Here is a 57671-nt window from a genome sequence, read left to right on the forward strand (position 1 = left end):
CTGACGCGCCGCGGGACCGGTCTCCGGGGCCGGCCGCTCAGCGGCGCACGGCCAGCAGCAGACCGGAGCCGGTGGTCAGCAGGGCCGTGCTGAAGCGGTCGTCCTCCCGGAACAGCCGGTGCACGGCCCGCAGGGTGCGGGTGTTCTCCTCGCGGTTGGCCGGCTGCGCCACCTTGTCCTGGTGCAGCGCGTCGTTGACCACGAGCATGCCGCCCGGTCGCAGCAGGCGGACGGCCTCCTCCGCGTAGTCCAGGGTCCCCTCGGCGTCCGCGTCGAGGAACACGAGGTCGTAGGCACCGGCGCTCAGCCGGGGCATCACGAGGGAGGCCCGCCCGGGGATCGTGCGGGTGCGGCTCGTCGGGACTCCCGCCTCCCGGAACGTGTCCCGGGCCGCGCGCAGCGCCCGGATGTCGGTGTCGATCGTGGTCAGCACGGACGTGGCGGGCAGGCCGCGCAGCAGGGCCAGCCCGGACACCCCGGCCCCCGTGCCGACCTCGACCACCGTGGCGGGCCGCGCCGCCGCCGCGAGCACCGTGAGGGCCGCGGCGGTGCCCGGGGTGACCGGGGGGATGCGCAGGGCGAGCGAGCGCTCCCGGGCGCGGTAGGCGATCTCGTCCTCGACGGCGAACGCCTCGGCGTACGACCAGCTCGTGGTCTTGTCCGCGCCCATGGTCCGCCCTTCGTCGCTGTAGTGGATGCGCGTCATCCTACCGGCTGGGCCCCTCCGTCCGGCGACCGTCCAGTCGGCATCCAGCTTCCCCGTCGATCATGGAGACGGTCGACCCGTCGACCCACGGGTCGGCAGACAGGTCGGGCCACGGGTCGAGCAGGGACGTGCTGCCGGGCGCCCGCCCGGCACCACCGTCCGCACCAGCGTCCGAACCGCCGTCCGAACCGCCGCACGAGGAGGAGCGATGTCCCGCCCGGAGCGCGTCGTGCCGGCCCGTCGCAGCAGCGCCGTCCCGGTGGCCGCGGCGACCGTCTGCGCCGTGCTCACCCTGGTCCTGGGCTCCGGCTACGCGGTCGGGCGCTCGGCCGTGGCGGAGTCCGCGAACGGTGCCGACGAGCGGGTCCCGGTCTCGGCGTGGCACGGCACGCACGGGGTGCTGACCGCGGACGAGGTGTCGGCGGACGGGCTGCGCTCGGAGGGGTGGACCCTGCCGACCCTGGCGTCGGACGGGTACCGGGTCCACTCGATGACGCGGGGCTCCCTGTTCGGCCACCCTGTCGTGGTCGTCCGGCTCCACCGGGGCGAGGACGAGGTCGTCGTGGTCGAGCAGCGCGGGCGGATCGACCGGGAGAATCCCATGGACGGGCTCACCGGCCTGCCCGTGAGCGCGGAGGGACTCGAGCCCGTGGCGGTGGAGGGGGTCCCCCTCTGGGTGGACGCCGGACCGCCGTGGCGGGCGGTGCTCGTGGAGGACGCGGTCGTCTACACGGTCAGCGCGGACACCGGCCCGTCCGCGATGGCCCGCACCGTCAACCTCGTCGTGGCCGACGAGCGGGGGCGCGTGGTCGAGCCCGCCGCGGGGGACCCCGGCGTCGTCGACACCGTGGTCATCGGTCTGCGCGAGATCCTCGGCTGAGCGGCCACCGGCCCTCCGACTGGTAAAATCTCCCACTGTGCTCGGCATCAACGGCGGCGAAGTGATCATCCTGGTGCTCCTGGCCCTGTTCATCATCGGGCCGGAGCGGCTGCCGGAGTACGCGGAAAAGCTCAAGGACCTCGTCAGGGCCGCCAAGCGGTACGCGACCGGCGCCACCGAGGAGCTCAAGGAGACCCTCGGGCCCGAGATCGCCGACGTCGACTGGCGCAAGCTCGACCCCCGTCAGTACGACCCCCGCACCATCGTGCGCCAGGCCCTGCTCGAGGAGGACGAACCGGCGGAGCCCGCCGCGCCGCGACCTCGCCCCGGGCCGGTGCTGACCCGGCTGGCGCCCGGCCAGCCGGCGCCCTTCGACACCGAGGCCACCTGAGCCGTCCGCCGCACGCGGCGACGGGGCAGCGCCTCAGCGCGGTCCCAGGCCCAGCGGGCGCCCGGCGAGCCCGCGCGGGCGGGAGCCCAGCGCATCGGCGACGGAGCGGAGTGCGGCCGCCGCGGGCGAGGCCGGCGCCGACCACACGACCGGACGGCCCGCGTCCCCGCCCTCCCGCAGGGCGAGGTCCAGGGGCACGGCGCCGAGCAGCGGCACGTCGTAGCCGAGCCGGCGGGTCAGGGACTCGGAGATCCGGGCGCCTCCGCCGGAGCCGAAGAGCTCGAGCACGGTGCCGTCCGGCATGGGCATGCCCGCCATGTTCTCGACCACCCCGGCCACCTTCTGGCCCGTCTGGACGGCGAGCGTCCCGGAGCGCTCGGCGACCTCGACGGCCGCCTGCTGGGGCGTGGAGACCACGAGCACCTCCGCCGAGGGCAGCAGCTGGGCCACGGAGATCGCGATGTCGCCCGTGCCCGGCGGGAGGTCCAGGAAGAGGTGGTCCAGGTCCCCGAAGTGCACGTCCGTGAGGAACTGCTCGACGGCGCGGTGCAGCATCGGCCCGCGCCAGGCCACCGGCTGGTCCGGGTCCACGAACATCCCGATCGAGATGACCTTGAGCACCCCGGCGCGCCCGGAGTCCTCGCGCGCCGCGTCCGGGACCTCCACGACGGGCGGCAGGATCATGTCCCCCACCTGGGTGGGGCCCCGGTCGATGCCGAGCAGCCCGGGGACGGAGAACCCGTGCACGTCCGCGTCCACGATGCCCACCGAGCGTCCGCGGGCGGCGAGCGCGGCGGCGAGGTTGACGGTCACCGTCGACTTGCCGACGCCGCCCTTGCCGCTGGTCACGGCGTGCACCCGCGTCAGGGAGGAGGGGTCGTTGTAGGGCACGGTCCGGGTGTGGCCCACGCGGTCCTTGAGGGCGGTGCGCTGCTCGGGGGTCATCACGCCGATCCGCACGTCGACGGAGCGCACCCCGGCCACGGTCCCCACGGCGTCCCGCACGTCCTGTTCGATGGTCGAGCGCAGGGGGCAGCCGCTGATCGTGAGCAGCACGTGCACCGCGGCGCGACCGGCGTCGTCGAGCTCGGCGGAGCGGATCATCCCGAGCTCGGTCACGGGCCGGCGCAGCTCGGGGTCGAGCACGCGGTCGAGCGCCGCGCGCAGCGCGGGGTCGAGGGCCTCGGGGGCCAGGACGTCGTCGGGGCGGGGGTCAGACACGGGGGATCCCTCTGGTCTCGGGTGCGGCGGGCCGGTCGGGGCTGCGGTTCCTGCGGCGGGCGCCCCGGCGCGGGTGGGGCCCCGGTTCGTCGGTCTCCGGGTCGTCGTCCTGGGACTCCAGGATCTCCTCGAGCACCGAGCGCAGCTCGGAGCGCACGAAGTCGCGGGTGGCGACCTCGCGCAGGGCGATCCGCAGCGACGCGATCTCCCGGGTCAGGTACTCGGTGTCGGCGAGGTTCTGCTGCGCTCGGCGCCGGTCCTCCTCCTGGGTGACGCGGTCCCGGTCGTCCTGCCGGTTCTGCGCCAGCAGCAGCAGGGGCGCCGCGTACGAGGCCTGCAGGGACAGCATCAGCGTCAGCAGCGTGAAGTTGAGGTCCTTGGAGTCGAACTGCAGCTCCCGGGGGGCGATCGTGTTCCAGCCCAGCCACAGGGCGACGAACACCGTCATCCACAGCAGGAACTGCGGGGTGCCCATGAAGCGGGCGAAGCCCTCGGTCATCCTGCCGAAGGAGTCGGGGTTCGGGCGGAACCGGTCCAGCAGCCCGGGGCGGTGCTCGCGGGGCTGGTCGAGGGCGTTGCCGCGGGTGCTGACGCGGGGGCGCCGGGGCTCGCGCTCACTCATACCGCTTGCCCACCTTCCGGATCGGGGTGCCGTCGTCGGCGGTGCGCCAGTCCTCGGGCAGCAGGGCGTCCAGGACGTCGTCGATGGTGATCGCCCCGACCACCCGGTCGTGGTCGTTGACCACCGGGATGATGGTGAGGTCGTAGGTCGCGAGCTCACGGGCGACGTCCTGCAGCGAGGCGAGGTCGGAGACCGGCTCGAGCGAGCGGTCGATCAGGTTGCCCACGGCCTCGGGCGGGGGATAGCGCAGCAGCTTCTGCGTGTGCACCATGCCCAGGTACTTGCCCGTGGGCGTCTCCAGCGGCGGGCGGGACACGATCACGGCCGCCGCGACCGCCGGGCTGAGCTCCTCCTGGCGGATGTGGGCGAGGGCCTCCGCCACCGTGGCCTCCGGCGGCAGGATGATCGGCACGGGGGTCATGAGGGAGCCGGCCGTGCCCTCCTCGTACTCGAGGAGCCGCCGGACGTCCTCGGCGTCCTCGGGCTGCATCAGGGCGAGCAGCGCCTCGGCCTGGGCGTCGGGCAGCTCGTTGAGCAGGTCGGCGGCGTCGTCGGGCTCCATCTCCTCGAGCACCGTGGCCGCGCGGTCGGAGCCCATGTTCGTGAGGATGTACACCTGGTCCTCCTCGGGGAGCTCCTCCAGGACGTCGGCGAGCCGTTCGTCCTGGAGCTCGTGGGCGATCTCGAGCATGCGCTTGGCGGACATGTCGTGGATCTCGTCGGCCAGGTCGGCGGGCTGCTGCTCCTCGTGGGAGGCCACCCACTGCGTGGCGGGCTGGTGGCCCGCCGCGGAGGGGTCGCCCGCGTCCTCCCAGTCGATGATCAGTGTCTCGTTGCGCCGGCGCATCAGGCCTCCGCCCGTGCCGGTGCGGCGGACGAAGAGCTGGGTGATGAGCCAGTCCCCGGTGTTGCGCTTGCGCTCCATGGCCATGTCCTCGACCGTGGCCGAGCCGGAGCCGTCCCGCAGCTCCACGGTCCGGTCGAACACCTCGCCGACGGCGAGGGTCTCCGCGCCGCGCTGCTCGAAGCGGCGCAGGTTCACGAGTCCCGTGCTGATGATCTTCTCCGCGTCGATGCTGGTCACCCGGGTCATCGGCACGAACACGCGCTTCTTGCCCAGCACCTCCACCACGATGCCGACCACAAGGGGGCGCCGGGACGAGCGCCCGTACCGGGAGCTGCCGCGCATGAGCACGACGACGTCGCGCAGGCGCCCCAGACGGTCGCCCAGGGGGTCGAACACGTCGAGGCCGATCAGGCGCGCGATGAAGATCTTGTCGATGTTGCTGCTCACCGTACAAGACTACCCATCGGCACCCCGGGGGCCCGGCGCGGCGGCCGGGAGCCGGAGCGGGGCCCGGACCGGGGCGAGGATGGGGAAGAATGGACGCATGAGCTCGCCACGGTCCCTGCCCCCCGCCAGCCCCGCCGTCCGCGGCCTTCCCCGCGGGGAGGTGATCGGACGCTACGGCACCTACGCCGACGCGCAGAAGGCCGTGGACCACCTCGCGGACGAGCAGTTCGAGGTCGACCGGATCGCGATCGTCGGCAACGACCTGAAGTCCGTCGAGCAGGTGACCGGCCGGCTCAGCTATCCCAAGGTCGCCGGTCAGGGCGCGCTCAACGGCATGGTCTTCGGCGCGTTCCTCGGACTGATCCTCTCGCTGCTGGGCGGGGAGCAGTGGCTGTCCACGCTGCTGGTCACCGTGCTGATGGGCGGGGCCTTCTGGATGCTGCTCGCCACCGTCACCTACGCCATGCAGCGGGGGAAGCGGGACTTCACCTCGACCAACCAGATCGTCGCCACCTCCTACGACGTGGTGGCGGCCCCCGAGGTGGCCCAGCGGGCCCAGCAGGTGCTGCAGGGGCTCCGGGGGCTGCAGAGCCTCCCGCGCACGGCGCCCGCCCCGCACCCCGGCGCCCCGGCGGGGCCGCCGCAGGGGCCGCGGCAGGGATCCCCGCAGGGCCCTGGCCCGGGCGTGCCCCCGCAGGGCCCCGGCCGGGTCGATCCCTCGCGGGCCCGGCAGCCCGGACAACGGTCCCCGGCGGGGGCCGGGGCTCCGTGGCAGCGGCCGCCCCAGGGCGTGCCGGCGGAGCAGGACCCCGGGCGGACGGCCCCCGCGCCGGTGCCCGTCCCGGAGGAGCAGGCCGAGCCCGCAGCGGCGCCCGGCCCCTCTGCGACGTTCCAGGACCTGCCCGACGGCCGGCCGCAGTACGGCATCCGGCTCCCCGCGGCCGATGCGCCCGGCCAGGGCGGGTCCGGGCAGGACGGGTCGGGACAGGACGGGTCGGGACAGGACCCGGCGGGGAACGAGCCGCCCGCCGGCGGGAGCACGTCCACCCGCGCCTCCGGCTGACCTCCCGCACGCGCGGCGCCCTGCTCAGCTGGGGTCGACGCCCTCCCGGGCGTGCCACAGCCCGGTCATCCAGGCCTCGACCTCGTCCGGGGTGCGCGGCAGCCCGGACGAGAGGTTGACGTTGCCGTCCTCGGTGATGAGGACGTCGTCCTCGATCCGCACCCCGATCCCGCGGTACTCCTCCGGCACCGCCAGGTCCTCCGCCTTGAAGTAGAGCCCGGGCTCGATGGTGAAGACCATGCCGGGCTCGATGACGCCGTCCACGTAGAGCTCCCGCTTGGCCTGCGCGCAGTCGTGCACGTCGAGGCCCAGGTGGTGGCTCGTGCCGTGCGGCATCCAGCGGCGGTGGTGCTGGCCCTCCGCGGACAGCGAGACCTCCGCGGGCACGGGCAGCAGGCCCCAGCTCTCGAGCCGCCGGGCCAGGACCTCCATGGCCGCGGCGTGCACGTCCCGGAACCGGTTGCCGGGCACGGCGGCGTCGAACGCGGCGTCGGCGGCGTCCAGGACCGCCTGGTAGATCCGCCGCTGCACGTCCGAGTACCGCCCGTTCACGGGCAGGGTGCGGGTGATGTCCGCGGTGTAGAGGGAGTCGGCCTCCACACCCGCGTCCACCAGGATGAGCTCCCCGGGGATGACCCTGCCGGTGTTGCGGATCCAGTGCAGGACCGTGGCGTTGTTGCCGCACGCCGCGATGGTGTCGTAGCCGAGGTCGTTGCCGTCCGTGCGGGCGCGGGCGAAGAAGGCGCCCTCGACCATGCGCTCGCCGCGGTGCCGGTGTCCCGCGGCCGCGGGCAGCACGTGCACGATGTCGGTGAAGCCGGCGATGGTCGCGTGCACGGCCTCGCGCAGCTGCCCGACCTCGTGGGCGTCCTTGACCAGCCGGAGCTCCGAGAGGGCCTCGGCGAGCTCGCCGTCGAGGGCGTCCGAGGACTCGAGGTCCACCCCGGTGTTGATCCGGGACGTGTCGACCAGGGCGTCGACGTTCAGGTCCACCTCGCGCACCAGCCGGACCCGCAGGCCGCCGAGGGCCGTGGGCCCGGCGTTCTTGGTGACCGCGTCCTCGAGGCCTCCGAGGTCACGGGTGCGCAGCCCGCAGGCCGTGCCGAGCTCCTCGAGGGTCGGGCGGGGGCCGACCCAGAACTCGCCGTGCTTCGCGTCGGCGTAGAACTCCTTGGAGTCCCGGCCGGCCATCGGGTGGAAGTACAGGGTCGCCTCGTGGTGGCCGCCGTCGTCGCCCGCGCCCTCGTCGACGGGCTCGAGCACCAGCACCGCGTCCGGTTCGTGGTCCACGCCCAGACCCGTCAGGTGGGCGAACGCGGAGTGCGGCCGGAAACGGTAGTCGGTGTCGTTCGAACGGACCTTGAGCGGTCCGGCGGGGAGCACGAGCCGCTCGCCGGGGAACCGTCCGGAGATCCGCCTCCGCCGCGCGGCGGCGAAGTCGGCCACCGGTGCGCGCTCCACCTCGGCGGGCTCCGCGTCGGCCCACCGGGAGCCCATGAACTCCTGGAAGGCGGGGGAGTCGGGGCGCTGGGACCGGTTCTCGACCCGGTCCGAGAGCGGCTGCGTGGCGTCCTGGGGTGTCGTGCTGTGCTCTGTCATGGTTCCTTTCCTCGCGTCGTCCGTCTCATCGTGCCACGGGTGGCCGGGGGCCGTCCCGGCGCGTACCGGTATCGTGGCCGGGGTGAAGATCGACCTGCACACCCACTCGTCCGTCTCCGACGGCACGGAGAGCCCCGCGGACGTCGCCCGCGCCGCGCACGCGGCGGGTCTCGACGTGTTCGCCCTCACCGACCACGACACCACGGCCGGCTGGCAGCCGGCCGGGGACACCGCCGTGTCGCTGGGCGTCGCCTTCGTCCCGGGCATGGAGATCTCCTGCACCACCGGCGACGGCACCTCGGTGCACCTGCTGAGCTATCTGCACGACCCCGAGGACACGGCGCTGCTGGCCGAGGTCGAGTCCTCGCGCTGCTCGCGGCGCACCCGGGCCGAGCGCATGGTCGAGCTGCTGTCCGAGGACTACCCGATCGACTGGGACGTGGTGCTGGCCCACGTCCACGAGGGCGCCACCGTGGGCCGCCCGCACATCGCCGACGCCCTGGTGAGCGCGGGGGTCGTCGAGAACCGCACGGCGGCCTTCGCGTCGGTGCTGCACAGCCGCTCGCGCTACTACGTCCCCCACTACGCCCCGGACCCGGTGCACGCCGTGCGCCTCGTCCGGACCGCCGGCGGCGTCCCCGTGTTCGCCCACCCGCTCGCCGCGGCCCGCGGCCGCGTGGTCGGCCCGGAGGTCTTCGGCGCCATGATCGACGCCGGCCTCGGGGGGCTCGAGGTCGCGCACCGGGACAACCCCGACGACGCCCGCGCGCGTCTCGTGCGGATGGCCTCCGAGCACGACCTGGTGGTCACGGGCTCGAGCGACTACCACGGGGCCGGCAAGCCGAACCGGCTGGGCGAGAACCTGACGTCCGTCCAGTCGCTCGTGCGGATCGAGGAGCAGGCCTGCTCCGGTGTCGCCGTGCGGTACCCCTGAGCGCCCCGCTGCGGTGCTCCGGACCGGTCCCGCCGCCCGACGACGCCGCGGACCGCGGCGGCGGTCCGGTCCGGCGCCGCCGGGCCGGCGCCGGGCTCAGTCCCAGACGGTCGCGTCCGGCAGGCGTGCCCGCATGACCTCGACGGCCTCCGGGTTGCGGTCCACGCACACGAACCGCCGGTCGAGCTGACGGGCGGCGGCGCCCAGGGTCCCTGACCCCGCGAAGAAGTCCAGCACCCAGTCCCCGCGACCCGAGCTGGCCGCGACCATCCGCCGCACGAGTCCCACGGGCTTCTGGGTGGGGTAGCCGGTCTTCTCCCGCCCGGTGGGGGAGACGATGGTGTGCCACCACACGTCCGTGGGCAGCTTGCCCAGCCGGACCTTCTCCGGCGTGACCAGGCCGGGGGCCATGTACGGCTCCCGGTCCACCTCGGCGCTGTCGAAGAGGTAGCGCGCCGGGTCCTTGACGTAGACCAGGACGTTGTCGTGCTTGGCGGGCCAGCGACGGCGGGAGCGCCCGCCGTAGTCGTAGGCCCAGATGATCTCGTTGAGGAAGCACTCCCGCCCGAAGATCGTGTCCAGCATGACCTTCGCGTAGTGCACCTCCCGGTAGTCCAGGTGCAGGTACAGCGTCCCGTCCTCTGCGAGGACCCGCCACGCCTCCCGCAGCCGGGGCTCCAGGAACCCCCAGTAGTCGGCGAACGCGTCGTCGTAGCTGCGCAGCGCCCCCAGCACGGTCGTGTAGGAGCGGCCGGCGAAGCCGGTCCGGTCGCCCTCGCCGCCCGCGGCCGGGGTGACCGTGGCCTCCCGCCGCCGCTGGGTCCGGCCGGTGTTGAACGGCGGGTCCACGTAGATCATGCGGAAGGCCCCGTCGGGCAGCCGCCGCAGGAGATCCAGGTTCTCCGCGGCGACCACCGCGTCGGGGCCCTCGGCGTCGAAGGCGAAGAGGCTCACTCGGCGGCGGTGCCGCTCGGCTCCTGCCCGGCGGCGCCGCTCTGGCCCCCGCGCCGGCGCCGCCGGCGCCGGGTGGTGCCGTCCGAGGTCTGCTCCACCGAGGTGTCCCGGGGGGTCTCGCGGGTGCGCTCGCGCGGGGCGCGGGACTCTCCGCGCGGGGGGTCCGACTTCTCCGCGTCGTTCCGACGGCCACGGCCGTCACGGCGGCCCTCATTGCGGCCCTCGCCGCGGCGGGAGTCGCCGCCCGCACGCGGGGAGTCGCCCCGGTCGCGCGAGCGCCCGCCCCGGCCGTCGCCGCGCGGCCCGCCCTTGCGCCCGCCGGGCTCGCCGAGGTCCTCGAGCACCTCGGCGCCGAGGCCCTCGTGGGTGCGCTTGGAGCGGGGGAGACGGCCCCTGGTGCCCTTCGGGATGCTCAGCTCCTCGTACAGGTGCTCCGAGGACGAGTACGTCTCGCGGGGCTCGGGGATGCCGAGCTCCAGGGCCTTGTCGATCAGCCGCCAGCGGGGCACGTCGTCCCAGTCCACGAACGTCACGGCCGTGCCCTTGTTGCCGGCGCGGCCGGTGCGGCCGGTGCGGTGCAGATAGGTCTTCTCGTCCTCGGGGCACTGGAAGTTGATCACGTGGGTGACGTCCTCGACGTCGATGCCGCGGGCGGCGACGTCCGTGGCCACGAGCACGTCGACCTTGTTGTGGCGGAACGCGCGCAGCGCCTGCTCCCGGGCGCCCTGGCCCAGGTCGCCGTGCAGGGGGGCCGCGGCGAAGCCGCGGGTGATCAGCTCGTCCGCGAGCTTTGCGGCGGCCCGCTTGGTCTTCGTGAAGACGATCGTGCGCCCGCGGCCCTCGGCCTGCAGGATCCGCGCGACGACCTCGTCCTTGTCGAGGTGGTGCGCCCGGTAGACCACCTGGCGGATGTCCTTCTTCGTGGCACCCTCGTCCGGTGCGGCCGCCCGGATGTGCATCGGCTTGGTCATGTAGCGGCGGGCCATCGCGACCACGGGGCCGGGCATCGTCGCGGAGAACAGCATGGTCTGCCGGACCTCGGGCACGGCCGAGAGCAGCTTCTCCACGTCGGGCAGGAACCCGAGGTCGAGCATCTCGTCGGCCTCGTCGAGCACCACGGCCCGCACCGCGGAGAGGTCCAGGAGGCGCTGCCGGTTGAGGTCGATGAGCCGGCCGGGGGTGCCGACCACGACCTCGACGCCCGCCTGCAGCTCCTCGATCTGGGGCTCGTAGGCGCGGCCGCCGTAGATCGTCGCCACCCGGGCGTTGCGGGTCCTGGCGGCGGTGGCCAGGTCGTGGCCGACCTGGACGGCGAGCTCGCGCGTGGGCACCACGATGAGCGCCTGCGGGGCTCCGGGCTTCTTCAGCCTGTCCCACCCGGCGTCGCCGCGGCCCACCACGCGCTGGACCACCGGGATGCCGAAGCCGAGCGTCTTGCCCGTGCCGGTCTTGGCCTGGCCGATGATGTCCTGGCCGGACAGCGCCACCGGGAGCGTCATGGCCTGGATGGGGAAGGGGTGGACGATGCCCTCGGCCGCGAGGGAGTCCACGATGTCCTGGCGCACCCCGAACTCGGCGAAGTCCTGGGGCAGCGGCTCGGGGTTCTCGGTGGTCTCGACGACCACCTCGGGGGCGCCGTCGAGGGTGGCGTCGAGGGCGTCGTCGTCGCGGGGGGCGGTGGCCTCCGGCGCGGCGTCGGTGATGTAGTCGGTCACGATCGGGTTCCTTCGTTCGGGCACGCCCGCCGGAGGGAGGGGACCGCGGGGTCCGGCCTCCGGGCCGCCGTGCTGGCGGCCGCGGGGGGCGTGCAGTGGGTGGAAGCCGATCGTGAGCGTGCGCCGCCTCCGCCCGGCGGGCCACGGGAGCGTGGCGTCCGGGTGCGGTCCTGCGCGCGGCCGCCGTGGCGGGGCCGGGTCGCGGGGAAGCGGGAGGGTGTCTGTACGTTGGTGGGATCGCGGGTACGACCGGTCATCCAGTGCGCTTAACAGTGTAGCCCGACGACCGCGCACACTCCGTGCGGTCGCCGGGCGGGCCCGCCGCGGCGGGCGGACGTACGGGGTCAGTCGTCCTTCGTGAAGGGGGTGAAGCCGACGGTCCGCTTCTGCTCGCCGCCGACGGAGGCGTAGCCGATGACGTCCGCGGGCACCACGGTCACGTTGCCCTTGGCGTCCGTCAGGGTCAGCGGGGACCCGGAGGAGATGGCCGCGGTGATCAGCTCCACGGCCTCGGGCGCCTGGAGCGCGGAGTCGACGACGATCTCCCGGGCGACGTGCTGGACACCGATCTTGATTTCCATGGTTCCTCCTCGGGACAGGACTGCGGGGTGCGTCCCGGTCAGTCTAGGGAGGCCCCTACTCCCAGTCCTCGTCGATGATCGAGATTCCGCCCCAAGCTAAACGGAAGATCTGGCGCTGGGCCTCGGCCCGCCCGCCGGTCCCGGGGTTGCGGATCCAGTGCACCGCGGCGGTCTGCGCCATGCCGGTCAGGGAGCGGGAGACGAGCACCGCGTGCGGGTGGCTCAGCCCCGCGTTGGGCCCGAGGACACCCGCGATCGAGTCCGCGACGGCCAGGTGGAAGTTCTCGAACCGCTCGGCGACCTCCGGGTCCGCCAGCAGGTCCGACTCGAAGATCAGCCGGTGGGCCTCCGGGTTGGCCTCCACGAAGCCGAAGTAGACGTCCAGCATGGACTCCACCCGCTGCCGGTTGACGTCGCTGGCCTGCAGCGCCGAGACGAGCCCGACCGCGAGCTCCTGGAGGTAGTGGTCCACGAGGGCGAGGTAGAGCTCGCGCTTGCCGGGGAAGTGCTGGTACAGGACGGGCTTGCTCACCTGGGCGGCGTCGGCGATGTCGTCCATGGACGACCCATGGTAGCCGTTCGAGGAGAACACGGTCAGGGCGGTCTCGAGCAGCTGCCGCCGGCGGGCCTCGCGCGGGAGGCGCGCGGGGCGGCCTCTCCTGGTCTCAGTCATGAACCGTTCCTCCTCAACCGGCCGGCGGCGCCGGCCACACGAAATGCTGCCCTACCCCGCGGCCTGCGGTCGTCGGGTGACCTCCGGGTCCGCGGTGGCCGGCGGCGCAGGCCGCTCCGCCGGGGCCGCCGGGACCTCGATGCCGTAGAGCGCCGACAGGCCGGTGATGTACTCGTCCTGCCGGCCCTGCGCGGCGAGCTCGCGCGCGCGGACGGTGGGGGTGTGCAGGAGGGAGCGGACCATGCGGCGCATCGCGAGCTCGATCTGCTCCTGGGCGCCCGTGCACCCGTGGTAGGAGGTGACCTTCTCGAGCTCGGCGTCCAGGACGGCCATCGTGTGCTTGCGCAGCGCCACGATCGCCGCGTCCATGTCCCGCGCGTCCTGGCTCGCGGCGAACTCCTGGGACGCACGCTCGACGATGCCGCTCGCGGCCTCGACGGACTCCAGGGTCTCGTCGGGGGCGGCCAGGCGCACCGACTCCAGGGTGATGAGCTCGACGCCGGGCAGGTCCGCCACGGCCGGGTCGAAGTCCCGGGTGAGGGCCAGGTCGACGACGGTGCGGGGTCCGGCCGGGAACGCGGCGGCGCCCATGGGGGCGGAACCGCCGCTGCAGCCGACGACCACGTCGGCGCGCTCCAGGGCGGCGGCCAGCTCCTCGTCCCCCACCGGCGTGCCGCCGCGGTTCTGCGTGAACTGCTCGGCCCGGCCGGACGCGGAGTAGACCTCGATGTCGGCGCAGCCGCGGTCGCGGAGGGCGGCCATCGTGGCCCCCGCGTAGGCCCCCGTGCCGAACACCAGGGCCCGCCGCGACGCCCAGGTCCCGGTCGTGACGTCGTCGGCGAGGTCGAGGGCCACGGAGACGATGGAGCGTCCCCGCTCGCCGAGGGCCGTCTGCGTGCCCACCTTGCGGGCCGTGCGGGCGGCCGCCTCGAACAGGCGCAGGAGGTTGCCGGAGACGGTGCCGGCCTGCTGCGCGTCGTTGAGGGCGCGCCGGACCTGTCCGGTGATCTCGCGCTCGCCCACCACGGCGGACTCCAGGCCGGAGACGACGGTGAAGAGGTGGCGCGCGGCGCCCGCATCGGTGAAGGCCCGCAACGAGCCGGCGACGAACTCGGGGTCCAGCCCGGCGCGGGAGCCGATCTGCTCGGCGAGCTCCGCCAGGACCTCGTCCAGCGCCGCCTCGGGGGAGGAGCCCGGCGCGCCGTCGAGCTCGCCGTAGATCTCGAGCCGGTTGCACGTCGAGAGGGTCACGGAGCCCCGGAGCGGGCCGCTGCGGACCATCTCCTCGGACAGACCGAGCGCACCGGTGCTGAGACGCGCAACGGTGTTCAGATCGACGTTCTGGTGGGAGGCGACGAGTGCGAAGAGGACCACAGTGCATTCATACTAGACGGTCACCGGGAATCCGCGTCTCGGTGACGCACGAGAGAACGCTCACCCCGCCCCGCCCCGGCCGTGGTGCGGCATCGGTGGAGCGGCGGTGCGGCGGCGCCGACGGCGCGGTGACGGGGCGTCGGTAAACGACGTCGGTGTTCCTTGGCACAATGGGAGCACTATGCCTACCACCCCTGAGACGGCGAGCACGCCGGACACGTCGACCGCAGCCGCTCCCGGGCATCCCACGGGCGGCACCCATCCTGCGACGGCGTTCCAGCGCCTGACCGGATCGCTCGGGGCGCTCCCGGAGGGCCACCCGCTGCGGTCCGCCGGCACGGCGGACGCCCCGCTGCTGCAGACCCTCACCGGCCGCGCACCCGACCGCCGCCCGGTGTGGTTCATGCGGCAGGCGGGCCGGTCGCTGCCGGAGTACCGCTCGCTGCGCCAGGGCACGGCCATGCTCGACGCCTGCCTCGACCCCGCGATGGCCGCCGAGATCACCCTCCAGCCGGTGCGCCGGCACGACGTCGACGCCGCCATCTTCTTCTCCGACATCGTCGTGCCCATGCGGGTCGCCGGCGTGGACGTCGAGATCGTTCCCGGCCGCGGGCCGGTGCTGGAGCACCCCGTGCGCACGGCCGCCGACGTCGCGGCGCTCCCCGAGCTCGACGACGCGGACCTCGACCCGATCCGCGAGGCGGTGTCCCGCACCGTCGCGGAGCTCGGGCAGACCCCGCTCATCGGCTTCGCGGGCGCACCGTTCACGGTGGCGGCCTACATGGTCGAGGGCGGCCCCTCCCGGGACCACCTCCTGCCGCGCACGATGATGCACGCGGACCCCGCGGCCTGGCGGGCGCTCGCCGGGTGGGCGGCCCGCACCTCCGGCGCGTTCCTGCGCGCCCAGGTCGAGGCGGGCGCCTCGGCCGTGCAGCTGTTCGACTCCTGGGCGGGATCCCTGTCGCTGGCCGACTACTCCGCGCACGTCCTGGAGCACTCGGCGGCCGCGCTGCGCGCCGTCGAGGACCTCGCCGTGCCCCGGGTCCACTTCGGGACGGGCACGGGCGAGCTGCTCGCCGCGATGCGGGACGCCGGCGCGGACGCGGTCGGTGTCGACCACCGGCTCCCCCTCGCCGAGGCGAACCGGCGGCTCGGCGGGGCCACGGTGCTCCAGGGCAACATCGACCCGGCGCTGCTCGCGGCCCCCTGGCCGGTGCTCGCCGAGCACGTGCGCGAGGTGCTGCGCGGCGGCGGCGAGGCGCCGGGCCACGTCGTGAACCTCGGGCACGGGGTCCCCCCGGGGACGGACCCCCAGGTGCTGACCGACCTCGTGTCCTTCGTCCACGACCAGCCGCTGGAGCGCCCCCCCGGCGGTGGTCGGCGGTGAGCGCGGCGCCGGACCGGCGGCCCGGCCGCAGCACTCCGCCCCGCTCCGCCCTCGTGGTGGGCGGCGGCGTCTCCGGGCTCGTGGCGGCCCGTGACCTGGCGGCCCGCGGGCTGCGCGTCACGCTGGTCGAGGCCGAGGACCACCTCGGCGGTGCCGTGGGCGCCCACCAGGTCGCGGGCCTCGTCCTGGACTCCGGCGCCGAGTCCTTCGCGACCCGCTCCCGGGCCGTCCCCGACCTGCTGGACGAGCTGGGACTGGGCGAGCGCGTGGTGCACCCCAACCGTGCCGGGTCGTGGCTCTTCCTCCCGGAGGGTGCGGTGCCCGCACCCAATTCCGGGATCCTGGGCATCCCCGCCGACCCGACGGCCCCCCGGCTGCGGGCGGCCCTCGGCCGGGCGGGCATGCTGCGCGCCGGCCTGGACCGCCGGCTCCCGTCGTTCGTCGGGACGACCGAGCGCTCGCTGGGCGGACTGGTGCGCGCGCGGATGGGGGAGCGCGTGCTCGAACGGCTCGTGGCGCCGTTCACCGCGGGCGTCCACTCCGCCCACCCCGACGACCTCGACGTCGACGCCGTGGCCCCCGGTCTGCGCCGGGCCCTGCGCGAGAACGGGTCGCTGGGCGCCGCGGCCGCGGCCCTGCGCCTCGCCGCACCGGCCGGGGCGAACGTGGCCGGGCTGCGCGGCGGGATGAACGCCCTGTCGGAGACGCTCGTGCACGACCTCGAGCGGGCGGGCGTGAAGCTCGTCACCGACTACGACGTCATCGCCCTGGACCGCGACCCCCGCCGCGACGGCTGGATGGTCATCCAGCGGCAGCCGCGGCACGGGCACAAGACCGCCGTGGCGCGGGGCGAGCTGCTCGTCATGGCCGCGGACGGCACGACCGCCGTCCGGCTGCTCGCCAGCCACGAGGACGAGCTGCAGCGCTTCGCCCCGGAGGCCGGGCCCCAGGTGGCCCTGGCCACGCTCGTGGTCGACGAGCCGCGCCTCGACGGGGCCCCCCGCGGCACCGGCCTGCTCGTGAGCGAGGACGCCCGTGGCGTGCGGGCCAAGGCCCTCACCCACGCGAGCGCCAAGTGGGACTGGGTCCGGGAGGCCGCCGGCCCCGGCCGGCACGTGCTGCGGCTGTCCTACGGCCGCGCCCAGCCCGAACCCTCGGTCGTGCCGCCGGAGGTGGCCCTGCCCGACGAGCAGCTCATCCGCCTGGCGCTCTCCGACGCCTCGACGCTGATGGGCATGCCGCTGCGGCCCGCGCAGCTGGCCGGTGCCGACATCGTGCGCTGGCGCTCGGCGCTGCCCCGCGCCGGCGTCGGGCACGCCCGCCGGGTCGCCGAGTTCCGCCGGGCGCTCGCGGAGCTGCCCGACGCGGTGGCGGTCGGCGGGTGGCTCGCGGGGACGGGCCTCGCCTCCGTCGTCGCCGACACCCGCACCCAGGTCCGTACCCTCCTCGCCGAGGCGGGCGTCCCGGACGACGCCGCGCCGGCCGCCCCCGAGCAGGGACGGACGACCTCGACCAGCACCCCACGAAAGGACTGAGCCTTGTCCCACGACACCAGCCCCCACGAGCCCGGCGGCGATCCCGCCGCCCGGCCCGAGCCCAGGGAGGACGGTGGCCCGGACCGGCTGCACTGGGCCGTCTGGTCCGTCTTCGCGCGCCCCGCCGGCCGTTCCGAGGCCCGGACGGCCGACGAGGACGCCTCCGCCGCCGCGGAGTTCGACGGCGTCGTCGAGCAGCTGGCGGCAGAGGGCGTGACGCTGCGCGGAGCCTATGACGTCTCGGGGATGCGCGAGGACGCCGACGTCCTCACGTGGCTGCACGGCGACGACCCGCGCGCGCTGCAGTCGGCGGTCCGCCGGCTGCGCCGCACGGGACCCCTGGCGGGCACCGAGCAGGTCTGGAACGCGATGGGGGTCCACCGGGACGCCGAGTTCACCCGCAACCACTCCCCGTCGTTCGCCCGCGGGGTGCCCCCGGAGGACTGGGTGTGCGTCTACCCGTTCGTGCGCTCCTACGAGTGGTACTACATGAACCCCCAGCGCCGCGGCGAGATGCTGCGCAACCACGGCATGGCGGCGCGCGACTACCCGCAGGTCCTCGCGAACACCATCGCGTGCTTCGGGCTCAACGACTTCGAGTGGCTGCTGGCGCTGGAGGCCCCCGAGCTGGTCGACCTCGTCGACGTCATGCGGGCCTTCCGCAACACGGAGGCCCGGCTGCACGTGCGCGAGGAGACGCCGTTCTACACGGGCCGCCGGCTGCGCACCGACGAGATCGCGGAGGTGCTCCGATGAGCGCCGAGAACGCCCTGTCCCGCGCCCGGGCGCACGCCCCCGAGGACTACGACGCCGTCATCCTCTCGTCCTTCGGAGGGCCCGAGGGCCAGGACGACGTCCTGCCGTTCCTGCGCAACGTCACGAGGGGACGCGGCATCCCGGACGAGCGGCTCGAGGAGGTCGCCACCCACTACCGGGCCAACGGCGGGGTGAGTCCCATCAACGACCAGAACCGCGCCCTGCGCTCCGCCCTCGAGGCCGAGCTGCTCGGCCGGGGACTGAGCGTGCCCGTGCTGTGGGCCAACCGCAACTGGGCGCCCTACGTGGGTGACGTGCTGCGGGAGTGCCACGCCCGCGGGATGCGCCGGCTCCTGGTGCTCGCCACGAGCGCCTACTCGAGCTACTCCGGGTGCCGGCAGTACCGCGAGGACTACGGCGTGGCCCTCGAGGAGCTCGGCCTCACGGACGAGATGCACGTCGACAAGGTCCACCAGTACTACGACTCGGAGGGTTTCGTGCAGCCCTTCGTCGAGGGTCTGCGGGACGGGCTCGCGCAGGTGCGCCGGCGTCTCGGCGCGGACGGCGGCCGGATCGCCGTCCTGTTCTGCACCCACTCCATCCCCACGACCGACGCCGAGGCCTCCGGCCCGGCGCGGATGGACTTCGAGGAGGACTCGGCCTACGTCGCCCAGCACCTGGCCGTGGCCCGGACCGTGCTGGAGCGCGTGGGGCTCGAGGAGCTGGGGGACCACACCTGGGACCTCGTGTACCAGTCCCGCTCCGGCCCCCCGCAGGTGCCGTGGCTCGAGCCGGACGTCAACGACGCCCTCGAGGAGGTCGCCGACCGGGGGGTGGCCGGCGCGGTCCTGGTGCCGCTGGGCTTCGTCTCCGACCACATGGAGGTCAAGTGGGACCTCGACACCGAGGCCCTGGAGACCTGCGAGCGGCTCGGTCTCCCGGCCGTGCGCACCCCCACCGCGGGAACGCACCCCGCGTTCGTGGCAGGGCTCGCGGACCTCGTGGAGCAGCGGATCGCCGGGCGCACGGCGCCGCCCCGGGTCTCCGCGTGCGCCCGGGGCACGTGGTTCGACGACTGCGCCCCGGACTGCTGCGTCAAGGTGCTGCGCGGCGCCACCGGGCCCCGTCCGACCATCGCGCAGCGCCCCCACGGCGAGCCGATCCCGGTCGACCTCGACGCGGCCGGGGAGGTGCGGTGGACGTGACGGCCGCGGCGCAGGCGCTCCCGGCCTTCCGGGTCGGGACCCGCGGCTCCCGGCTCGCGCTCACCCAGACCACCACGGCGGCCCGTGCCGTCGCGGCCGCGGGCGGGCTGGAGCCCGAGCTCGTCACGATCCGCACCGAGGGCGACGTCCTGACCGGTCCGCTGTCCCAGATGGGCGGCACCGGGGTCTTCGCCACGGCGCTCCGGGCCGCGCTGCTGGCCGGCTCCGTGGACCTGGCCGTGCACTCCCTCAAGGACCTGCCCACCGCACCCGTGCCGGGCCTGGAGGTCGCCGCGGTGCCGGAGCGGGAGGATCCCCGGGACGCCCTCTGCGCCCGCGACGGTCTGGGCCTCACCGGTCTGCCCCCGGGTTCGAAGGTCGGCACCGGTTCCCCGCGCCGTGCGGCGCAGGTGCGCGCGGCGCGCCCGGACCTGGAGATCGTCGACATCCGCGGCAACGTGGGCACCCGGCTGGGGCGGGTGGCCCCCGGTGACCTCGACGCCGTGGTGCTCGCCGCGTCCGGGCTGCGGCGTCTCGGCCTGGAGGACGCGATCACCGAGCTGATCGACCCGTCCGTCATGCTTCCCGCCCCCGGACAGGGTGCCCTGGCCCTCGAGTGCCGCGCCGAGGACGCCTCCGGCGACACCCCCCTCACCGCAGGCCTCGCCGCGGTGGACCACCTGGAGACCCGGCTGGCCGTGACCGCGGAACGGGCGCTCCTGACCCGGCTCGAGGCCGGGTGCGCGGCCCCCGTGGGCACCTTCGGGCGGTTCGAGGACGGGGAGCTCGTGCTCGACGCCGTCGTGGCCGACCCGGACGGCAGCCGGCTCCTGCGCAGCAGCGGCCGCACGGTGGAGCGCACCGTCGAGGCCGCCCGCGACCTGGGCACCCGGCTGGCCGACGACCTGCTCGCCGACGGCGCCGGCCGACTGGCCCGGTTGACGCTCTGAGCCCCGTGCCGCCTCCCGGCCCGGCCGATCGGCCCGCCGACCCCGGCACCGCCCTGCGCGGTGCCAGGGTCGTCGTCACCCGCTCCGCCGACCGCGCCGGGGAGCTCGTGGGGCTGCTGCGCGGGCACGGCGCCCTGGTCCGGCTCGCCCCTCTGCTCGAGGCGACCCTGCCCGGGGACACCGGCGGACTGGCTGCCCTCCTGGACCGGGCCGCCGCCCCGGGGCCCGCCGGCCGGACCTGGCTGGCGGTGACCTCGGTCAACACGGTGCGGGCCCTGCACGCGGTCGCCGGGGACCCTGCCGGTGCGGGGCTCGGCGCCCGTTGCGCCGCCGCGCGACGGGAGGGTCTGCGCGTCGCCGCCGTGGGGGAGGCCACGGCCGCGGCGCTCACGGCGGCGGGACTGCCGCCGGACCTCGTGCCCGGCACGTCGCACTCGGCGGCCGGTCTGCTCGCCGACTGGCCGTGCGAGCCCGAGCCCGGGACCGTGCTGCTGCCGCTCTCCGCCCGGGCGCGACCCACCCTGGAGGCGGGGCTGACCGCCAGGGGGTACCGTGTCCTGACGGCGACGGCATACGAGACCGTGCCCTGGCCGGCGGCCCAACCCCTCGCCCGGACCGCACCGGACGACGACCTGGAGGTGCTCGGGCGACCGGCCCTGCTGACGGCCCTCGCCGCGGGTGAGGTCGACGCCGTGGTGCTCACGGCGCCGTCGCACCTCGCCGAGCTCGTGGGCGACGACCCGGCCGTCCTGGCCGGCACCGTCCTGGTGGCCATCGGCGAGCCGACCCGGCGCGCCGCGGCCGGACACGGGCTGCCGTCCGTGGCCGCGTCGCTGCCGACCCCGGAGGGCATCGTCGACGCCCTCGCCCGGGCCCTCGCGACCCCGGGACGGGCCGGGCGCTCCGCACCGCAGGCACCTGCACCGCCGACGCCGGCTCCGACGACACCGGCTCCGACGACACCAGCTCCGCCGACACCGATCCCGACGACCGAGGAGACGAACTCCGTGACCCACCGAACCCCGCGCCACGACCTGGTGTCCCGGCCCCGACGGCTGCGGACCACCCCGGCCGTGCGCCGCCTCGCCGCGCAGACCCGGGTCCACCCGGCCGACCTCGTCCTGCCCGTGTTCGTCCGCGAGGGACTCTCCGAGCCGGCCCCGCTCGGCTCCATGCCGGGCGTCGTCCAGCACTCCATGGACTCCCTCCGGCGGGCCGCCGCCGAGGCGGCGGCCAAGGGCCTCGGCGGGTTCATGGTCTTCGGCGTGCCCGCCGAGCGGGACCCCGAGGGCAGCGCGGGGTGCGATCCGGAAGGCATTTTGAACCGGGCCCTGCGTGCCGTCCGCGCCGAGGTCGGCGACGACCTCGTGGTCATGGCCGACCTGTGCCTGGACGAGTTCACCGACCACGGCCACTGCGGCGTCCTGGCCGAGGACGGGACCGTGGACAACGACGCGACCCTGGAGATCTACGGCCGGATGGCCGTGGCCCAGGCCGAGGCGGGCGCCCACGTGCTCGGCCCCTCCGGGATGATGGACGGCCAGGTCGGCGTGATCCGCTCCGCCCTGGACGGGGCGGGCCGTCCCGACGTCGCCGTCCTGGCCTACTCCGTGAAGTACTCCTCGGCGTTCTACGGCCCGTTCCGCGAGGCCGTGGACTCCCAGCTGCAGGGCGACCGCCGCACCTACCAGATGGACCCCGCCAACCGCCGGGAGGCGCTGCACGAGCTGCAGCTGGACCTCGACGAGGGCGCCGACATGGTCATGGTCAAGCCCGCCATGAGCTACCTCGACATCCTCCGGGACGTCGCCGAGGTGTCCCCGGTGCCCGTCTCCGCGTACCAGATCTCGGGCGAGTACGCCATGATCGAGGCCGCCGCCGCCAACGGCTGGATCGACCGGCGGGCCGCCGTCCAGGAGTCGGTGCTGTCCATCCGCCGGGCCGGGGCCGACTCCGTGCTCACCTACTTCGCCGTCGAGCTCGCGGACTGGTTCCGCGAGGAGAACGGCCTCTCCTGACCCTTCCCCCCGTCCCCGAAGCCGGTACCCCGGCGAAAGGAAGCAGACAGAACCCATGAGCGTTTCCCAGGAACTCTTCGACCGTGCGCGCCGGGTCATGCCCGGCGGGGTCAACTCCCCGGTGCGGGCCTTCGCCTCCGTGGGCGGCACCCCGCCCTTCATCACCGCGGCCAAGGGGCCGTACCTCACCGACGCCGACGGCCGCGAGTACGTCGACCTCGTCTGCTCGTGGGGGCCCGCCCTCGTCGGGCACTCCCACCCGGCGGTCATCGAGGCCGTCCACGAGGCCGTCGAGCGGGGTCTGTCCTTCGGGGCCACGACGCGCGGCGAGACCGAGCTCGCCGAGCTCGTGGTCGAGCGGATCGGCGCCATCGACGAGCTGCGCATGGTCTCGACCGGCACCGAGGCGGCCATGACCGCGATCCGACTGGCGCGCGGGGTGACCGGCCGGGATCTCGTCGTGAAGTTCGCCGGGTGCTATCACGGGCACGTGGACTCCCTGCTGTCCGAGGCGGGCTCCGGCGTCGCGACCCTCGCCCTGCCCGGCTCCGCCGGGGTCACCGCGGCCACCGCGGCCGAGACCCTCGTGCTGCCCTACAACGACCTCTCCGCCGTGGAGGAGGCCTTCGCCGCCCACCCCGGCCGGATCGCCGCGGTCATCACCGAGGCCGCACCCGCCAACATGGGCGTGGTCACCCCCGTCGAGGGCTTCAACGCCGGTCTGCGCCGGATCACCCGTGAGCACGGGGCCCTGATGGTCCTCGACGAGGTGCTGACCGGGTTCCGGGTGCACGAGGCCGGCTACTGGGGGCTGACCGCCGCCGGGGAGGACGGCTGGGAGCCGGACCTGTTCATGTTCGGCAAGGTCATCGGCGGCGGTCTGCCGGTCGCCGGCGTGGGCGGACGGGCTGAGGTGATGAACCACCTGGCGCCGCTGGGCCCGGTCTACCAGGCCGGGACCCTGTCCGGGAACCCCGTGGCCATGGCAGCGGGCGCGGCGACCCTGCGCACCGCCGACAGGATCGCCTACCAGACGGTCGACCGGCGCTCGGCGCAGCTGCAGGAGGCCGTGCGTTCCGCGCTCACGGAGGCCGGCGTCGACCACTCGATCCAGTCGGCCGGGAGCCTGTTCTCGGTCGCCTTCGGCACCTCCGCCACCGGGGTGCACGACTACGCGCAGGCCAGGTCGCAGGAGACGTTCCGCTATCCGGCGTTCTTCCACGCGATGCTGGACCAGGGGGTCTACCTGCCGCCGTCGGTGTTCGAGGCCTGGTTCCTCTCCGCCGCGCACGACGACGCCGCGATGGACCGGATCGTCTCCGCCCTGCCGGCCGCGGCCCGCGCGGCCGCCGAGGCTCGGCCGGCCGCCTGAGCGGGGTTCCGCCGCCGTCCCGGGGAGCGCTCAGACGTCCTCGGGACGGCGGAGCGGCCAGGCGCCGTCGACCACCGCGTCGGGACGGGTCCGGCGGAAGTACTCCTGGAGGCTCGCGGCCTGCTCGGCCGCCCACCCGACCTGGTCGGCGTGCAGGTCGGGCGCGGGGCGCACCAGCTCGGGGAACCGGCCGGCCATCAGCACGGCGAGCCGCTCCGTGGCGAGCGAGTCCGCCGCCGAGGTGTGCGCCGCGGTGAGATCGACCCCGTACTCCTCGCACAGCGCCCCGAGGGTCCGCTTCCCGCGCCGGTACCGGTGCACCTGCTTGTTGAGGACGTAGGGGTCCAGGACCGGGAACGGCTGCGGGACCTCGACGTCGTGGCGCCGGCCCTCGTGGGCGAGGACCGTGAAGTCGTAGGAGGCGTTGAACACCAGCACGGGCGTCCCCGCCGTGAAGAGGGCGTCCAGGACGCCGGCGATCTCCGCCACGACCTCCGCGGCGGGCCGCCCCTCGGCACGGGCCCGCTCGGTGCTCACCCCGTGCACGGCGGCCGCCTCCTCGGGGATCTCCACCCCCGGGTCCGCCAGCCACTCCCACTCGTCGACCACGGCGCCCGTGGCGTCGGTGCGCACCACGGACGCCGTGACGATGCGGGCCGTGTGCGGATCGCGTCCGGTCGTCTCGAGGTCGAAGGAGGCGCGCGGACCCTCGGTCCACGCGGGGGCGCCCCCCGGTGCGCCGGACGGCTCCTCGAGGTCGAAGAGCACGTCCTGCTCCGCGGTGTCGTCGGCGGCCGGCGGAGCGGGCCGCGTGGCGCGCAGCGGGGCGGCGTCGAACAGGGGCAGCTGGTCGGTGGGGCCGGCGGGGCCCGGGGACGAGGACATGGCACCCACCGTACCGCCCGTCTCCGACCCCGTGCGCCCTCCTGCCGCGGAGCACCCAGCGTGGCTCCTCCGCGAGGAACCGGGCGCGTGCGGCCCGGACGGCCGACGACGAGCGGCCGCCGCCGGCCCGAGCGGCTCCCGACGGGCGCTCCGGGCACGTGGAACGGACTGTTAGACCGTCGGAGCTCCGTGATGGGATGAGATCCATGCGGCACTCCCAGGACAGCCCCCCCACCCCGAGTCCCGTCGCGCCCGGGACCGGGCCGGTGCGCTGGAACCTGGTGCCCCCGCACGGCTCCGGGCCGGAGCGCACCCCGTGGCGCCCGAGCGCCGAGCAGGAGGAGATCGCCGGCCTGCCCGCCGGGTGCGGTCCGCGGCTCGTGCTGGGGGGACCGGGCACCGGCCGGAGCCGGGTCCTCGTCGAGCTGGCGGCCCGCCGGATCGCCCAGGGACTCGACCCTGACCGGCTGCTCGTGCTGACGCCGTCCCGGCTCTCGGCCGCCCGTCTGCGGGACGACCTCACCGCCGCCGTCGCGGCGACGATGAGCTCCCCGCCCGTGCGCGCGTGGCAGTCCTACGCCTTCGACCTGCTCCGGCGGGCCCAGAACGAGGGGCTGCTCCCGGGGGTCGCCCACGGTCCCAAGCTGCTGTCCGGCCCCGAGCAGGACGTCCTCATCGGTGAGCTCATGGCCGGGCACGCGGCGGGGGTGGGAGCCGCCGTGGTGTGGCCGCCGGACCTGCGGGAGGCCCTGGGCACCCGGGGTTTCCGGCAGGAGGTGCGCGAGCTCTTCGACCGGATGTCCGAGTACGACCTCGACCCCGACGACCTCCGCGTCCTCGCCCGGCGGCTCGACCGCCCGGACTGGGCGGCGGCCGCCACGATGCGTGCCGAGTACCAGGCCGTGCGCCGGCTGCGGATGCCGGAGGCCTACGACCCCGCCGCCCTGGTGACCGAGGCCGCACGGGTCCTCGAGGAGCAGCCGGAGTTCCTCCGGGCCGAGCAGGAGCGCCTGGACCTGGTGCTCGTGGACGACCTGCACGAGGCGACGCCCTCGATCCACCGCCTGCTGGGCGTGCTGTGCCGGGGACGGGACACCGTCCTGACCGTCTGCACGGACACCGTGGTGCAGGGCTTCCGCGGTGCCCGGCCGGACCTGCTGCGCACGCTCGACGACCGGCTCGGCGAGCCCGCCAGGCCCCTCCGGCGGCACCTGCTGAGCACGAGCCGGCGGATGCCCGCGGCCGTCGCCGCGGCCTGGGAGCGGGTCGCGGAACGGATCCCCGCCGTCGCCGGAGCCCGGCACCCCCGCGCTCTGCGGCCCGCCGGGGACATCGGACCGGCGAGCCCCGGGACGGTGGACGACGGGACGGTGGGCGCCCGGGTGGAGGGCCCCGGAGCGGGCGGCGCCGTCGGCGGCACGGGGCAGGGAGAGGTCACCGCGGTGGTGCTCTCGTCGCCGCTGCACGAGGCCCGCTGGATCGCGCACCAGGTGCTGGAGCGTCACCTGGTGCACGGCGTGCCGCTGGCCGACATGGCCGTGGTCGTGCGCAACGGACGCTACCTGGAGGGACTCGAGCGCCAGCTCTCCGCCCTGGGCGTGCCGGTCAGCACCTCCGCGGCGGAGACGCCGGTGCGCGACGAACCGGCGGTGCGGCCCCTGCTGGGCGCCCTGCGCATCGTGACGGAGGCGGACGCGGTGTCCGGCGACGGGGGCGAGGACGGGCGGTTCGCAGCCCTCACGGTGCAGGCGGCCGTCGACCTGCTCTCCTCACGGATCGGCGCCGCCTCCCCGATGGACGTGCGCCGGCTGCGGCAGCGGCTCCGGGCGGAGGAGCTCGCCGCCGGCGGCCGGCGCACGAGCGACGACCTGCTCGTCGAGGCCCTCGTGGCGCCCGGAGCGCTCGACGCCGCCGGTGCGCGCTCCGTGCCGGCCCGCAGGATCGCCCGGATGCTCACGGCCGGGACCCGCGCCCTCCGGGAGGAGGGCGCCACGGCCGAGACCGTGCTGTGGGCGCTGTGGGAGGCGGCGGGGGTGGCCGAGTCCTGGCGCCGCCGCGCCCTCGAGGGCGGCCCGGCGGGAGACCGGGCCGACCGCGACCTCGATGCCGTGGTGGGGCTGTTCGAGGCGGCCGAGCGCTACGTCGACCACCTGCCCGGGGCGAGCCCCGCACAGTTCCTCGACTACATCGACAGCCAGGAGCTGCCCATGGACACCCTGGCCGCCCGGGCCCCGACCGACGAGACCGTCGAGATCATGACACCGGCCACCTCGGCCGGCCGGCAGTGGCCGGTGGTCTTCGTGGCCGGCCTGCAGGAGGGGGTGTGGCCCAACACCCGTCTGCGCGGTCAGCTGCTCGGCGCGGACCTGCTCACGGACGCCCTCGACCTCGGAGTCGAGCAGGCGGCGAGGGTCACGCCGGTGACCCGGATGCGCGAGGTCCGCCACGACGAGCTGCGTTCCTTCTCCGCCGCCGTGTCCCGCAGCCGGGGCACGCTCGTGGTCACGGCCGCCTCCGACGAGGACGAGCAGCCCTCGGAGTTCCTCGACCTCGTCGACCCCCCGGGGGCCGTTCCCGGGGACGGCGCGCGGCCCGTCGTCGACGCCCCGCGGCCCATGACGCTGCGCGCCCTCGTGGCCGAGCTGCGGCAGTGGGTCCAGCTGCACGACGAGGACCCGGTGCGCGCCGAGGCCGCGGCACGGCTGCTCCACCGCATCGCCTCGTCACCGCGACCGGTCCCCGGCGCCGACCCCGACACCTGGTGGGGGGCGGCGGAGCTCTCCAGCACGGCGCCCGTCTTCGACGACGGGGTCCCGGTGCCCGTCTCCCCGTCCCGGATCGAGACCATCCACCGGTCCCCGCTCGACTGGTTCGTGGCCGCCGCACGGGCCGAGGCCGCGACCGACCTCAGCCGCAGCCTCGGCTCCCTCGTGCACGCGATCGCCGAGGAGCTGCCGGAGGCCTCGGGCTCCGAGCTCGTCGCCGAGCTGGAGCGCCGCTGGCCCGAGCTGGGACTGCCCGACACCTGGGAGGCCGCGGTCCAGCTGGAGCGCGCCCGGCAGATGCTGCGCAAGTTCGCCCAGTACGTCCTGGACGCCCGCAGCACACACGGCCGGCGGCTCGCCTCCGTGGAGGGGTCCTTCAGCGTGCTCGTCCAGGGCCGGGCACGGGACGCCCTGCTCCGGGGCCGGGTGGACCGGCTGGAGCTGGACGAGCAGGGCCGCTACGTCGTCGTCGACCTCAAGACCGGCCGCACCCAGCCCCGCGGGACGGGCATCGCCGAGCACCCGCAGCTGGCGGCCTACCAGGTGGCGCTGACGGCCGGGGCGGGCACGGCCATGGTGGCGGGGGACGAGGAGACCGTCCTCGAGCTGCCCGGCGGCACCGTGACGGAGCTGTCCGGCGGCGCCCTGCTCGTGCAGCTCGGCACCCGGGCGAAGTCCCCCTCGGTGCAGCAGCAGGATCCCCTGGACCCGGACGCCTCGTGGGCCCGGGACCTGATCACGCGCGCCGCGGAGCTGGTGGCGGGGGAGCGCTTCGTCGCCCGCCACGACCAGGCCGAGGGCGCCTTCAACGGGCACGGGTGCAAGCTGCCGCAGATCTGCCCGCTGTGCGCCGAGGGACGGCAGGTGAGCGAACCGTGAGGACGGCCCCCGGAGCCGTTCCACCCGGACGGCAGGAGGAGACAGCACCCGTGACGGAAATCCCCGGCGCCACCGCCGACGGGACCGGACGCGATCCGGCCGAGCACCCGTACGGCGGCGTCGAGCCCCGGTACGGCCCGGAGGAGCTCGCCGAGCTGCTCGGCGGCAACCGGCCCACGCCCCAGCAGTCCGCGGTGATCTCCGCGCCGCTCACCCCCCGGCTGGTCGTCGCGGGCGCGGGCTCGGGCAAGACGGCCACCATGGTCGACCGGGTGGTCTGGCTCGTGGCCAACGGCGTCGTGGCACCGGACCAGGTCCTCGGTGTGACCTTCACCCGCAAGGCCGCCGGAGAGCTGGGGGAGCGCATGCGCTCCCGGCTGGCCCGGCTGCGCGCCCAGGGGCTCGTCGTCCCGGCCGGGGCCGGGAGCGACGAGGACGACGACGTCCCGGCGGCTCCCCAGGACCCCACGGTCAGCACCTACCACTCCTACGCCAACACGCTGGTGCGCAACTACGGGCTGCGGATCGGGCTCGAGCCGGACACCACGCTGCTGGGCCAGGCCCGCACGTGGCAGATCGCCGCGCAGACCGTGGAGGCGTGGACGGGGGAGCTGCTCGAGGCCATGCCCGCGAAGTCCACCATGGTCGGCGCCGTCCTCGGCCTGGCCTCCGCGTGCGCGGAGCACCTCGTGGAACCGGCGGACGTGGGGCGCTTCGCGGCCCAGCTGCTCGGCGAGTTCGCCACGACGCCTCCCGGGCGCCGGAAGAGGACCCTGGGCGCCCAGCTGCAGCGGATCGAGGGCAACCAGCGCACCGCGTGGGTCCTCGCCGAGCTCGTGGCCGACTTCTCCCGGCGCAAGCACGAGGCCCAGGCCATGGACTTCGGCGACCTCCTCTCCGCCGCGGCGCGGCTGGCCGAGCAGGACCCGACCGCCCGCAGGGCCGAACGGGAGCGGCACCGCGTGGTGCTGCTCGACGAGTTCCAGGACACCTCCCACGCGCAGCTGCGGCTCTTCTCCGCCCTCTTCGGGCACGGCCACTCCGTGATGGCCGTGGGCGACCCCCAGCAGTCCATCTACGGCTTCCGCGGCGCGTCGTCCGGGCAGCTCTTCGGCTTCCACGACTCCTTCCCGGTCGCGCCCGGCCAGGACGGGGAGCCCAGCTTCCTCACCACGGCGTGGCGCAACGACGCGAGCATCCTCGACGTCGCCAACACCGTCGCCGCGCCCCTGCGGACCCTGCCGGCGTGGGCGCGCAGCACCTCGTCCCTCACCGTCCCCGAACTCACCCCGCGGCCCGGGGCGGGGACCGGGCACGTCCGGATCAGCAGGTACACCACCGACGTCGAGGAGGCCGTCGCGCTCGCGGAGCGGGTGCGGGCCCGCCGGGAGGAGCACCGCGGCGAGGAGGAGGAGCAGATGCCCACCATGGCGGTGCTCTGCCGCAAGCGCTCCCAGATCGAGCCCGTGCGCCGGGAGCTCGCCGCCCGGGGCATCCCCTACGAGGTCGTGGGCCTGGGCGGGCTGCTCAGCACCCCGGAGGTCTCCGACGTCGTCGCGACCCTCCGGGTGCTGGACGACCCCGGGCGCTCGGACGCCCTGGTGCGGCTGCTCGCGGGCGCCCGCTGGCGGATCGGGACCCGGGACCTCATGGCCCTGGCCGACTGGGCGTCGCACCTGGAGCGCCGGCGCACGGAGGCCGCACAGGCGGGCCGCGCCGAGGACCTCGAGAGCCCGGTGACCACGGAGGAGGCGCAGGAGGACGCCCTCGTCGAGCCGGACCTCTCCGACCACGCGTCACTGATCGAGGCCCTCGAGACGCTGCCGCGGCCCGGCTGGGCCTCCGCCCACGCACGGACCCTCTCCGACGTCGCACGGGGACGCCTGACCCGGCTGCGGGCCGAACTGGAGCACCTGCGCTCCTTCCTCTCCGACGACCTGCCGAGCCTGCTGCACGAGATCGAGGCGGTCCTCGGGCTCGACGTGGAGGTGGCCGCGCACCCCCACCGCCCGGCCCACCAGGCACGGCGCAACCTGGACGCCTTCCAGGAGGCGGCCCAGTCCTTCGCCGCGTCCGCCGCCACGAGCGACGTCTCGGCCTTCCTCGCGTGGCTCGACGTCACGCTCGCCGAGGAGAACGGGCTCGAGCCCGGTCCCGACCGCACGCGGCACGACGCCGTGCAGCTCGTCACGGTGCACGCCTCCAAGGGCCTCGAGTGGGACCACGTCTACGTGCCGGGCCTCAACGCCGGCAACTTCCCGACCGACAACCCCGCCCGCTGGACCCTCGACACCGGTGCCCTGGCCTGGCCGCTGCGCGGCGACGCCCGGTTCCTGCCGCAGTGGGCCGTGGACACGACGGACCTCAAGGCCCTCGAGGAGTCCCACGCGGAGTTCCTGGAGCTCGCCGCCCAGCACGCCGAGGACGAGGAGCGCCGTCTGGCCTACGTGGCCGTGACGCGGGCGCGGACGGTCCTGGAGCTGTCCAGCACCGTCTTCCGCGGCACGGCGGTGAGAAGCCGGGAGCCCTCCGTGTTCATCTCGGAGCTGGCGCCGCTGACCGAGGGGGCGGCGCCGTCCGTGCGTCTCGGTCCCTGGGCGCAGGTGCCGGAGGGAGCCCGCAACCCGGCCGCGTCCACCGTGCTCAGCGCGCCGTGGCCGTACGACCCGCTGGAGGGGCCCGAGGTCACCGAGACCGTGACCGACGAGCGCGGGGAGAGCGCCGTGCGCGTGAGCCCACCGCCGCACCTCGGCCGCCGGGCCGTGCTGGAACGGGCCGCCCGTGCGGTCCGGGAGCGCGGTTTCGAGGGCACGGCGGACCTGGACGTCGAGGACCTGCTCGGCGTCGCCGACCGGGACGGTCGTGCGCCCGACCCGCGCCGGTGGTCCGAGGAGGCCAGGATCCTGCTCGCCCGCCACGAGGACGGCCGGACCGAGCGGAGCGTCCCCATGCCCTCCCACGTGTCGGCGTCGACCCTCGTGGCGCTGGCGCGCGACCCGCTCGAGGTGGTCTCCGGGCTGCGCCGGCCCATGCCGCGCCGGCCGGGCACCGCGGCGCGGCGCGGCACCACCTTCCACGCCTGGATCGAGCAGTACTACGGCAGCTCCGCGATCTTCGACGTCGGGGAGCTGCCCGGGGGCGCCGACGACTACGTCGACGCGGCCCACGACCTCCCCGAGCTCGCCGCCACGTTCCGGTCGAGCCCGTGGGCGGACCGCCAGCCGCACGCGGTGGAGTTCCCCCTCGAGACCCCGATCGCCGGGATCACCGTCCGGGGCCGGGTGGACGCCGTCTTCCGCAACGGCGACGGCACGTGGGAGCTGGTCGACTGGAAGACGGGACGCGCACCGTCCGGACGGGAGCTGCGGGAGCGGTCGGCGCAGCTGGCCGTGTACCGGCTGGCGTGGTCCCGCCTGCGGGAGGTCCCGCTCGAGGAGGTCACGGCCGCCTTCTACTACGTGGCCGAGGACCGGGTGGTCCGCCCGCACGACCTCTCCGGGGCGGACGAGCTCGAGGCGGTGGTCCGCGAGGCCTACGACGTGGTCCTGCGTCCCTGACGCCGCCGCGCCCGCGAGGAGGTCCACGGGTCCCGCGGCGGAACCGCCGGCCGTCCTAGCCGGGGCTGCCGCCGGCGCGGGGAACCGGCCCCTGTCCGGGCCGGGGGGCCCGGTCCGTGACGGCCGAATCTGCGGGGACCGGATCCGTGGGGGCCGGATCCGCGGGGGCCGGGTCCGCCGGAGCCGCAGCGGGGGCGGCGTCGGACTCCGAGACCGGGGAAGGGGCCGTGGCGGGGCGCCGCTCGACGTCCTGCGCGAGGACGGCCAGCATGCGCTCCGCGTCCGCCACCGTGGATCCCGTGCCGCGCTCCACCCCGCGCACCAGCCACTGTGCCAGGGCGAGCTCGGCGTCCAGCCGGGCACGGTCCAGCAGGTGCGGATCCGGTGCGCAGTCGGGCGCCCGGAAGGACGCCGCGCGGCACGTCGCGGCGTAGGCGTCGAGCACACCCTCGGCGAGACGCGCGTCGCGGGCCGCGATGAGCCACGCGAAGTCCTCGGCGGGATCGCCCACGTGCAGGTCGGTCCACCCGGTCACCCCCCGCACCCGTCCGCGGGAGATCACCAGGTCGTCCTCCTGCAGGTCCCCGTGGACCACCCGTGGCCGGAACTCCCACACGGCGCGGTCCTCCAGGACGCGCTCCCAGCGGTGCAGCAGCGCGGCGGGCACCCGCCCGGTCCCGGCGGCCCGGCGCAGCTCCACGAGGCGCCGCTGCCGGCACTGCTCGGCGGTGTAGCCCGGCAGGTCGGCGTCCAGGACGAGGGCGGGCGGCAGCGCGTGGATCGCGGCCAGCAGCCGCCCGAGCTGCACGGCGAGCGTGGGGGGCGGATCGGCGCTGGGCACGTGCCGGTGGTGCTCGGGATCGGGGTCGGCGGCCATGCGGGCGAGCGCGTCGATGTCCAGCGGGGCGCCCTCGAGGTGGGAGTGCACGAAGGCGTGCAGGTCCCCGTCCGCCACGGACCCCACGGCCGTGGGCACCAGGAACGGGAGGCGGGAGCGGACCGCCGGGGTGAAGGAGCGCAGCACGAGGTGCTCGGTCTCCAGGCGCACGCTCGCCTCGGGGCTCAGCGGGGACCGCACCCGGAAGCGCCGCCCGGCGGCGTCGACGACCACGGCGGACCGGAAGTCCGCGTCGTCGTCCGGGGAGGGCCCCACGGCCACGGGCGCGAGTCCGGGGACGCCTGCGGCGGCGACGGCGGCCAGGTGCTCGAGGGACGTGCTCACGGCGTCCACCCTACAAGAGGCAGGGCGCGGGGCACCGCCGTCGTCCCCGGTCCCGCCGGTCCCGGCCCCGGGGTCCGTCCGGATCGCTAGAGTGGGGACGTGCCCGCCTCCACCGCTCCCGAGCCCCCCGCCGGCTCCCGCCCCGTGCCCGCCCCCGAGCGTCTCTCGGCGTCCCGCCTGCCGTTCGCGGCGACGGCCTTCGACCGCGACGCCGTCGACCGCGAGCTGCACGACGTGCGCGCGCAGGCCGCGCAGGACCCCGCCACGCTCGTGCTCGTGCTCGCCGGCGGGCTCGCCCCCGTGCTCGGCGACACCCTGCTCCTGGTGCCCGCGGCCGAGGTACCGGCCGTCCCCCACGACCCGCGCCGCCCCGAGGTCTACCTCGGCCGGCTGCCCGGGGCCGACGGCGCGCGGGGACCACAGGTCCTCCTGCGGTCCGTCGCGGCCCCCGAGCCCGGGAGCGAGGACGCCGCGGCCGAGCCCTTCGCGGTGCCCGAGCCCCTCGTGGCGGCCGTGACCGCGTGCGCCGCCGGTCGCGCCGGGGACCTGCGCTGGGCCGGTCTGCGGGAACTGGGCCCGGTGCTCCCGGTCGCGGACGTCTCGCTGCTCGTGACCGCGCAGTCGGTGGGCCTGTGGCACCGGGACCACCCCCGGTGCCCGCAGTGCGGGGAGCCCACCGAGGTGGTCCGGTCGGGATGGGCGAGGCAGTGCCGCAACGACGACTCCCTGCACTTCCCGCGCACCGACCCCGCGATCATCGTGGCCGTGAGCGACGGCGACCCCGACCCCGCCCGCGAACGGCTCCTGCTGGGCCGCTCCGCGCTCTGGAAGGGCAACCGGTTCTCGACCCTGGCCGGGTTCGTGGAGCCGGGGGAGTCCCTGGAGCAGGCCGTCGTCCGCGAGGTCGCGGAGGAGGCGGGGCTGGTCGTGGGGGACGTCCAGTACCTGGGCTCCCAGCCCTGGCCGTTCCCGCGCTCGCTGATGCTCGGCTGCCGGGCCGTCGTGCACTCCGGCGCCGCCGTCCCCGACGGGCAGGAGATCCTGGAGCTGCGCTGGTTCACACGGGTCCAGCTGCGGGAGGCGGCGCGCACCGGAGCGGTCACCCTCCCCGGCCGGGTCTCCATCGCGCACGCGCTCATCGAGCACTGGCTCGGCGAGGACCTGCCGGAGACCGCATGGTGACCGCCGGCGGGGCCGGGCTCGGGACCGACGCGGACCTGGAGTCGACCCTGGAGGAGCGCATCCTCTCCGGCCTGGACCCCGAGCAGCGGGAGGTCGCGACCACGCTGCGGGGGCCCGTGTGCGTGCTCGCGGGCGCGGGCACGGGCAAGACCCGGGCCATCACGCACCGGATCGCGTACGGCATCGCCACGGGCGTGTACACCCCGCAGAAGGTCCTCGCCCTGACGTTCACCGCCCGGGCGGCCAACGAGATGCGCAACCGGCTGCGCGGTCTCGGAGCCTCCGGGGTGCAGACCCGCACGTTCCACGCCGCCGCCCTGCGCCAGCTGCAGTACTTCTGGCCGCAGGCCGTGGGCGGGCCCCTGCCCGGGCTCGTGGAGCACAAGGCGCGGCTCATCACCGAGGCCGCGCAGAACATGCGCCTGTCCACGGACCGCGCGGCCGTGCGGGACCTCGCCGCCGAGATCGAGTGGGCCAAGGTGTCCATGCTGACCCCGGACACCTACCCCTCCCGCGCCGCCCGGCGGGACATGCCGCTGAACTACGACGTGCGCACGGTCCAGCGCCTGTACCAGTCCTACGAGGAGCTCAAGACCGACCGGCAGCTCATCGACTTCGAGGACGTCCTGCTGCTGACCGTGGCCGTGCTCGAGGAGGACGAGCGGGTCGCCGCGACCGTGCGCGAGCAGTACCGGCACTTCGTCGTCGACGAGTACCAGGACGTGTCCCCCCTCCAGCAGCGCCTCCTGGACGCCTGGCTCGGCGGCCGGGACGACGTCTGCGTGGTGGGCGACGCCTCCCAGACGATCTACTCCTTCACCGGTGCGACCTCCCGGCACCTGCTGGAGTTCCCGGCCCGGCACCCGCAGGCCCGGGTGATCGAGCTCGTGCGCGACTACCGCTCCACCCCGCAGGTCGTCGAGACCGCCAACCGCCTGCTGGCGGCACGCCGGCCGGCACGGGGATCGACCCCCGGCGCCTGGGCCACCCCGCTGCGGCTCGTGGCGCAGCGCCCGGACGGGCCGCGCCCGTCCTGGAACGAGTACGCCGACGACGAGGCGGAGGCCGCCGGGACGGCGGCGCGCATCCAGGACCTGATCGACGACGGCGTGCCCGCGTCCGGGATCGCCGTCCTCTTCCGCACCAACGGGCAGTCGCAGGCCTTCGAGACCGCTCTCGCGGAGGCGGGCATCGGCTTCCAGCTGCGCGGCACGGAGCGGTTCTTCAACCGGCCGGAGGTCAAGCAGGCCGTGGTCCAGCTGCGCACCGCGGCGCGGGCCGCCGAGGCGACGGACGAGCCCACGCGCCTGGTGCGGGACATCCTCTCCTCCCTGGGCTACTCGGACCGGGCCCCCCGTTCCACCGGGGCGGTGCGCGAGCGGTGGGAGTCGCTGGCCGCGCTGGTCTCCCTCGCGGACCGGATGGCGGCGGAGACCGCGGCCCGCGGGGAGGACTTCCTCCTGCCGGCCTTCGCCGCGGAGCTCGAGCGGCGCATGGCCCAGCAGGACGCCCCGGTGATGAACGGCGTGACCCTGGCGTCCCTGCACTCGGCCAAGGGACTGGAGTGGGACGCCGTGTTCCTGGCGGGTCTGAGCGAGGGGCTCGTGCCCATCGGCTTCGCCGAGACGGCGGACGAGATCGACGAGGAGCGCCGGCTCCTCTACGTGGGCATCACCCGGGCCCGGGAGCACCTGGTGCTCTCCTGGACCCTGTCCCGCACGCCGGGCGGGAGGCCCACGCGCAAGCCCTCACGCTTCCTCGAGGCCCTGCGCGAGGCGCAGGGGGACCGCCCGGCCGAGCGCCGGCCCCGCGGGCGCGGCGCCCGCGCTCACTCCTGACCGAGTCCGCACAGACACCGGTGCCGGTCGATCCGCAGCCGTGACACCTCGTCGGGCCACGGCGGGGTGAAGAGCGTGGCGTGCCCGGGCCCGTGCCGCACCCCGGCCTCGGGGTCCCGCCCGCGCAGGTCACCGCCGCACAGCGAGTCCAGGGCCACGGCCAGCACCTCGACGGCCAGGCGGACCGCGACGGCCTCGGCGTGGGCGGGTGCGGCCCACGCGGCGAGGACGGCGTCCGGGGCCCCGGCCGGCGGGCCGCCGGGTCCGCCCCCGTGCCGTTCCTCGTGCCGTCCCCCGAGGGTCGCTTGCACGCAGTCCGGGCAGGGCCGGTGCGCCCACGGCACCGTGGGCCAGCGCAGCAGCACCCCGTCGTCGTGGTGCACCGACACGAGCGGGTGCCGGGGGTCGAGCCCCGCCCACGCCTCCGGTTCCCTCGTGCCGGGTCCCGGCCGGCTGCCCGGTGCCGGGCGCTCCACGCTGTGCACCACGACGGTGCCCGGCAGCAGGGCACCGGGGAACAGCTCCGGAGCGCTGACGGGCGCGCACCGGGGATCGAGCCGGCGCAGCCTCCCGCGCAGGACCGCATCCCGCGCCCGTCCGACGTCCTCCGGCCGATAGGCGCCCGTCCCGAGGTCGGCGGCCGTCACGGGCCCCGGATCGTTGACGTTGAGTCCGAGCACCCCGCAGCGCAGCAGCCGGACCGCCAGGGCCGCCGCGAGGCCGTCGAGACCCAGGAGCAGGACGTGCACCTCCTCCGGGCGGGGACGCTCGAGGCAGGACAGGAGCAGCTCGGGGGCGGGCTGGGCGCCCCGGCGCGGGCCGGGGAACGGGGTGGTGGGCACGGGACGCCTTCCGGGACGCGAGGGCGGGACGTGGACACTGTCCCCCGCACCGTGTCCGCCGTGCACCCGCCGCCCGCCCGTCCACTGTCCACGTCGCGGGGCCGTGCACATGGGGGCGCGCCGCCGTTTCGCGACGGGCACCGCCGGCGTGTTCAATGACCCCATGCCCGTACCGTCGCAGCCCGAGGTCGTCGTGCGCCGTTCCGCCCGTCGTCGCAAGACCGTCTCCGCGCACTGGAGCGAGGACACCGTGGTCCTGTCGGTGCCCCAGTCGGCCACCCGGCGGGAGATCGAGCACTGGACCCGGGAGCTCGTGCCCCGGGTGGTGGAGCGCCGGCGCCGGGAGGCGGCCAAGGGAGCGGACCGGCGCTCCGGGGACCGCCTCCTGCGGCGCGCCGAGGAACTGTCCCACCGCCACCTGGACGGCCGGGCCCGGCCCTCCGACGTGCGCTGGTCGGCGCGGCAGCACACCCGGTGGGGCTCCGCGACGCCGGCGACCGGCGTCATCCGCATCTCGGCCCAGCTCCAGGACGCCCCGGAGTGGGTGCTCGACTTCGTGCTCGTGCACGAGCTCGCGCACCTGCTCGAGGCCGACCACAGCCCCCGGTTCCGGGAGCTCGAGGCGCGCTACCCCCACGCCGAGAGGGCCCGGGCCTTCCTCGACGGTGCCGCCTGGGCGCACCGGGACGGGGGCCGCGCGGAGGAGGGTCAGCGGGAGCCGTCACCGTCCTGCGGCTCGTCGCCCTCCGGCCGCCCGGAGTCGTCCGGACCCTCGTAGCCGCCGGAGAGCAGCCGCTGGAGCGCGGCGTCCACCTCGTCCTCGGAGGCGGTCAGCAGCCCGCGGCGCTCGGAGAAGCCCGCGGGGTCGTCCAGGTCCTCGTCGGTGGGCAGCAGCTCGGGGGCGTCCCAGAGGCCGTCCCGGTCCTGCACGCCGCGGCGCTCGCCGACGTACTGCCAGAACCGTGCGGCCTCGCGGAGCCGGCGCGGGCGCAGCTCGAGCCCCACGAGGGAGCCGAACGCGTGCTCGGCCGGACCACCGGAGGCACGGCGCCTCCGGACGGTCTCGGAGAGGGCCTCCGCGGAGGGCAGGTTGGCGGTCGAGGCGACGGTCACCACGTGCACCCAGCCCTCGACGAGGGCGAGCACCGTCTCGAGCTGCTTGAGCGTGACCTCCTGGTCCGGGGTCTGCTGCGGGGCGAAGATCCCGGAGGACAGGGCGTCCTGCATGCTGGACGGGTCCATCGGGTCGATGTCCCGCGCGGCCTCCTCGATGCGGGCCATGTCGATGTGGATCCCCGCGGAGAAGCGCTTGATCAGGTCCAGGACGTGCTGGCGCAGCCACGGATTCGCGGTGAACAGCCGGACGTGGGCGGCCTCGCGCACGGCGACGTAGAGCATGATCTCCTGCGCCGGGATGTCCAGCCCCTCCCCGAACTCCTTGATGCTGGCGGGCAGCAGCCCCGACCGGCCCTCCGCCAGCGGCAGGCCGATGTCGGTCGAGCACAGCACCTCGCGCGACAGCCCGCCGATGGCCTGGCCCAGCTGGATCCCGAACAGCATCCCGCCCGCGCCGGCGAGCATGCCGGAGGCGCCGCCCATCATGGCCGAGAGCTCGGGGGGCAGCTGCTGGGTGAGCGCGTCCGTCAGCGCCGTGGTCACCGACTCCGCGACGGGGCCCGTCATGTCCTTCCAGGTGTCCTGGGTGGCCTCGATCCACTCCGCCCGGGACCAGGCCTGGGGGCGGACGGAGGTCTGGCCGAACTCGGTGTGGTCGGCCAGCCACAGCTCGGCGAGACGCATCGCGTCCTCGACCGCGCCGCGCTGGGCGGGCGTCACGGACGGGTCGCCGTCCGCTGCGGCGATCTGCCGGGCGTGGTCGTGGGCGAGCTTCCAGTTGACCGGTCCCTCGGACGCCCCGGCGCCCATCATCGACTGGATCTGCTGGAACATCATGGACATCGCCTGGGGGTCCACCGGCATGCCCGCGCGCTGGAGGTCCTCGGGGCTCATCCCGCTCTGTCCCATGAGACGCTCGAGCATCTCCTGGAACGGGTCCTTGCGCTCGTCGCCGGAGTCGTCCCCCGGGGTGTTCCCGGAGCGGTCGTTGGGAGGCTGGGGAGTCATGGGTCCACCGTTCTTCGGTCGGGTCGGGGTTCGGGCCGCGCGAGCGCGCCCGACGTCTCTGTCCCCAGCGTAGCGAGCACCGGACGGCACCGACCATGAGCCAACTCCCAGTTCGCTGGAAGCTCAGGGGAGGGTGCGCGCGATAGGCTGAACCGTCCGGACCGGGAGCCTCGCGGCCCCGGTCCCCCCGACGACGACCGCCGAGGACCGCCCGTGACCGCTTCCCCCCGCCCGCGCCGTGCCCTGCGCCGCCGCAGCCTGGAGTCGTGGTCGCTGCTGGGGTCCGCCGGCCTGCTGCTGGCCGGGACCGTGCTGCCGGCGCCCTACGTGATCGAGGCGCCCGGGCCGACGTTCAACACCGTGGGGGAGCACGACGGCCGGCAGCTGCTGGGGGTCTCGGGCGCCCCGACCTACCCGAGCGAGTCCGTCCTGGACCTGACCACGGTCTACGTCTCCGGCGGCCCGAACAAGAACGTCAACGTCCTCACCGTCCTCGGCTCGTGGCTCGACCCGTCCGCCTCCGTCGTCCCGGCCGACAGCCTCTACCCCCGGGACGTCTCGGGCGACGAGGTCGCCGAGCGCAGCATGCTGGCCATGAGCACCTCGCAGGACGACTCGGTCGCCGCCGCCCTGGCGCACCTGGACCTCGACTTCGACACGCGGCTCTCGGTGCAGGACACCGTGCCGGGCGGTCCCGCGGAAGGCACGCTCGAGCACGGCGACGCCCTGCTCGGCGTGGACGGGGAGCCGATCACCTCCCTGCCCTCCCTCAAGGCGGCCCTCGATGCGGCGGGGGAGCGGGGTGTGACCCTGCAGGTCGAGCGCGACGGGGCGGCGCGCGACGTCCAGGTGGACACCGTGCGCGACGAGGCGTCCGGGAACTGGCAGCTCGGCGTGTTCCTCATGGCCGCCTACGACTTCCCGATCGACGTCGCCTTCGAGCTCGACGAGGTCGGCGGACCCAGCGCCGGGATGATGTTCGCCCTCGGGCTCGTCGACGAGCTGACGCCGGGCTCGATCGCCGGGGACCGGCACGTCGCCGGGACCGGCACGATCACCCCGGGCGGCGAGGTCGGCCCCATCGGCGGCATCCGGCAGAAGCTCGAGGGGGCCTCCGCCGCCGGTGCGAAGGTCTTCCTCGTCCCGGAGGGCAACTGCGCCGAGGCGCAGGGGCACGTCCCGGAGGGCCTGACGGCCGTGTCCGTGCGCACCCTCGACGACGCCGTGGCCGCGGCCGAGGCGGTCGGGCGCGGCGAGGACCCCGCGGCCCTGCCCGGGTGCACCGGCCCATGACGAGGGCCGTGTGCGCAATTGCACCCCCGAGAAGCCCCCGGGCAGAATGGACAGGGTGCCCCGGCGACCCGCGGGGCCCAGCGTCCCGTCCGCACGCAGCACCCGCCCCACGACACCACGCACCACACCTGACGAACGACGCCGAAGGCAGAGGTAACCAGTGACCGCCGGATCAACAGCCCCCCGACCACCGAGGCAGCAGCCAGCAGGAGAGCGGCGGAAACGGGGTGCGCTGTGGCCGACGGTCGTGGTCGTCCTGGTCCTCGTGGCCGCCTTCGTGGGACTCACGCAGCTCTACACGGACGTCACGTGGTACGACCAGCTGGGCTACCTCAGCGTCTTCGTCACCGAGAACGTCACGAAGATCGTGATCTTCGTGGTCGCGGCCGTGCTGGTCGCGGCGCTGATGTTCGCCAGCCTCTTCCTCGCCTACCGGCACCGGCCGATCACGGCCGAGTCCATCGTCGACGACAACCTGCGCCGCTACCAGGAGGCCCTGGAGCCGGTCCGCAAGATCGTCATGGTGGCCGTGCCCGTGCTCTTCGGGCTCTTCGCCGCCAGCACGGCGATGACCCAGTGGGACACGGTGCTGCTGTTCCTCAACCAGGAGCCGTTCGGCCAGGAGGACCCGCAGTTCGGCCTCGACATCGGCTTCTACGTCTTCACCCTCCCGTTCCTGCGCTTCCTCATCGGCTTCCTCGTCTCGGCGGTCCTGCTGGCGGCCGTGGCCGGGATCCTGATGCACTACGTCTACGGCGGCATCCGGATCACCGAGCGCGGGCTCGACACCACGCGGGCGTCGCGCGTCCAGCTGGGCATCCTGGCCGCAGTGTTCCTGCTGCTCCAGGCCGCGAACTTCTGGCTGGACCGGTACTCCACGCTCCAGTCGACGTCCGGGACGTGGACGGGTGCCCTCTACACCGACGTCAACGCCGTGATCCCGACCAAGGCGATCCTCGCCGCGGCCGCGCTGATCGTCGCGATCCTGTTCCTCGTGGCCTCCTTCATCGGCCGCTGGCGGCTGCCCGTGATCGGCACCGCGATGCTGCTCGTGGTCGCCGTGGTGGCCGGCGGGATCTATCCCTGGATCGTCCAGCGCTTCCAGGTCACCCCCACGGAGCAGGCCCTGGAGAGCCAGTACATCCAGCGCAACATCGAGCTCACGCGGATGGCTTACGAGCTGGACGAGACCGAGGTCATGTCCTACGACGCCACGACCGAGACCGAGCAGGGCGCGCTGCGCCAGGACACCGAGACGACGTCGAACATCCGCCTGCTGGACCCCAACGTGGTCTCCGCCGCGTTCTCCCAGCTGCAGCAGTTCCGGCCGTACTACCAGTTCCCGGACACCCTCAACGTCGACCGCTACGAGATCGACGGCGAGGTGCAGGACACGGTGATCGCCGCGCGTGAGCTCAACCCGGAGCAGAACCAGGGCTGGTACAACCAGCACGTGGTCTACACCCACGGCTACGGCGTGGTCGCGGCCTACGGCAGCCGGGTCGAGGCGGACGGCAAGCCGCAGTTCATGCAGGCCGGCATCCCCTCGGACGGCGTGATCTCGGACGACTACGAGCCGCGGATCTACTTCGGCGAGAACTCCCCGAACTACTCGATCGTCGGCGGCGGCGAGGGCGACGAGCCGCTCGAGCTCGACCGCCCGCAGACGGCGGGCGACGAGGCGGGCGATGCCAAGACGACGTTCGCCGGCGACGGCGGGCCCAGCATCGGCAACTTCTTCAACCGCCTCGCCTACGGCATCAAGTTCCAGTCCTCGGACCTGCTGCTCTCGGACGCCGTGCGCCCCGAGTCCCAGATCCTCTACGACCGGGACCCGCGCGAGCGCATCGAGAAGGTGGCCCCGTACCTGACGGTCGACGGCTCGCCGTACCCGGCCATCATCGACGGCCAGGTGCAGTGGATCGTGGACGCCTACACCACGTCGGACGCCTATCCGTACTCGACCCCCGCGGTGCTGCAGGAGGCGACCCAGGACACGCAGACCGCCCAGGGCGCCGCCGCGACCCTGCCGCCGGAGCGGGTCAACTACATCCGCAACTCGGTCAAGGCGACGGTCAACGCCTACGACGGTTCGGTGTCCCTCTACGCGTGGGACGAGGAGGACCCGGTGCTGAAGGCGTGGCAGAACGTCTTCCCGAACACGCTCCGGCCCTACTCCGAGATGTCGTCCGAGCTCATGGCGCACGTCCGGTACCCGCAGGACATGTTCAAGGTCCAGCGGGAGCTGCTCAACGAGTACCACGTGACGGAGGCGAACGACTTCTACAGCGAGAACGACGTGTGGTCCGTGCCCAACGACCCGACCCAGGACAGCGACGTGGCCCTGCCCCCGTACTACCTGTCCATGCGGATGCCGGGCGAGGACGAGGCCAACTTCTCCCTCACCACGTCCTTCATCCCGCAGCAGTCCGAGACGGGCAACACCCGCAACGTGATGTACGGCTATCTCTCGGCCAACTCCGACGCCGGCACCGGCGAGGACGGGGTGAAGAGCGACGAGTACGGCACGCTGCGCCTGCTCGAGCTGCCGCGGTCCTCCGTGGTGCCCGGTCCCGGCCAGGCGCAGAACCTGTTCAACTCGGACACGGACGTCTCGACGGAGCTCAACCTGCTCCGCCAGGGCGCGTCCGAGGTGATCAACGGCAACCTGCTCACGCTGCCCGCGGGCGGCGGCATGCTCTACGTCCAGCCCGTCTACGTCCAGTCCTCGGGCGACGCCGCGTACCCGACGCTGCGGCGCGTGCTCGTCGGCTTCGGCGAGGAGGTCGGCTTCGCCCCGACCCTCAACGAGGCGCTCGACGAGGTCTTCGGCGGGGACTCCGGCGCGCAGACCTCGGCCGGTGCAGGGGTCGAGGACGCCGAGGCCGGCACGCCGGACGCGGCCGGCGAGGACGGTGCGGAGGCCCCGGCCGGAGGCGGCACCCTCGAGGACGCCCTCGACGAGGCCAACCAGGCGGTCCAGGAGTCCCAGCAGGCGCTGCAGGACGGCGACTGGACCTCCTACGGTGAGGCCCAGGAGCGGCTGCAGGACGCCATCGAGCGCGCGCTCGAGGCGGAGGGCGTCGTCACCCCCGACACCGAGGGCGCCGTGGCCCCCGAGGAGCCGGCCGAGCAGCCCGCCGGGCAGCCCGCCGGGTAGCCGATTTGCGGGCCCACCCCGCGGCACGTATAGTCGTACATGTCGCCGCGGGGTGGAGCAGTTCGGTAGCTCGCTGGGCTCATAACCCAGAGGTCGCAAGTTCAAATCTTGCCCCCGCAACCAGGTGATGTCGCAGGACATCGAAGAGGCCCGAACCCACGGACGTGGGTTCGGGCCTCTTGTCATGCCCGGGGCCAGTGGTCGCGGGTGCGGTCCGCCGGGGAGCTCGCGCAGCACGTCGCCGGTGGTGGCGCGGACCACGCGCACTGGCCGGTCCTCGATGCGCCGGAGGACGCGGGGTGGTGACCGCACGACGCCCCCGCCGCGGCGGGCTCCGGCCCACCACGGTCCGGGGCCCGTCGCCGCGTCCGCCCGGTCACCGCCGGACGACGGCAGGCAGGAGGCCCCGCGGCCACGGCCGCGGGGCCTCCTGCCTGCCCGGTGGGCTGGTCCGTCAGACCTCCTCGGAGGAGACGATCCTCTCGCCGCTCCGGGACTTCAGCGCCGCGAGCCGCGACTCGATCTCGGACTGCTGGCCCAGCGAGTCGAGGGACTCGAACTGTGCGTCCAGGGAGGACTCGGCGAGCTCCTGCTGACCCAGGACCCGGGCCTCCTCCCGGCGGATCTTGTCCTCGAAGCGCGACACCTCGCTCGTCGGGTCGAGCACGTCGAAGGCCTTGAGGGAGTCCTGGACCTGGGACTGCGCCTGGACGGTCTTCTGCCGGGCGTTGAGCTCGTCCCGCTTGTTGGACAGCTCCTGGAGCTTGCCCCGCATCTTGTTCAGCCCGTCCTTGAGCTTGCTCACGACCTCGGTCTGGGCCTGGATCTGGGGCTCGGCGCCCCGGGCCTCCGTCTCGTACTGGATCTGGCGCTGCAGGGCGACCTTGGCGAGGTTGTCGAACTTGTCGGCCTCGGAGGACTTGCCGGCCCCGCGGTACTCCTCGGCCCGGTTCGAGGCGGCCAGCGCCTTGTTGCCCCACTCCTGGGACTCCCGGACGTCCTCCGCGTGGTCCTGCTCGAGCAGGCGCAGGCTCCCGATGGTCTGTGCGACGGCGGCCTCGGCCTCCCGGATGTTCTCGGTGTAGTCGCGCACCATCTGGTCCAGCATCAGCTGGGGATCCTCGGCGGCGTCGATCATGCCGTTGATGTTGGCCTTCGCGAGCTGGGCGATGCGGCCGAAGATGGACTGCTTGATCATGGTTCCTTCTCTCCTCTGGTGCTGCCCGGGAGGGGCTCCCGGGCTCGTGGGTCGAGCTGGACTGGGTCGAGCTGGACAGGGCAGCGGGCCGGGGGCGGGCGGCAGCGGCCGCCGCCCCGCGGCGACGGGATCAGAAGCTGCCCCCGATGCCGCCGCCGAAGCCACCCCCTCCGCCGAAGCCTCCGCCGAAGCTGCCGCCGAAGCCGCCGCCTCCTCCGCCGAAGCCCCCGCCGCCTCCTCCGTTGAGGATCGAGCCGAGCAGGATCCCGCCCAGCATCGCGCCGCCGAGACCGCTGTTGGAGCGTCCTCCGTGGCCGCCCATCCCCATGGGCGAGCCGAAGCCGCCGTAGGAGAAGGAGTCGACGTCCTGCTGGGCGATGTACTGGGCCTCGCCGGCGAGGCGGACGGCCTCGTTGGCGTAGGTCAGCGCCTCGGACGGGTCCGACTTCCGAGCCTGCTGGGCGGCCTCGAGGTAGCGCTCGGCCTCCGCCAGGCGGGTGCGTGCCTCCGGGCCGACCCCGCCGCGCCGCGCCCAGATGTACTCGCTCGCCGAGCTCAGCTGGGCCTGCGCGGAGACGAGGGTGTGCGCGAGGGTCTCCCGCGCGGAGCGGTCCCGGTCGTTCTGGGAGCGTACCGACGCGAGGCCCTTGTCGAGCTCGTCCTTCGCCACCGCCAGGCGCCGGCTCAGGCCGAGCGGGTCGATCCGGCCCGCGCCCATCTGCTCCTCGACGGTGCGCAGGACGGCGCCGACGCCGGCGACCGCGCCCGCGAGCTCGGGGTTGGAGCCGCGCCGCACCAGGGCGTCCGCCTCGGCGACGTCCCGCTGCGCGATAGTCACGGCGTCCTTGAGGGACTCCTCGGCGTGGGCGAGCTCGGTGCCCGCGTGGTCCACCGCGTCGAGCAGGCCACGGGCCTGCCCCACGCCCTCCTCGGCGGCGCGGATGTCCAGGACGGCCTCGCTCGTGCGCCCCGCGGCGAGGTCGGTGCGGGCCTCCTCGACGGCGGTGTCCACGAAGTCGAGGCGGTCCCGGGCCTGGTCGATGTTGTCCCGGACGGGGGCGAGGGCGGTCTCGTTGTAGTGGGCGGTCAGCTCCCGCAGCCGGGTGCCGGCCGTGGCGACGCGGGGGCGCACGGCCTCGGCCTCGCGCCGGACGTCCTCGAGGGCCTGCGGGGCGCGGGTCTCCAGCTGGCGCAGCGAGCTGAAGGCCTCCTGGTGCTCCTGCAGCGGCCGCTGGGCGTCCTGCGAGCGGCCGATGATCTCGGCGAGCCAGGCCCGTTGCTGCTCCTCGGTGTCGGGGATGTGGTCCTCGAGCTGCTGCTGCCGGGCGAAGGAGGCCTGCATGTGCTTCTTCGCGTCCTGGATCGCCCGGCGGAACGGCTCGACCTGCTGGTCGCCGTACTGCAGCTGCGCGAAGGCCAGCTCCTGTTCGGAGTGCTGGATCGCGTTGTCGGTGGCGACGAGCAGCTCGCCGGCCCGCTTCCGCAGCTCGGGGACCGGGACGTCCGGATAGGGGCCGCTGGGGCCCTGCTGACGTCCCGCGCCCGGCCCGCCGTGCTGGGCGGACTCCTGCCGCCGGCGCTTCTTGTTGCGCGAGGCCATGCCGTAGACGGCCAGGCCGCCCAGACCGAGCGCCCCGAGGCCGAGCAGGCCGAACCCTCCACCGCCCCCGTCGGAGCCGTCCGGGGTCCCGGCGGCCGCTCCGGCGCCGGCGCCGGAGAGCTCGGCCTCGATGCCCTCGACCGCGCCCTCGACGGCGCCGTCCCAGTCGTCGGTCGCGAGCGCCGGGGTGATGTACTCCCGGTTGATCCGCTCCTGCTGCTGGGCGCTGAGCGGACCGGTCGAGTAGGCGGAGAAGCGCTGCTGCCGGTCCTCCGTGGCGACGACCAGCACCGCGTCCGAGCTGCCGAGGTCGTTGAGGTCGGCGAACTCCTGCAACCACGCGTCGGGGTCGGAGGGTTCGGTGAACGAGTCGACGAACACGGCGGTCAGCGTGATGCCCTCCTGGGTGGCGAGCTCGCGCACGTCGGCCTCGAGCGCTGCGGTGTCCTCCAGGACACCCGACTCGTCGACGACGCGCTCGCCCGGGGCCACGTCCACGGGCGGCTGGGCCACCGCAGCACCCACGGGGACGAGCAAGGCGAGCGTCAGGCCGCAACCGGCGGCGGTCCGGCGGGCAATGGGGCGCCAGTGCATGATCTCCCTCACGTGGTCGGTGATCCCGATTCTAGGCCGGGGGCGTTGCGGCGCGGCCATCGGTGTCGGGCCTACGCGCAGGGCGAAATCGCAAGGCGGCTGATGACCCGGCAGGAACCCTCCGGTGTTCCCACGGGCACCGTCCGGGCCGCACCCGGCGTGTGCCCAGCTCTTTCAGCGTCGTCTCAGTGGCGGCCTGGATACTGGAGGGCAGAGCCGCCCGCACCGCCCCGATCGCACCGGGACGCCCCGGGCCCGTCCGTTCCCAGGAGGTAGTCCCATGCCAGAGTCCCGCGACCCCCGTGCCGGCACCGACCCGCAGCCCACGCAGCCCATCCCGGCGGTCACCGTCCGTCCGGCCCACGACCCGTGGTCGTCCGGCGCGGAGCAGGAGGCGCGACCCGTGTACGGCCCGGGCCACGGTGCGTGGCAGAGCGGCGGTCAGCCGGGCGTGCACCCCGCCCACGGTGCGTGGCAGGGCGGCGGGGGTCCCGCGGCCCAGCACCCGTGGGGGAGCGGCACCGGGGGGCGCCGCGAGCGGCGGGGCTTCTCGGCGGGCTCGCTCGTGACGGGCATGGTCCTGGCCGCCCTGGTCGGGGCCGGGGCGGCCGTGGGGACGGACGCCCTGCTGGACGGCGGCAGCACGGCCCCGGCCGCGACGGGGTCGACGTCCAGCTCGATCATCGTCAACGACCAGGACGAGGTGAACGCGGTCACGGCGGCCGCCGTGAAGGCCTCCCCGTCCGTGGTGACGATCTCCGCGTCAGGGGGCGGCCAGAACGGCGCCGGCTCCGGGGTGATCATCGACGACGAGGGCCACATCCTCACGAACACCCACGTGGTGACCCTCGACGGCACGACGAGCAGCCCGTCCCTCGAGGTGCAGCTCGACGACGGCACGGTGCTCCCGGCCACCGTGGTGGGCACCGACCCGCTGTCCGACCTCGCGGTGCTGAAGGTCGAGGCCCAGGGGCTGACGCCGGCGATCCTGGGCTCCCTGGACGACGTGAACGTGGGCGACACGGCGATCGCCATCGGCGCACCGCTGGGTCTCGCGGGCACCGTGACGGACGGGATCGTCTCCACCCTCAACCGCACCATCACCGTGGCGTCCTCCGCGGCTCCGTCCACGCCGTCGGAGGGCGGGGACGAGGGGCAGGACGGCGGCACCGACTTCTTCTTCAACCTCCCCGACGAGGACGGCGGTCCGGGCGGGGGATCGCAGGGCGCCTCGGAGTCGGTGTTCCTCAACGTCATCCAGACCGACGCCGCCATCAATCCCGGCAACTCGGGCGGGCCGCTGATCGACACGGACGGCGAGGTGATCGGGATCAACGTGGCCATCGCCTCGGCGGGCTCCGCCACGGAGGCGGGGAACATCGGCGTCGGGTTCTCGATCCCGGTCGACACCGCGCAGCGGGTGGCCGAGGAGATCATCGAGAACGGCCGGGCCACCCACGGCTACCTCGGCACGAGCGTCGGCCCGGCGCCCGGCGCGGACGGCCGGAGCCGGGCGTTCTCCGACGGCGCCGCGGTCCAGCAGGTCGTGCCCGGCTCGCCGGCCGACGACGCCGGTCTCGAGGCGGACGACGTGATCACGGAGTTCAACGGCCACCGCATCCAGGACGCGAGCTCTCTCACGGCGGCCGTGCGCGAGCTGCCGGCCGGCGGCACCGGGACGATGACGTTCGTGCGGGACGGCGAGGAGCGCACGGTCGACGTGACGGTGGGCGACGCCGACGAGCAGTGAGCCCGCCGGGCGGTGGCCCGGGCGCTCAGCTCCCGGCGCCCGCGAAGCCGAGCTGGCGCCAGGCCTCGTAGACGGCGATGGACGCCGCGTTCGCGAGGTTCAGCGACCGCCGGGCCGGCAGCATCGGGATCCGGACCCGCGTGGTCACGTGCGGATCCGCCTTCACCGCGGGGGGCAGGCCTGCCGACTCGGGCCCGAACAGCAGCACGTCCCCGGGCCGGTAGTCCACGTCCGTGTGCGAGACCTCGCCGTCGGTGGTGAACGCGAAGACCCGCTCCGGGGCCAGGGCGGTCCACGCCGCGTCCAGGTCCGGGTGGACGGTCAGCACGGCGAGGTCGTGGTAGTCGAGGCCGGCGCGGCGCAGGTGCGCGGAGCCGAGGTCGAAGCCCAGCGGCTCCACGAGGTGCAGCTCGGCCCCGGTGACCGCGGCCAGGCGGATGGCGTTGCCGGTGTTCCCCGGGATCTCGGGCGTGTGGAAGAGGATGCGGAGCATGCCCGCCAGTCTACGGACGGCGGGCGCGGCCCGGCCCGGGGCCCTAGACTGGCTGGCGTGCCGCACGAGCCCGTCTACCTCGACCACGCCGCCACCGCGCCCCTCCGGCCGTCCGCGCTCGCCGCGGTCTCCGAGCAGCTGGCCCGCGGCGGCAACCCCTCCTCGCTGCACCGCTCCGGCCGCGCGGCGCGGGCCGTCGTCGAGCAGGCCCGCGACGACGTCGCGGCGGCGCTGGGCGCGGACCCCGTCGAGGTGGTCCTCACCTCCGGCGGCACCGAGGCCGACAACCTGGCCGTCCAGGGTCTGTACCGGCTCCGGCGCGAGCAGGACCCCCGCCGCCGGCGCGTCCTGGCGTCCTCGGTGGAGCACGCCGCGGTGGCCGACACCGTCGAGTGGCTGGCCGCCCACGAGGGCGCCGAGGCCGTCTGGCTGCCCGTCGACGCCGCCGGCCGGGTGGACCCGGACACGGTCCGGGCGGAGCTGGTCCGGGACCCCGGGTCCGTCGCGCTGCTCACCGTGATGTGGGCCAACAACGAGGTGGGCACCGTCCAGCCCGTCGCGGAGCTCGCGGCGCTCGCCGAGGAGTTCGGCGTGCCGTTCCACTGCGACGCCGTGCAGGCCTTCGGCTCCCTGCCCGTCGACGCCCACCTCCCCGGGCTCAGCACCCTGGCCGTCTCGGCCCACAAGCTGGGGGGGCCGGTGGGCGCCGGCGCCCTCGTGGCCGGGCGGACCGTCGGACTCGCGCCCGTCCAGCACGGTGGCGGCCAGGAGCGCGGACTGCGCTCCGGCACCCTCGACGCCGCCGCGATCGCCGGCTTCGGCGCGGCGGCGCGGGAGGCCGCGGCCGAGCGGGAGGCCGAGGCGCAGCGGCTCGCCGGACTGCGCGACCGGCTGGTCGCGGGCGTGCGCCGGATCGTGCCGGACGCCGTCCTGCGGGGGCCGGAGACCGGGGGGGACCCGGGGGCGCGGCTGCCCGGCAACGCCCACTTCACGTTCCCGGGGTGCGAGGGGGACTCCCTGCTGTTCCTGCTGGACGGGGCCGGGATCGCGTCCTCCACCGGCTCCGCCTGCCACGCCGGGGTGCCCCGGGCGTCCTCCGTGCTGCTGGCCATGGGCGTGGACGAGGCCACCGCCCGCGGCGCGCAGCGCTTCAGCCTGGGCCGCACCAGCACCGGGGCCGACGTCGACGCCCTCCTCGCCGCGCTGCCCGAGGTCCACCGCCGGGCGCTGCTCGCCGGGCTCTCCGGCGCGGCGCCGGCCTGAGCCCGTCCCGCCGCACCGGCCCGCACCCCGCCGCGGCCGGGGAATACCGGCCCGCCGCGCCCCGTTGAGGACACGGACCACGATCCCCGGCCCCGCCCTTCCCGCCCCCTTCCCCGACCTCTGGAGACGATCTCACCGTGCGAGTACTGGCTGCCATGAGCGGCGGCGTCGACTCGGCCGTGGCGGCCGCCCGCGCCGTCGACGCCGGACACGACGTGACCGGCGTCCACCTCGCCCTCTCCCGCAGCCCGGGCACCCTGCGCACCGGCTCCCGCGGCTGCTGCACCATCGAGGACTCTCGGGACGCGTGGCGCGCCGCCGACGTCCTCGGCATCCCCTACTACGTGTGGGACTTCTCCGAGCGCTTCCAGACGGACGTCGTCGACGACTTCGTCGCCGAGTACGCGGCCGGGCGCACCCCGAACCCCTGCCTGCGCTGCAACGAGAAGATCAAGTTCGCCGCCCTGCTCGAGAAGGCCCTCGCCCTGGGCTTCGACGCCGTGTGCACCGGCCACTACGCCAAGGTGGTCGAGGGCCCCGACGGCCTCCCGGAGCTGCACCGCGCCGCGGACTGGGCCAAGGACCAGTCCTACGTCCTGGGCGTCCTCACGGCCGAGCAGCTCCAGCACGTGCTGTTCCCGCTCGCCGAGACCCCCGCCAAGGCGGAGGTGCGGGCCGAGGCGGCCCGCCGCGGGCTCTCCGTGGCCAGCAAGCCCGACTCCCACGACATCTGCTTCATCCCCGACGGCGACACCCGCGGCTGGCTCGCGGAGCGCATCGAGATGACCGAGGGCGAGATCAAGGACGTCGAGGGCACCGTGGTCGGCACCCACCCCGGCGCCAACGCGTTCACCGTGGGACAGCGCAAGGGGCTGCGGATCGGCACCCCGGCCCCCGACGGCAAGCCCCGCTTCGTCCTCGAGATCCGGCCGAGGACCAACGAGGTCGTCGTCGGCCCGCAGGCGCTGCTCGCGGTCGACGAGCTGCGCGGGATCCGGCCCTCCTGGGCCGGAGCACCCGTGCCCGAGGCCGCACCGCTGCTGCGCACCGGTGCCGCGGCCGGGGCGGTGTCGTCCTCGTTCCCCGTGCTCGCCCAGGTCCGCGCGCACGGGGACCCCGTGCCCGCGCGCGCCCACCTCGAACTCGTCGACGGCCCCGGCGCCGGCCCCGCGGCCGGCTCCGACGCCGGCCCGGTGCCCGAGCTGGTGATCCGGCTCGAGGAGCCCCTGCGCGGCGTCGCCCCCGGCCAGTCGGTCGTGCTCTACCAGGGGACCCGGGTCCTGGGCCAGGCCACGGTGGACCGCGCCCACTCCCTGGCCCGCCCGGACGTCGGCGGCCCGCGGCCCGACCCGGCCCGATAGACTGGCCGGCATGAGCGCACCGCACCCCCACGCCTCCGCCGACGTCCGGGCCCACCACGACTTCGACCCCGCGGCGTCCTCGCTCCGGGGCCGGGCCGACCCCGGCGCGCTCGCCGAGCTGCAGTCCATCCGCGGCACGATCGACAACATCGACGCGGCCCTGGTGCACCTGCTCGCCGAGCGGTTCAAGGCCACCCAGCGCGTCGGCGTCCTCAAGGCCGCCCACGGCCTCCCGGCCGGGGACCCGGACCGCGAGTCCGCCCAGATCGGCCGGCTCCGCGCGCTCGCCGCGTCCGCCCAGCTCGACCCCGAGTTCGCGGAGAAGTTCCTGAACTTCATCATCAGCGAGGTCATCCGCCACCACGTGGCGCTCTCCGAGGACCAGCGCCGGCTCGACGACGACCCGTCGTGACGCACCGCGCCGCACCCGCCACCCGGCGCACCGACCCCGACGTCCCCGGCGTCGTGGGCACGGCCCTCGGCACGATGCCCGGCACGGACGTCGTCGAGTCCGTCACCCTGCTGCGGGGCGAGCTCGGGGCTCCCCACGTCTCCTTCCTGCCCCTCCTGCCCGCCCGCGGTGCGGCCGCCGACCCCGTGGCCCGCACGGCCGCGGTGCTCGACGGGCTGTACGCGGACGCCCAGCCCCACGGGCTGCGCGTGTCCGGCGTGCCCGGCAGGGACTCCCGGGCCGCCCGGGCCCGGCTCGCCGGTGACGTCAACGTGCTCGCCGACGTGATCGGTGCGGAGAGCGGGCCCGACGACGCCCCGGTCAAGACGCAGCTCCTGGGCCCGCTGAGCCTCACCGCGCAGCTGCACCTGCACGCGGGGGAGCGGGCCCTCAAGGACCACGGTGCCCGCCGCGACATCGCGCACTCCCTGGCCTCCGGCGTCGTCGAGCACGTCCGGGCGGTGCGTGCCGCCGCGTCCGGACGGGACGTCCTCGTCCAGCTCGACGAGACCGAGCTCACCCGGGTGCTCCTCGGCAGGCTGCCCACGATGAGCGGGTACCGGACGCTGCGCGCCGTCCCCGCCGCGGAGGTGCGGACGTCGCTGGGCCTGGTCGTCGAGGCGTGCCGGGAGGCCGGCGCCGCGGCCGTCGCCCTGCGCCTGCCCCCGGGGACCGACCCCCGGCTCGCCGGGGAGGTCGGCGCGGACGCCGTCCACGTGGCCGCCCCCACCGGCTCGGCCCACGACTGGGAGCCCCTCGCCGCGCTCGTCGAAGCCGGCACGCAGCTGTGGCTCGGCGTCGTCCCGGTGCCCCCCGGTCCCCGCGGAGCCACCGGCGCGAACGCCCTCGCCGCGGACGTGTGGTCCGTGTGGCGGGATCTCGGTCTGCCCGCGGCGGCCCTCGACCTGGTGCGGATCACACCGCGCGACGAGCTGGGGGCGCTCGGTCCCACCGAGCTCCGCGAGGTCATCGGCCGGGTCACCGAGACGGCCTCGGTGCTCGCCCGGACCGCCGCCGACGCCTGATCGGCTCCCGGCGGCCGGACCGACACACTCCGCGCCGAGGTGCGGGGCGCGCCTCGATCGGCCACAATGCAGGGGGACCCGTCCACCACGGCGCCCCGGACTCCCCCGGGGACCACGGCGCACCCGCCCCCGCGGGTCCGCCGCACACCACCGGAGAAGGCGATGAACGCGCGAATACTGGTCGTCGACGACGATGCCGCCCTGTCGGAGATGATCGGGATCGTCCTGACCTCGGAGGGCTTCGAGCCCGTCTTCTGCTACGACGGGGGCACCGCCGTGGACACCTTCCGCGCCGTGCGCCCGGACCTGCTCCTGCTCGACCTCATGCTCCCGGGCAAGGACGGCATCCAGGTCTGCCGGGAGATCCGGGCCATCTCGGACGTGCCGGTGGTGATGCTCACCGCCAAGTCGGACACCGTCGACGTGGTCCGCGGGCTGGAGGCCGGGGCCGACGACTACGTGCCCAAGCCGTTCAAGCCCGCCGAGCTCGTGGCCCGGGTCAGGGCGCGGCTGCGCCCCGTCGAGCGGGCCAGCTCGTCGGAGCTGCAGATCGGCGACCTGACCATCGACGTGAGCGGGCACAGCGTGCACCGCGGGGACGGCGAGATCAACCTCACCCCCCTGGAGTTCGACCTGCTCACCGCCCTGGCCCGGGCCCCGCACCAGGTGTTCTCCCGGGAGATGCTGCTCCGCGACGTCTGGGGCTACCAGCACGCCGCCGACACACGGCTCGTCAACGTGCACGTGCAGCGGCTGCGCTCCAAGATCGAGCAGGACCCGGAGAGTCCCGAGATCGTGGTCACCGTGCGCGGGGTCGGCTACAAGGCCGGTTCGTCCGCCCGATGACCCTGCCGGACGCCGCCGCCGCGCCACGGCGCAGCGGCCCCGCCCACGCCGCGACCCGCCGGCTGCGGCTGGGCCGGCTCCTCCTGGCCCGCCGCTGGCGGCAGTCGCTGCAGTTCCGCGCCATCGCCGTGTCCCTGTCCCTGACGGCGCTCGCCTTCTTCGTCACCTTCAGCTTTCTGTCGCACCAGATCGCGGACCGGCTCTTCACCGAGCGGCGGGACCAGGTCCTCGCCTCGGCCACCGCGGACTTCGAGCAGGTGCAGGACAGCTTCGACGCCTCGGACGCCTCCGACCGCGACGAGCTGCAGGCGCTCGTCGCCTCGACCCTCGGCTCGCTCTCGGTCGACGGCGCGGCGACCGAGCGCTGGATCCTCCTCCCGATGGACTTCACGAGCGGGCAGACCCTCATCCCGGCGCAGAGCCAGAGCCCGTGGATGACCTCGAGCACGGTGCCGCAGGAGCTGCAGGAGCGCCTCGCGGAGCAGGACGGCGTGTTCTGGCAGCCCGCCTCCGTCCGGATGACGGAGAACGGGGACGAGGCACCCGTCGTCGTCGTCGGCACCGTGGTGGACCTCTACCAGAACAGCCGGTACGGGCTCTATCTCGTCTACGACTTCTCCGAACCGCAGCGCACCCTCGACGCGATGCACGCGGTGCTGCTGCTGTCGGTGGTCGTCCTGCTGCTGCTCGTGGGCGCGATCGTCTGGTACGTCACCCGCGAGGTCGTCCGTCCCGTGTCCACCACCGCGCGCGTGGCCGAGCAGCTCGCGGACGGCGACCTGGGGGTGCGGATGCCGGTGAGCGGTTCGCACGAGGTCGCCCGCCTGGCGCGGTCCTTCAACCGCATGGCCGACAGCCTGCAGGACCAGATCACCCAGCTCGAGCAGCTGTCCTCGATGCAGCGCACCTTCGTCTCGGACGTCTCGCACGAGCTGCGCACCCCGCTGACCACGGTCCGGATGGCGGCCGAGGTGCTCTTCAACGCCCGCGATGACTTCGACCCCGTCAACCGGCGTTCCGCCGAGCTGCTCTACCACCAGGTGGACCGCTTCGACTCCCTGCTGGCCGACCTGCTGGAGATCTCCCGGTTCGACGCCGGCGCCGCCCGGCTGGAGGTGGCCGGCGTCGAGCTGTTCTCGGTGGTGCACGACGTGGTGGAGGCCGCCGCTCCGCTCGCCGTCTCCTCCGGCTCGACGGTGCGGGTGCGCTCCGAGCTGTCCCGCTGCACCGTGCAGGGCGACCGGCGCCGGATCGAGCGGATCCTGCGCAACCTCGTGGTCAACGCCCTCGAGCACGGCGAGGGCCGGCCCGTCGAGGTGGTCGTCGGCGCCTCGGACGTGGCCGCCGCCGTGGCGGTGCGCGACCACGGCATCGGGATGACCGAGGAGGACGCGGCCAAGGTCTTCAACCGCTTCTGGCGCGCCGACCCGGCCCGTGCTCGCACCACCGGCGGCACCGGCCTCGGCCTGGCGATCGCGACCGAGGACACGCGGCTGCACGGCGGCCGGCTCGACGTGTGGGGCGCCCCGGGGGACGGCGCGTGCTTCCGGCTCACCCTGCCCCGGACCCGCGGGCGCCGGCTCGTGCCCGACGACGCCAGCCCTCTCGAGCTGCCGCCCGACGTCCTCGCGTACCCTGAGACGGCGGCGGTGACGAGGACGGGATCGCTGGCCCTGACGTCCGCGGCCCCCACGGCCCCGCCCGAGCAGTCGTCCACGGCACCGGCGGCGGCGCCGACCGACGTGGAGGAGGAGCGGCTGTGAGCGGAGACCGACGGCTGACCGGAGCGGCCGCCCTGGCCCTGGCGGCGGCCCTGGCGGTCAGCGGTTGCGGCGCCATCCCGCGGTCGGGCCCGGTGCACCGGCACGCCGAGCCCACCCGGACCGAGGCCCAGCCCACCTACGACGTCGCGCCGGCCGGCCCCCAGGCGGGAGCGACGCCGGAGCAGATCGTGCGGGGCTTCCTCGCGGCCGGGACGGGCGTGACCGACGACTACTCGGTGGCCCGCGAGTACCTCACGCCGGAGCTGGCGGGCGACTGGCACCCCGACGCCCGCACCGTGGTCCACCGTGGCGACCTCTCGCCCGTGCCGCGACTCGAGGACAACGAGTACCGCCTCAACCTCGAGGTGGAGAGCGTGGTGGACGCCACGGGCGTGATCGAGCGCAAGCCGGCGGGGGCCACCGAGGTCCTCGACTTCGACCTCGTGGAGGTGGACGGCCAGTGGCGGATCTCCGACGCCCCCGACGCCACGGTGCTCACGCCCTCCGACTTCGAGAACATCTTCGAGCCCCACCAGCTCTACTTCGCGGACGAGGACCTGTCCAACGTGGTGGTCGACCCCCGGTGGTTCCCCGACCGCGTGCCCGTCTCCACGTCGATCGTGCGCGCTCTGCTCGGCGGCCCCGCGCCCTACCTGCGCGGGGCCGTGACCTCGGCGTTCCCGGCGGGGACCACCCTCGCGAGCTCCTCGGTGCCGGTGCGGGAGGGCACCGCCACGGTAGAGCTCAGCGTGCCCGACTTCGACCCGGCGAACATCGAGATCAACCGCCGGATGCACGACCAGCTCTCGCTGAGCCTGCGCTCGCTCCCCGCGGTGAACGACGTCGAGCTGCTCGTCGAGGGAGCACCCGTGGAGCTGGGCGCGGGGTGGACGGACACGACCCCCGTGCGGGACGTCACCGTCCCGTCCCGGCAGGTGGGCCTGCACGACGGCGAGCTCGTGTTCTACCAGGGGGGCCAGACCGAGGGCGTGGACGGGATCCCGCCGCTGACCGGCTACCACCCGTCCGGTCCGGCGATGGACGCCGCGGCCGAGCACTTCGCGTTCGTGGACACGGGCACGGGCTCGCTGGTGACGGTCGACCGGGACGAGGACCCCGTGGAGCGCTACAGCGGGACCGGCCTGACCCGCCCGAGCTTCGACGAGCACGGGTGGGTGTGGACCGGGGACTCCGCCGGGACCGTGCGGGCGGTGCGCACCGGGCCGAGCGCCGGGGAACCGGTCCGCGTCGAGGCCTCCTGGCTGTCCGCGCGGACGGTGACGTCCCTGCAGATCTCGCGCGGCGGCACGCGCGCGCTCATCGTGACCCAGGACGACGGGGTCTCGCAGATCTGGATCACCGGTGTGGTGCGGGAGTCCGACGGGACACCGCGGCGGCTCAACGAGCCCTACCGGGTCGCCGCGGACGTCGACGTGGACACGGCCCTGTGGCTCAGCGACCGGGAGTTCGTGGCGGCGCCCCTCGGCGGCACCGAGTCCGTCCGCCCCCGCGTCTACGACGTGTCCGGGCGCTTCCGGGAGCTGCCGGGCCTCGTGGGCGTCACCGGGCTGAGCGGCGGCAACGGCACGTCCTCCGTCTACGCGGTGGCCGGCGGTGTCCTCCACATGCTCACCGGCAACGCCTGGGCGCCGCAGAGCGAGGACGTGCTGGACACGGCCTTCGCGGGCTGACGGCCGCGACGGCCCGGTCCGGCGCACCACCGGCCCGGATCCACAGCCGCGGCGGTCCGGAACGCCGCCGTGCCCCGGCCGCGGCCGGCGGGCACGGACGAGGATGTGCCCATGGACGCGCTCCCGCCCTCCGCCCGCTCGCTCGACCTGGCCGCTGCACGGGCCCTGGACCGGCTGGCCGAGGCCGCCGAGGTGCTGCTGCCCGTGGAGTGCGCCGTGTGCCGCGCCCCGGGGACCGCCCTGTGCCGTGCCTGCCGGCTGGTGCTGCGCCGGTCCTGCGCCCGGCCCTTCGAGGCCTCCTCGGCCGCGCCGCTGCTCGACCCGCCGCTGCCGGTCGTCGCCGCCGGCCGCTACGCCCACGGTCTCGCCACGTGCCTGCTCGCGCTCAAGAACACCGGCCGCACCGACCTGGTCCCCGTGCTCGGGGCGTGCCTGGCCACGGCCCTGCACGCGGCGGCACGGGACTGGCCGCCCGGACCCGTGCTGCTCGTCCCGGTCCCGACCACGCCGTCGGCCCGGCGGCGCCGCTGGTTCGACCCGGTGCGGCTGCTGCTGGACGACTGCGCGCGCCGCGGGGTGCTGCCCGCCGGTGCGCGCGTCGCCCGCGGGCTGCGGCACGGGGCGTCCGGGTCCCTGCTGCCGGGACCGGCGCAGAAGCT

Annotated in this window: 44 protein-coding genes, 1 tRNA gene and 1 pseudogene (1 of these 46 running past the window's edge); 29 read left to right on the plus strand and 17 right to left on the minus strand. The window is 75.0% G+C overall.

Annotated elements, in window-relative coordinates:
• Positions 1–37: 37 nt before the first annotated feature.
• Entirely contained in the window at positions 38–670 is a 633-nt protein-coding gene (locus tag ACH9D3_RS14665) for a class I SAM-dependent methyltransferase (protein ID WP_396411578.1), read from the minus strand.
• Positions 671–914: 244 nt separating this feature from the next.
• Here ACH9D3_RS14665 and ACH9D3_RS14670 point away from each other — a divergent pair, with 244 nt between their 5' ends.
• Both ACH9D3_RS14670 and ACH9D3_RS14675 read left to right on the plus strand, forming a co-directional pair.
• A complete protein-coding gene (locus ACH9D3_RS14670; RefSeq protein ID WP_396400173.1) occupies positions 915–1586 on the plus strand; it encodes a hypothetical protein in 672 nt (223 codons plus the stop codon).
• Positions 1587–1623: 37 nt separating this feature from the next.
• Positions 1624–1977: a Sec-independent protein translocase TatB gene (locus ACH9D3_RS14675; protein ID WP_396411500.1), complete on the plus strand. Its 354-nt coding sequence runs from the start codon at positions 1624–1626 to the stop codon at positions 1975–1977.
• Positions 1978–2010: 33 nt separating this feature from the next.
• Here the strand turns inward: ACH9D3_RS14675 and ACH9D3_RS14680 are convergent, their stop codons facing one another.
• From ACH9D3_RS14680 to ACH9D3_RS14690, 3 genes are read right to left on the minus strand one after another with little or no spacing between them, the layout of a single operon-like run.
• Entirely contained in the window at positions 2011–3198 is a 1188-nt protein-coding gene (locus ACH9D3_RS14680) for a P-loop NTPase (protein ID WP_396411501.1), read from the minus strand.
• Positions 3191–3820 (minus strand): DUF1003 domain-containing protein, encoded by a 630-nt coding sequence (locus ACH9D3_RS14685; protein ID WP_396400176.1) that lies wholly within the window; start codon positions 3818–3820, stop codon positions 3191–3193. Before ACH9D3_RS14685 ends, ACH9D3_RS14680 begins: the two co-directional genes overlap by 8 nt.
• The gene (locus ACH9D3_RS14690; protein ID WP_396400177.1) at positions 3813–5114 is read right to left on the minus strand and encodes a magnesium transporter MgtE N-terminal domain-containing protein; all 1302 of its coding nucleotides are present in this window, start codon (positions 5112–5114) and stop codon (positions 3813–3815) included. The genes ACH9D3_RS14685 and ACH9D3_RS14690 overlap by 8 nt, the downstream gene beginning before the upstream one ends.
• Before the next feature lie 97 nt (positions 5115–5211).
• Here ACH9D3_RS14690 and ACH9D3_RS14695 point away from each other — a divergent pair, with 97 nt between their 5' ends.
• Positions 5212–6177, plus strand: a complete 966-nt coding sequence (locus tag ACH9D3_RS14695) for a general stress protein (protein WP_396411502.1) — start codon at positions 5212–5214, stop codon at positions 6175–6177.
• A gap of 24 nt (positions 6178–6201) precedes the next feature.
• On the opposite strand, the gene ACH9D3_RS14700 is transcribed toward ACH9D3_RS14695, so the two are convergent.
• Positions 6202–7776 carry an aminopeptidase P family protein gene (locus tag ACH9D3_RS14700; protein ID WP_396400180.1) on the minus strand — a complete coding sequence of 525 codons (1575 nt, stop codon included), beginning with the start codon at positions 7774–7776 and terminating at the stop codon, positions 6202–6204.
• 82 nt (positions 7777–7858) lie between these two features.
• On the opposite strand from ACH9D3_RS14700, the gene ACH9D3_RS14705 reads away from it, so the two are divergent.
• A complete protein-coding gene (locus tag ACH9D3_RS14705; protein ID WP_396400181.1) occupies positions 7859–8710 on the plus strand; it encodes a PHP domain-containing protein in 852 nt (283 codons plus the stop codon).
• Positions 8711–8806: 96 nt separating this feature from the next.
• On the opposite strand, the gene ACH9D3_RS14710 is transcribed toward ACH9D3_RS14705, so the two are convergent.
• From ACH9D3_RS14710 to ACH9D3_RS14730, 5 genes are all read right to left on the minus strand, one after another.
• On the minus strand, positions 8807–9664 hold the full coding sequence (locus ACH9D3_RS14710) for a DNA methyltransferase (RefSeq protein WP_396411503.1): 858 nt from the start codon (positions 9662–9664) through the stop codon (positions 8807–8809).
• The gene (locus ACH9D3_RS14715) at positions 9661–11379 is read right to left on the minus strand and encodes a DEAD/DEAH box helicase (protein WP_396411504.1); all 1719 of its coding nucleotides are present in this window, start codon (positions 11377–11379) and stop codon (positions 9661–9663) included. The genes ACH9D3_RS14710 and ACH9D3_RS14715 overlap by 4 nt, the downstream gene beginning before the upstream one ends.
• A gap of 344 nt (positions 11380–11723) precedes the next feature.
• Positions 11724–11960, minus strand: a complete 237-nt coding sequence (locus ACH9D3_RS14720; RefSeq protein ID WP_396400184.1) for a DUF3107 domain-containing protein — start codon at positions 11958–11960, stop codon at positions 11724–11726.
• Positions 11961–12015: 55 nt separating this feature from the next.
• The gene (locus tag ACH9D3_RS14725; RefSeq protein ID WP_396400185.1) at positions 12016–12633 is read right to left on the minus strand and encodes a TetR/AcrR family transcriptional regulator; all 618 of its coding nucleotides are present in this window, start codon (positions 12631–12633) and stop codon (positions 12016–12018) included.
• 51 nt (positions 12634–12684) lie between these two features.
• On the minus strand, positions 12685–14007 hold the full coding sequence (locus ACH9D3_RS14730) for a glutamyl-tRNA reductase (protein WP_396411505.1): 1323 nt from the start codon (positions 14005–14007) through the stop codon (positions 12685–12687).
• A 181-nt stretch (positions 14008–14188) separates the two neighbouring features.
• Between ACH9D3_RS14730 and hemE the strand changes: the two genes are divergently transcribed.
• From hemE to hemL, 8 genes and pseudogenes are all read left to right on the plus strand, one after another.
• Positions 14189–15394 (plus strand): uroporphyrinogen decarboxylase, encoded by a 1206-nt coding sequence (hemE, locus tag ACH9D3_RS14735; RefSeq protein ID WP_396411506.1) that lies wholly within the window; start codon positions 14189–14191, stop codon positions 15392–15394.
• Positions 15391–16929 carry a protoporphyrinogen oxidase gene (hemG, locus tag ACH9D3_RS14740; RefSeq protein ID WP_396400188.1) on the plus strand — a complete coding sequence of 513 codons (1539 nt, stop codon included), beginning with the start codon at positions 15391–15393 and terminating at the stop codon, positions 16927–16929. Before hemE ends, hemG begins: the two co-directional genes overlap by 4 nt.
• 3 nt (positions 16930–16932) lie before the next feature.
• Positions 16933–17685: a hydrogen peroxide-dependent heme synthase gene (gene hemQ, locus ACH9D3_RS14745; RefSeq protein ID WP_396411507.1), complete on the plus strand. Its 753-nt coding sequence runs from the start codon at positions 16933–16935 to the stop codon at positions 17683–17685.
• Complete coding sequence (locus tag ACH9D3_RS14750; protein WP_396400190.1) at positions 17682–18890, plus strand: ferrochelatase; 1209 nt, start codon at positions 17682–17684, stop codon at positions 18888–18890. The genes hemQ and ACH9D3_RS14750 overlap by 4 nt, the downstream gene beginning before the upstream one ends.
• Positions 18881–19840 (plus strand): hydroxymethylbilane synthase, encoded by a 960-nt coding sequence (hemC, locus tag ACH9D3_RS14755; protein WP_396400191.1) that lies wholly within the window; start codon positions 18881–18883, stop codon positions 19838–19840. Before ACH9D3_RS14750 ends, hemC begins: the two co-directional genes overlap by 10 nt.
• Positions 19841–19947: 107 nt before the next feature.
• Positions 19948–20685: pseudogene (locus ACH9D3_RS14760) on the plus strand (uroporphyrinogen-III synthase); the annotation flags it as partial.
• Between the two features lie 162 nt (positions 20686–20847).
• Positions 20848–21858, plus strand: coding sequence for a porphobilinogen synthase (gene hemB / locus ACH9D3_RS14765; RefSeq protein ID WP_396411579.1), 1011 nt, complete (start codon positions 20848–20850; stop codon positions 21856–21858).
• A gap of 55 nt (positions 21859–21913) precedes the next feature.
• Positions 21914–23230, plus strand: coding sequence for a glutamate-1-semialdehyde 2,1-aminomutase (gene hemL, locus ACH9D3_RS14770; protein WP_396411508.1), 1317 nt, complete (start codon positions 21914–21916; stop codon positions 23228–23230).
• Between the two features lie 30 nt (positions 23231–23260).
• Here the strand turns inward: hemL and ACH9D3_RS14775 are convergent, their stop codons facing one another.
• The gene (locus ACH9D3_RS14775; RefSeq protein ID WP_396411509.1) at positions 23261–24115 is read right to left on the minus strand and encodes a 3'-5' exonuclease; all 855 of its coding nucleotides are present in this window, start codon (positions 24113–24115) and stop codon (positions 23261–23263) included.
• A gap of 206 nt (positions 24116–24321) precedes the next feature.
• Between ACH9D3_RS14775 and ACH9D3_RS14780 the strand changes: the two genes are divergently transcribed.
• Positions 24322–27759 carry a PD-(D/E)XK nuclease family protein gene (locus ACH9D3_RS14780; RefSeq protein ID WP_396411510.1) on the plus strand — a complete coding sequence of 1146 codons (3438 nt, stop codon included), beginning with the start codon at positions 24322–24324 and terminating at the stop codon, positions 27757–27759.
• Positions 27760–27809: 50 nt separating this feature from the next.
• A complete protein-coding gene (locus tag ACH9D3_RS14785; protein WP_396411511.1) occupies positions 27810–31316 on the plus strand; it encodes a UvrD-helicase domain-containing protein in 3507 nt (1168 codons plus the stop codon).
• A 55-nt stretch (positions 31317–31371) separates the two neighbouring features.
• Here the strand turns inward: ACH9D3_RS14785 and ACH9D3_RS14790 are convergent, their stop codons facing one another.
• A complete protein-coding gene (locus ACH9D3_RS14790; protein ID WP_396411512.1) occupies positions 31372–32538 on the minus strand; it encodes a phosphotransferase in 1167 nt (388 codons plus the stop codon).
• Positions 32539–32637: 99 nt separating this feature from the next.
• Here ACH9D3_RS14790 and nudC point away from each other — a divergent pair, with 99 nt between their 5' ends.
• Together nudC and ACH9D3_RS14800 are read left to right on the plus strand one after the other, a co-directional pair.
• The gene (gene nudC, locus ACH9D3_RS14795) at positions 32638–33720 is read left to right on the plus strand and encodes an NAD(+) diphosphatase (protein WP_396400197.1); all 1083 of its coding nucleotides are present in this window, start codon (positions 32638–32640) and stop codon (positions 33718–33720) included.
• Complete coding sequence (locus ACH9D3_RS14800; RefSeq protein WP_396411513.1) at positions 33714–35558, plus strand: UvrD-helicase domain-containing protein; 1845 nt, start codon at positions 33714–33716, stop codon at positions 35556–35558. Before nudC ends, ACH9D3_RS14800 begins: the two co-directional genes overlap by 7 nt.
• Here the strand turns inward: ACH9D3_RS14800 and ACH9D3_RS14805 are convergent.
• Positions 35549–36400: a hypothetical protein gene (locus tag ACH9D3_RS14805; protein ID WP_396411514.1), complete on the minus strand. Its 852-nt coding sequence runs from the start codon at positions 36398–36400 to the stop codon at positions 35549–35551. The two genes, ACH9D3_RS14800 and ACH9D3_RS14805, sit on opposite strands and share 10 nt — an antisense overlap.
• A 163-nt stretch (positions 36401–36563) precedes the next feature.
• Between ACH9D3_RS14805 and ACH9D3_RS14810 the strand changes: the two genes are divergently transcribed.
• Entirely contained in the window at positions 36564–37178 is a 615-nt protein-coding gene (locus ACH9D3_RS14810) for a YgjP-like metallopeptidase domain-containing protein (RefSeq protein WP_396411515.1), read from the plus strand.
• Here ACH9D3_RS14810 and ACH9D3_RS14815 read toward each other — a convergent pair.
• Positions 37109–38524: a zinc-dependent metalloprotease gene (locus ACH9D3_RS14815; RefSeq protein WP_396411516.1), complete on the minus strand. Its 1416-nt coding sequence runs from the start codon at positions 38522–38524 to the stop codon at positions 37109–37111. The genes ACH9D3_RS14810 and ACH9D3_RS14815 overlap by 70 nt on opposite strands.
• A gap of 213 nt (positions 38525–38737) precedes the next feature.
• Here ACH9D3_RS14815 and ACH9D3_RS14820 point away from each other — a divergent pair, with 213 nt between their 5' ends.
• From ACH9D3_RS14820 to ACH9D3_RS14830, 3 genes are all read left to right on the plus strand, one after another.
• Positions 38738–39817: a S16 family serine protease gene (locus ACH9D3_RS14820; protein ID WP_396411517.1), complete on the plus strand. Its 1080-nt coding sequence runs from the start codon at positions 38738–38740 to the stop codon at positions 39815–39817.
• A 160-nt stretch (positions 39818–39977) separates the two neighbouring features.
• Complete coding sequence (locus ACH9D3_RS14825; RefSeq protein ID WP_396411518.1) at positions 39978–42977, plus strand: UPF0182 family membrane protein; 3000 nt, start codon at positions 39978–39980, stop codon at positions 42975–42977.
• Between the two features lie 46 nt (positions 42978–43023).
• Positions 43024–43100, plus strand: a tRNA-Met gene (locus ACH9D3_RS14830).
• Positions 43101–43431: 331 nt separating this feature from the next.
• Here ACH9D3_RS14830 and ACH9D3_RS14835 read toward each other — a convergent pair.
• On the minus strand, positions 43432–44175 hold the full coding sequence (locus ACH9D3_RS14835; RefSeq protein ID WP_396411519.1) for a PspA/IM30 family protein: 744 nt from the start codon (positions 44173–44175) through the stop codon (positions 43432–43434).
• A 130-nt stretch (positions 44176–44305) separates the two neighbouring features.
• Positions 44306–46369 (minus strand): TPM domain-containing protein, encoded by a 2064-nt coding sequence (locus ACH9D3_RS14840; RefSeq protein ID WP_396411520.1) that lies wholly within the window; start codon positions 46367–46369, stop codon positions 44306–44308.
• Between the two features lie 280 nt (positions 46370–46649).
• Here ACH9D3_RS14840 and ACH9D3_RS14845 point away from each other — a divergent pair, with 280 nt between their 5' ends.
• A complete protein-coding gene (locus ACH9D3_RS14845) occupies positions 46650–48119 on the plus strand; it encodes a trypsin-like peptidase domain-containing protein (protein ID WP_396411521.1) in 1470 nt (489 codons plus the stop codon).
• 25 nt (positions 48120–48144) lie between these two features.
• On the opposite strand, the gene ACH9D3_RS14850 is transcribed toward ACH9D3_RS14845, so the two are convergent.
• Entirely contained in the window at positions 48145–48612 is a 468-nt protein-coding gene (locus ACH9D3_RS14850; protein WP_396411522.1) for a TrmH family RNA methyltransferase, read from the minus strand.
• A 57-nt stretch (positions 48613–48669) separates the two neighbouring features.
• On the opposite strand from ACH9D3_RS14850, the gene ACH9D3_RS14855 reads away from it, so the two are divergent.
• From ACH9D3_RS14855 to ACH9D3_RS14890, 8 genes are all read left to right on the plus strand, one after another.
• The gene (locus ACH9D3_RS14855; protein WP_396411523.1) at positions 48670–49875 is read left to right on the plus strand and encodes an aminotransferase class V-fold PLP-dependent enzyme; all 1206 of its coding nucleotides are present in this window, start codon (positions 48670–48672) and stop codon (positions 49873–49875) included.
• A gap of 137 nt (positions 49876–50012) precedes the next feature.
• Positions 50013–51236 (plus strand): tRNA 2-thiouridine(34) synthase MnmA, encoded by a 1224-nt coding sequence (gene mnmA, locus ACH9D3_RS14860; RefSeq protein ID WP_396411524.1) that lies wholly within the window; start codon positions 50013–50015, stop codon positions 51234–51236.
• Between the two features lie 10 nt (positions 51237–51246).
• Positions 51247–51648 carry a chorismate mutase gene (locus ACH9D3_RS14865; RefSeq protein ID WP_396411525.1) on the plus strand — a complete coding sequence of 134 codons (402 nt, stop codon included), beginning with the start codon at positions 51247–51249 and terminating at the stop codon, positions 51646–51648.
• The gene (locus tag ACH9D3_RS14870) at positions 51645–52712 is read left to right on the plus strand and encodes a hypothetical protein (RefSeq protein ID WP_396411526.1); all 1068 of its coding nucleotides are present in this window, start codon (positions 51645–51647) and stop codon (positions 52710–52712) included. The genes ACH9D3_RS14865 and ACH9D3_RS14870 overlap by 4 nt, the downstream gene beginning before the upstream one ends.
• Before the next feature lie 162 nt (positions 52713–52874).
• Positions 52875–53558 carry an MtrAB system response regulator MtrA gene (gene mtrA, locus ACH9D3_RS14875; protein ID WP_396411527.1) on the plus strand — a complete coding sequence of 228 codons (684 nt, stop codon included), beginning with the start codon at positions 52875–52877 and terminating at the stop codon, positions 53556–53558.
• On the plus strand, positions 53555–55321 hold the full coding sequence (gene mtrB, locus ACH9D3_RS14880) for an MtrAB system histidine kinase MtrB (protein WP_396411528.1): 1767 nt from the start codon (positions 53555–53557) through the stop codon (positions 55319–55321). Before mtrA ends, mtrB begins: the two co-directional genes overlap by 4 nt.
• The gene (locus ACH9D3_RS14885) at positions 55318–57012 is read left to right on the plus strand and encodes an LpqB family beta-propeller domain-containing protein (RefSeq protein ID WP_396411529.1); all 1695 of its coding nucleotides are present in this window, start codon (positions 55318–55320) and stop codon (positions 57010–57012) included. The genes mtrB and ACH9D3_RS14885 overlap by 4 nt, the downstream gene beginning before the upstream one ends.
• A 111-nt stretch (positions 57013–57123) precedes the next feature.
• Positions 57124–57671 carry the 5' portion of a phosphoribosyltransferase family protein gene (locus ACH9D3_RS14890; protein WP_396411530.1) on the plus strand. Its footprint extends 253 nt past the window's final position, so the window shows 548 of its 801 coding nt (coding positions 1–548); the start codon lies at positions 57124–57126; its stop codon lies beyond the right edge, outside the window.

It is taken from the genome of Kocuria kalidii, from assembly GCF_044462225.1.
GTDB lineage: Bacteria > Actinomycetota > Actinomycetes > Actinomycetales > Micrococcaceae > Kocuria > Kocuria kalidii.

Excerpts from the sequence above, each read along its gene's own strand:
- ACH9D3_RS14665 (WP_396411578.1), bottom strand. The coding sequence starts at position 670 with ATGGGCGCGGACAAGACCACGAGCTGGTCGTACGCCGAGGCGTTCGCC.
- ACH9D3_RS14670 (WP_396400173.1), top strand. The coding sequence starts at position 915 with ATGTCCCGCCCGGAGCGCGTCGTGCCGGCCCGTCGCAGCAGCGCCGTC.
- ACH9D3_RS14685 (WP_396400176.1), bottom strand. The coding sequence starts at position 3,820 with ATGAGTGAGCGCGAGCCCCGGCGCCCCCGCGTCAGCACCCGCGGCAAC.
- ACH9D3_RS14695 (WP_396411502.1), top strand. The coding sequence starts at position 5,212 with ATGAGCTCGCCACGGTCCCTGCCCCCCGCCAGCCCCGCCGTCCGCGGC.
- ACH9D3_RS14700 (WP_396400180.1), bottom strand. The coding sequence starts at position 7,776 with ATGACAGAGCACAGCACGACACCCCAGGACGCCACGCAGCCGCTCTCG.
- ACH9D3_RS14720 (WP_396400184.1), bottom strand. The coding sequence starts at position 11,960 with ATGGAAATCAAGATCGGTGTCCAGCACGTCGCCCGGGAGATCGTCGTC.
- ACH9D3_RS14725 (WP_396400185.1), bottom strand. The coding sequence starts at position 12,633 with ATGACTGAGACCAGGAGAGGCCGCCCCGCGCGCCTCCCGCGCGAGGCC.
- hemE (WP_396411506.1), top strand. The coding sequence starts at position 14,189 with ATGCCTACCACCCCTGAGACGGCGAGCACGCCGGACACGTCGACCGCA.
- ACH9D3_RS14750 (WP_396400190.1), top strand. The coding sequence starts at position 17,682 with ATGAGCGCCGAGAACGCCCTGTCCCGCGCCCGGGCGCACGCCCCCGAG.
- hemL (WP_396411508.1), top strand. The coding sequence starts at position 21,914 with ATGAGCGTTTCCCAGGAACTCTTCGACCGTGCGCGCCGGGTCATGCCC.
- ACH9D3_RS14775 (WP_396411509.1), bottom strand. The coding sequence starts at position 24,115 with ATGTCCTCGTCCCCGGGCCCCGCCGGCCCCACCGACCAGCTGCCCCTG.
- ACH9D3_RS14780 (WP_396411510.1), top strand. The coding sequence starts at position 24,322 with ATGCGGCACTCCCAGGACAGCCCCCCCACCCCGAGTCCCGTCGCGCCC.
- ACH9D3_RS14800 (WP_396411513.1), top strand. The coding sequence starts at position 33,714 with ATGGTGACCGCCGGCGGGGCCGGGCTCGGGACCGACGCGGACCTGGAG.
- ACH9D3_RS14810 (WP_396411515.1), top strand. The coding sequence starts at position 36,564 with ATGCCCGTACCGTCGCAGCCCGAGGTCGTCGTGCGCCGTTCCGCCCGT.
- ACH9D3_RS14815 (WP_396411516.1), bottom strand. The coding sequence starts at position 38,524 with ATGACTCCCCAGCCTCCCAACGACCGCTCCGGGAACACCCCGGGGGAC.
- ACH9D3_RS14835 (WP_396411519.1), bottom strand. The coding sequence starts at position 44,175 with ATGATCAAGCAGTCCATCTTCGGCCGCATCGCCCAGCTCGCGAAGGCC.
- ACH9D3_RS14840 (WP_396411520.1), bottom strand. The coding sequence starts at position 46,369 with ATGCACTGGCGCCCCATTGCCCGCCGGACCGCCGCCGGTTGCGGCCTG.
- ACH9D3_RS14845 (WP_396411521.1), top strand. The coding sequence starts at position 46,650 with ATGCCAGAGTCCCGCGACCCCCGTGCCGGCACCGACCCGCAGCCCACG.
- ACH9D3_RS14850 (WP_396411522.1), bottom strand. The coding sequence starts at position 48,612 with ATGCTCCGCATCCTCTTCCACACGCCCGAGATCCCGGGGAACACCGGC.
- ACH9D3_RS14865 (WP_396411525.1), top strand. The coding sequence starts at position 51,247 with ATGAGCGCACCGCACCCCCACGCCTCCGCCGACGTCCGGGCCCACCAC.
- mtrA (WP_396411527.1), top strand. The coding sequence starts at position 52,875 with ATGAACGCGCGAATACTGGTCGTCGACGACGATGCCGCCCTGTCGGAG.
- mtrB (WP_396411528.1), top strand. The coding sequence starts at position 53,555 with ATGACCCTGCCGGACGCCGCCGCCGCGCCACGGCGCAGCGGCCCCGCC.